This is a genomic window from Desulfofalx alkaliphila DSM 12257 (assembly GCF_000711975.1).
Classification (GTDB): Bacteria; Bacillota; Desulfotomaculia; order Desulfotomaculales; family Desulfohalotomaculaceae; genus Desulfofalx; species Desulfofalx alkaliphila.
In genome coordinates, this window is record NZ_JONT01000001.1 from 57,672 (window position 1) to 115,342 (window position 57,671).

Genomic DNA, 57,671 nt, shown 5'->3' on the forward strand with positions numbered 1-57,671 from the left:
GGAGCTAACCAGCAGTGAAGTAGGTAAAGGCAGTACCTTCACCTTTTACTTGCCCCCCTGCTATGGAGATGGTAAAACACTGCAAGATGCTTCAGATGCTGAAGAAAAAACCGCAGCTGCGGTGGATGACAAGGCAGCCCGCTGTGTTGATAATAGTGACATCTTGCAGGGCTGTAAGGTGCTGGTGGTGGACGATGACATGCGCAACGTTTTCTCTATCACTGCAGCATTGGAAGAGCAAAAGATGGAAGTGGTTTTTGCTGAAAATGGACTGGAATGCTTAAAGGTGCTAAACCACCGGCCCGACATAGATATTGTATTGATGGATATTATGATGTCTGGCATGGATGGCTACCAAGCCATAAAAAACATACGGAAAATGGATCGATATAAGGATTTACCCATAATAGCAATAACAGCAAAGGCTATGAAGGGCGACCGTGAAAAATGTTTGGCTGTCGGTGCTTCAGATTACATCAGCAAACCACTGGATATTCATCAACTGCTGTCTGTAATGAGGGCTTGGATAAGCGAGCCATAAAGAAGTGCGTAGATAGGTGATAGAAAATGGAGAATAACATAAAGGTATTGTTGGTGGATGATAAACCGGAAAATATTTTTGCGCTGCAGGCGGTGTTGGACTCCCCTATGTACCAGTTAATTACAGCCAACAGCGGAGAAGAGGCATTAAAATGCGTTTTAAAGCACAATTTTGCCGTGATATTACTGGACATACAGATGCCGGGATTTGACGGTTTTGAAACTGCTAAAATAATTCGTACCCGCGAAAAATCCAAATACACTCCAATTATCTTTATTACCGCCATATATAAAGACCCGGAGCAGGTGCGCCAGGGCTATGCCCTAGGTGCCATTGATTATATATTTAAACCGGTGGATATAGATGAATTAAAACACAAGGTAGAAGCCTTTGTTCACCTTTATAAATACCGTGAACAACTGGAAAAAATAGTACAGCACCGCACAAAACAGTTGGAAACCGCAAATCAAAATTTGCGTCAAGAAATTAACGAGCGCAAAAGATTTGCAATGGCCTTGAGCGAAAGCGAATCCCGTTATAGGGCTATTTTTGATAATGCCAAGATAGGTATAGCCCTGCTGGACAGTAAAGGATGTATATTGGAAAGCAATGCCACCCTAAGCCAAATGCTTGGGTATAGCAGGCAGCAATTAAAGAACCGGATCTTTGATGACTTTAGCCAACCCCAGAGAATGCATTATGCCTACCGACATGAAATATTGGACAGCATGGGTGATTACTACAAACAGCAAAAACCTTTTTTTATCAAAGATGGTGGGGTGGTATGGGGTGAAGTGACAAAATCCGTGCTGAAGGATGAGGCGGGTGACTGCCGGTACACAATTGTTATGGTAGAAGATATTACAGAAAAAAAGCAATTTCAAGAGAAAATGTTTCGTTTAGACCGCCTAAATATGATTGGGGAAATGGCTGCAAGCATCAGCCATGAAGTGCGAAACCCAATGACCACTATTAAGGGTTTTTTGCAAATGTTAAGGGATAAGAAAGAATATCAGGCTGAAAGGCATTATTTTGATTTAATGATTGATGAAATCGATCGGGCCAATTCTATAATTACAGAGTTTTTATCAATAGGGAAAAACACTGCCACTGAGTTTAAGGTGCAAAATCTAAACGAAATAGTAAAGACAATAGCACCGTTAATGCAGGCCGATGCCCTGCAGCTGGGCAAAAACATAGAACTGGAACTAAAAGAAACCCCGGATATCCCTCTCAGCGGAAAGGAAATACGCCAAGTAATCCTTAATTTAGTTCGCAACGGCCTTGAAGCAATGGCCCAAGGGGGTAAGGTAACCATTAGAACTTATGCCGATGGGGACAGTGTGGTGTTGGAAATTGCAGACCAGGGTCCGGGTATCCCCCAGTATGTAATGGAAAACCTGGGCACCCCTTTTTTCACCACCAAGGATAAAGGTACCGGCTTGGGCCTGGCAACATGTTTTAGCATTTGTAACAGTCATCGGGCAAAGGTGGACATAGATACCGGCCCGGCAGGAACTACCTTCAGGATAATTTTTGGCACCCGATAAAACAGCCCGCCAATATAACTGTGGCGGGTTGTTTTATGTTACAATGCCTGTGTAAGAAACCAGTAATTTGGAGGTATTGAATTGAAAAACTTTATTTCCACCTTTTTTCTCTGCCTTATTGTTTGCGGGGTCGCTACATTTTTCCTTGCCCATCTCATTTTCAGCAATATCCTGGCTATTATTGTTTTTATCGCATTTTTGTTAGCGGTGTTAATTACGGCTTTTATTAATCTAGAAACTAAGATCGAAGAATTAGAAAAGAAAATAGAAGAGTTATTGAATGATAAACAGGATTGAGAAAAATTACGAAGTGATGACCGGCAAGTGCTAGATCTTAATTAACTTAGGGAGTTGTTGAAACGTGTGGACCCAAATGCGAAATAAACTTCACATGCAGTGTCAGTTGTAACAGGATCGTAGTTTCTGTAGTAGAGCTGATGAAACCAGTCATTTGCGATTAAAGCAGAATTATACCGTTAGCATCCGCTTTCAGTGGTCGTTTCGAAACATGGTTGTTTTGAGGCGCTAATTCTTGCGCACCATGGCGTAACCTCAACTCTCAAAACTGTTAATGTTAAGTTGGTACTTATTATTTGTTTTTCGTTATCTGTTCATAACTGGGGTAAAATGATAAAATATCAATATATAATTAAAGGGTGTGAGCATCATGGCCTTAGATAAGATCTTTGATGAGATAAAAAAACTCTCACCGGCAGAGCGATACAAACTTCGTGTAATGCTGGAACTGGACGAGATAACAGAAGAAGATATTGAGCTTTCTAAGCAAGCTGCCGGATCTTGGGATGATATTGATGCGGACCAATTAATTAAAGATATTTACGAGAAACGCCTTAAAAACTCCAGACCACAAGGAGTGAAATGGTAATGGCCAAATATTTGATTGATACCGATTGGGCCATTAACTATCTAAGAGGTAAACCTGACTTTATAAAGGCTATTGATGAGTATCGGAAGGAAGGTATTGCCGTTAGTACTATCACTATAGCGGAGCTTTACGAAGCATAGAAAGGGTTTCACCGTTGGTGACATGGACTTACTCATTGCTTGTGTAAAAGAGCGATATGGTCTTAAAATATTAACCAATAATCGCAAGCATTTTCAAATGATACCAGGGGATATTGAGTTAATATCGATACCGCTGTAATAGCATTGTACCATCAAGGTGTAGGGCCTTGGATTAAAGCATTATACATAGTTTACTTACCTGTGGCGCAGTATGAATTAACAATTACATATAACCAGAAAGTCTGGTAACAGGTGATTTTTTGTTTTCTTATTGTCATCTTCAAATGGAAACAACCCAGAAAAATTTAAGGGACTTTTAATTGACAGTGTTCGTAGGTGATAGTGTGTTCTTGAAAAGAATTGAGCTTATGCATGAAGATATTCCTTCTTTTAATAATTATCCTTTTTCTATTCCTGCAATAAAAAATCTTCGTCAGTTAGATTTGCAAAGCAAAGTTACATTTTTTGTGGGTGAAAATGGTTCAGGTAAATCCACACTGTTAGAAGCAATTGCTTATAAATGCCAATTTAATACAGCAGGTGGGGGACGTAATAACTATTATGATGTACATGCCTCTGAATCGGCACTTGGTGAATATATTAGACTTTCGTGGTTGCCTAAAGTTACAAACGGTTTCTTTCTTCGGGCTGAGTCTTTTTACAACTTTGCTACTCACATTGATAAAATAAGGGCCCATGATGCATATGGCGGACGCTCTTTACACAAGCAATCACATGGAGAGTCTTTTTTATCTCTTTTTTTAAACCGATTTAAAGGTAAGGCTATCTATTTATTGGATGAGCCAGAGGCTGCATTATCACCTCAAGGACAACTTTCATTTTTAAAAATCCTACATGAACTAGTTCTACCGGGAGACAGTCAATTTATTATTGCTACACATTCTCCGATTATTTTAGGCTATCCCAATGCTACAATCTTTAGTTTTGATAACGGGGCAATAAAAGAGATAGATTATGAGATGACAGACCATTACCAAATAACAAGGTATTTTTTGCTGAACAGGAAAAAGTTTTTACAGGAGATTTTAAATGATTAATACCGGTTAGACAAATTGTAAAGACATAGTGTGGCAGCAGATTTAGTTGTTTTAATTAAAGGTGGAGAAATAGGACGGTTCCAACTTAATAATTTTAATTAAGTAAGCGCGGTAGAATATTTAACAAATATAACGAGGAGGGTTAACAAGTGTATGTAGGAAACATCAAAAACATACCCAGTGTCAAAGTCGATGCCCCGGGTGTGGTAAATGCCGTCAAACAAACTCTTATTGGCCCAGAGCATGGTTGGGAAGGTTGGGTAATGCGGCTTTTTACACTGGGTACCGGTGGCAACACCCCCAAACACAGTCACCCCTGGCCGCATATTAACTATGTAGTTTGCGGGGAAGGTACGGTGCTGATGGATGGAAAAGAGCAGCCGCTGACAGCGGGCTCGGTGGCCTATATCCCCGGTGGTGCGGAGCATCAGTTTAAAAACACCGGAGAAAATGAGTTGGCATTTATCTGCATAGTGCCCGAAGAGGGGGATATTTAGCTTTCTGGGCTGAGTGATTAAAAGTGTCTAATAAGCTAGAGCCAAGCATTGTATTACCCTAATGCCTGGCTTTTTTTATTTATGAGCCCTAGATTTTATAACCCCTTCATCCATGAGTGTTCTAAGCTAGTTGGGGTAAAGGCAGAGGTGGTTTTAGAAGATGAGCATTCATCTGTATTGGTTTAGTAACACTGGTTTACCTCTTGATTTGAGATAGATGATGCACACTAGATAGTTAATGCTTAACCATAAAGGGGAAGCAAACATGTTGAAATTTGGGTTATTGTTTTTGTTCGGAACTTTTAGCCATACAATACTTACTATAGTTTCATATCAGTAGCCCCAAGAGGGGGATAAGTAGTTTTAAGGGGTGAGTGGTTAATTGATAAGAGTATCTAATAAGATAGCCATATATATCATTTATATAACAGTATTCATTTTGTTGTCAGGCTGCAAAGCCAGAACACAATCAAATGCATTAAGCCAACTCCACGATAAAGGAATAATTAATATCAACGAGGACTCATTAATAGAGGCGGTAAAAAATGGAGATGCTGAATCAGTAAAGCTTTTATTAGAGCTAGGCATAGATACAAATATAGAAATAAAAAATGGGCTAACACCTTTAATGATAGCAGCAGAAAGAGGAGATATAGAAGTTGTTAAGTTACTCGTTAATAACGAGCAGAGATAGAAAAAACAAGTACCTATGGATATAATGCTATAATTCTAGCGGCTATGAATGAACATTGGGACGTAGCAGATTATTTAAAGAATTGTCTCGAACAGTCCTTACAGTAAAGAAGATTATTGAAATTATAACTCATATAGAGAGAATTGTTTATCGAATACTGTCGGAATTTTTGTCGAGGAAAAAACCTCCTTTTGTCTAATAATGCTGGTAAAAAGGAGGGAATTTAAGATGACTGAAAAACAAAAGAAACCAATTTATAAGCGTTGGTGGTTTATTGCTTTAGTCATTATAGTAGTTATTGGTGCTTTAGGTAGTAGTGGAGAAGAAGCAGTTGAAGATAAAAATTCCGCAACAATAAAAGAAAAAGATGAAGCAATCTATGAGATTACAGGCGGGCTAAATGTAGAGTTTGAAGACGGAAAAGCAGTAGTAACAATTACAACCAATGCAATAGATGGCTCTATATTTGAAACATTATTAATGGATGGCAACCTTAATTTTGTTAGCGATTTTATCACTATAGAGAATGGTGTAGGAGTTAAAGAGTTTGATATCCCAGAAGAATGGGAAGTTGGATATATATCAGGCTCGGCAATGATGAGATTTAATTTAGATGAGCACCCTCAACCGGATAAGGTAAAGGAAGTATACGGAGAAAACGGAGAAAATTTAAGAGGAGATCTTGCTGTTGAGAACAATGTAAATGGATATAATATAAATCTCGATGTTGTTACAGCGCCTTATCCAGATGAGGAAACTCTAAAAACTAAGTTAAATGAATTGTTTGCAAATGCAATGAATGAGCTTATAAAAAGTAGTAATGGCGTAGTTGTAAATATTCAACCTCACTTTAAAGATGGCGATTGGTCATCTGTGGCAGTAACAGTTAGTGATGCTTGGTATTTTTCGCAGGAGTATGAAAAGGAGCGATTTGCTGAGCAAGTGGGTGGTACTATAGAAACAATTGTTAAAAGTGCCGGTGTAGTTAGTTCCGATGAACTAGTTACAGTCTATTTCTATGATGTTCACGGGAAGGAATTGGCAAGTCCTAAATTACTAGGGGGATACAAGATTAAGAGATAATAATAAAGACACCCAATAGGGTGTCTTTTTCATGCCCAAAACCCTAAATACAAAACAATCTTATTTGATGAAGTAAGATTAAAAGCTAAAAGAGATTACATGGCCGGTTTAAAATATAAAGATATCTGCCCAAAATACGCCTTAGCATGAACACACTAAAAGCTGGGTGAGGTTGGGTGATTATACCCTCGGCGATGGACAATGGTGGCAATCCGGTGCATTGCATAAAAAGGCTTCTAGCGTTTTCGCTAGAAGCCTTAATAATATTGGCGTCCCAGAAGGGATTCGAACCCCTGGCCTACGGATTAGAAGTCCGTTGCTCTATCCAGCTGAGCTACTGGGACCTATTATTTTGTGTAACCGACAAAAATTATAATAACAAAAAAGATGGCCAGTGTCAACCGTTATAAGTTAGGATACAGCATGTTTAACTATTTGCCACTGACAATTTTGGGTAAGAGTTTTTAGCTTCAATAAGGGAAATAATAAACCTATAAAGGGGTGAGTTAAATAATGCTAAAGGCTGCAACAATGCTTTCCAAATTAGATGAAGTATCCCGCAATGTACTTATTTTTATTGCTGAGCAATCTACACCTGATGGAATGTTAATTTACCCCTCACGGGAGATGGGCAAACACCTGGGTTACTCAGAATTTGAAGTTAACCAGGCGATAGACCACCTAGAAGCCCAGGGTCTAATAGACCTACGGGAAGGGCCGGATAAGGAACAGCCTAATGTCATCATTTACAAAGAAGAATGGCTAAACAAGTTAGATGATAATACCATAACATAAGTTACTACTGGGTTTGTTTTTATGGCCTTCTTTGTGATAATTATCTAAAGATATTTACTTGCTACACGCACACTGAGAGGTTGCAAGGGGTGGCTTTCTAAAAATGATTTTACCCATTCTTTATTGGTCTTTGAGTATTCCCTTAAGGCCCAACCAATGGCTTTTGCAATGAAGAATTCATTGTTTTTGCTGTTTTTATTGATTATTGTGCTCAGTAAATGGGTATTTGTCTTCTCTTTATAATTAAGTTGGAATAAAATTGCAATTCTGGCCAGCCAAATATTATTGCTTTCAGCCCAGCTCAATATATGACTTTGGACGAGTTCCGGGTGTTTTGCACATAATACACCTGTAATTTTAGCTAGGTTGTCTACGGTATCCCACCACGATTTTTTTGTTACCAATAGCTTAATTCTATCGATATCAGGCTTTTCCAGACTGTTTTTTAAAGCAAGAATATAGTCTAGGGCCAAATACTGAAATTCCCTTTCCGGCAAATCCCAAAGCATGAAAACAAAGTTCCAATCAATCTTTTTTTCTTTCTTTGCCTGTTTGATAAAGTCCTTTGCCAATTCAGCTCGCCGGGGTTTTTGTATTCCTAAGAAAGGGAATTTGTTTTTCATGTAAGCGGACATCCCTTTGGATTTTTCTTGATTCCTATTGTCATAAAATTTATTAATAAGTTGTTCATACATATTATCAACCTCCACCGGCACTTACCCTACATTATACCAGAAAGTGGTACACCACTGAAAAAAATGCAGGGTGTATGTGATATAATGCACTAAAAGCGGAGGTGATATAATGCAAAGTAAAATTGCCCAGGCCATTGGCTTAAAGTCTCACCCCATAGCAGTAGTCTTTACCAATAAAAAGCCCGAAGGAGCATTGCAGTTTAAAGAGGGACGCTGGGGTTGTGTGGTTGCAATGTTTGTGGCAGCATCTAAGGGACGTACGGCGGTATTTGACCGGAAAAGCTTTGGATGTATAGGTGGCGGGGTCGGTTTAGGTTTCGGCAACATGTACGAGAATTTCCCCGGCGGTATTGAATATTTTCTTTCTACCGGTAATAAAGAATTTTGCCAGAGTGAGATTGGTAAAAATATCGTTAGAAATATGCCTGCCTTAGAACATGGCGAAGCCTATTACAAAACACCGGAACTTGCCAAAAAGTTTATTGATCAACTGCCTATTACCGATATACCCTATGAATATGTGGTGGTAAAGCCCCTCAGTGAAGTGGCGGAAGACGAAACCCCGGAAGTGGTAGTGTTTTTGGCAAACTGTGACCGGTTATCTGCATTATTTGTGTTAGCCAACTATAACAGGGCCGGTGGAAATGCGGTATTTACCCCCTTTGGGGCCGGGTGTCATACTTTGTGCTTAATTCCTTATAACGAGAATAGAAAGGATGCTCCCCGCGCGGTGCTTGGAACCTTTGATATTTCTGCCCGTCCCAAGCTTGATAAAGACACCCTTTCCTTTGCTATTCCCTATAAATTGTTTGTGGAAATGGAGAGTAACGTGGAAGAGAGTTTTTTAGGCCAAGATTCTTGGGCCAGGGTGTTGCAGCGCAACAAGGGCTAATAAAGAGTGGGTGGACTGTTTGTCCACCCCCGGTTTGTCAGTAGGCTGCGGGTACCTAGTTGGGAGCCAAATCACTGGTTACTTCCGGTGATGTTTTGCTTAATCTCATCTCCTGTTCTGATGTACGCAGCATTTCTTTGGCTGCCTTTTTAGCTCCTTTTTTGTTGACAGACTTCTTTTTACCCATAATTTGTCCTCCTTATCTTTAGTGCATTGATGTATGTATTGTTTTGCTAAATATTATTTCTATACCGGTAATTTTTACTATAGTGACCCAGCTCACTGCCTTTAAACAACAATGATGCTAATATTAGTGCCAGGAGGTGCAGTCCATGGCTAAAGCAGAAAAGGACCTGTTCATTGTACTTAAATTTATTGAAACATATTGCAACTGTAACCACCGGGAGCAGCAAAAAGTAACCCTTGAAGGCCATGAAATGAAACTGTGCCAAGAGTGCTTGGAGCTAAGTAACTACGCTATTAAAAGGCGCCTCTTGTGCCCCAAAGACCCTAAGCCTTCTTGTAAAAATTGTGACACCCATTGCTATGCTCCCCGTTACCGGAAAAAAATTAGAGAAGTGATGAAGTTTTCAGGTATACACTACATTAAAAGAGGACGCCTTGATTACCTTTTCCATTATTTTAGATAAAAAAGTTACTGCCGCTTAATTATGGCAGTAACTTTTTGTTTTTCTATATTTATTAATCCAATGAGAAAAACATGTAGAATAAAAAGGATTCAAAAGGTATTTGTAGAACTTTATAGAATTACTGTTATTTCTGTATCAGTGGAGGTTTTTGATGACTGAGTACTATGCCATAACAACTATGGTGGTAGCTGCAAGTTATTTTATTGTAAAAAAATACTTAAAACAAAAGCTAGCCATTGCCATTTGTGCGGTTAGTTACATATTGCTGTGTTTATTTCCCCTAATGTTGCAGCGTTTAGACTTTACGCAAACCTTAGTGGTTTACGCAGTGGTTATTGGTGCGGTGGCTGTGGTGTTGGCCACCAAAGCATCCTCAGGGCAGCCGGAGGACCATTTACAAACAGTGCCAGTTGCATCCCTTATAGGGCAGCTTGAGGATAAAACCGATGTCGAACTGCAAGAAGCGAAGAACAATTATGTAACAGAAGAAGTATCCGGCCATAAACAGGCAGAAGAGATAAAGATAGAAGAGATTAAGATAGATGAAATTAGCTTAGATGAAGTTAAGTTAGATGAAACTAGGTCAGATGAAATTAAGAAAGAAGAAGTTGAAAAAGAAGAGTTGGAACAATTGCCTATTAAAGAGATTAATGAAGATAGGCATGATGATGAGGACCGGGAAGAAAAAGCAGAAGAAATACTGTTGCCTGCTGACTGTATTCACACGGAAATTGTCCGTTCATTTAGCGAAGAGCAAAGCTACGCACCGCTTCATCAAGATGATGAAGCTGCATCAGATGAAAATGAGGCAATTCAATTAGAAGAAATAACAGAAACCGAACCCGAAGGGGTAGCCGATAATATAGTAGTAGATGAGACTGAAGTGGACACTGAAGAAGAAATGGTTGACGAAACCGAAGTGGAAATTGAAGAAGAAATGGTTGACAAGACTGAACAGGAGACAGCAGAAGAAACAGTAGACGAGGCTGAAGCGGAATCAGAAGAAGAAACAGTAGACGAGGCTGAAGTGGAAACAGAAGAAGAAATGGTTGACGAAACTGAAGCGGGAACAGAAGAAGAAATAGTTGGCGAGACTGAAGCGGAAACGGAAGAAGAAATGGCTGACGAAACCGAAGTGGAAATTGAAGAAGAAGTGGTCGACGAGCCTGAAGCAGAGACAGAAGAAGTGGTTGATGATGAAGAAGAGCGGACGGTAGAATTAAGCACTGAATTAGATGAAGAGCAGTTGTCTGATAAAGAACTGATTACCCAAGGAATGGCACAGTCCAGGCAGGGCAATTATAACCATGCCATAAGGTTGATGTTTAAAGCGCTAAAGCGACAGCCCGAGCCGGCATTGAAATACATTATAGTTTCTGAGCTAAGTACCCTTTATCAACAGGTGGGCATGTATCATCAAGCGGTACAAATTTTGGCTGCTTATATTAACTACCATGAACTAAAGGGCCATTCCGGCATAAGGGCATGGCGGGAAAAGCTAGAGTTTTTAACGACCTTAGAGGAAATATTAAAAGAGAATAAGATGGCGAACCTGCCTTACGGCCAGGTTCCGGACGGACTTAAACAAAAGGCTTTTGCCATAACGTTAAAAAGATTAAATAATAAATAAATGTTTGAATGGAAGGAGACGGGCACACAGTGAAGACAAGCAAAGAAATAATTGGTCTGCCGGTGCTGAGCATTGCTGAGGTGCTAAACCTGGGCGCCGTTAAAGACCTTTTAATCAATCCTGAGAGCGGTGCAGTGGATTTTGTGGTGGTGGAACCCAAGAACAGCTTTCATGAAACTAAACTCATCCCCTACCAAGACGTTGTTGGCATTGGGGAAGATGCCTTAACCATTAGAAATCAAGACAAGGTTATTCCCTTTTCATCCAGTGCTGAGGCACTAAAACTGTTAGAAAAGGATGTTAAAATTATTAACAGCAAAGTAATGACTGAAAAAGGCACCATTGTGGGCACAGTGAGTGAAATAGCCGTGGATGAAGATACGGGTAAAATCATAGGAAGTCAGTGGATACCCAATGGCCAGCAGCAGCCGGCAGGGTACATCACTGCCGACACGGTTATAACCTACGGGCGGGATATGATTATTGTAACCAAAGACTTTCAACAAGGGCTGACAGATGATGTATCTAAAGAAGAATTGGTGGCAGAACAAGAACCGGTGGCAGAACAAGAACCAATGCCTGAACAAGATCCCTTAAAATTCTTTGAAGACCAACAAAACCAGTACTTAATTGGGCGCAGAGTAACCAGTGCAATAGTTGCTGATGATGGCGAAGTTATAGCCAAAGAGGGAGATATTGTAACACCTGGAATAATTGAAATGGCCAATGCAGCCGGTAAATACGTGGAATTAACGTTGAATACCGTTGAAGAAAATTAGTATTGCCCTCATTGCAGCCACCTTGCTGTTGGGGCAGTTTGTTATCGGGGTTGCTCTAGCCACAGCCGTGATGAATCACCAATACAAAGGGAAAATTTTGCCAGGTACCACCATCAGTGGTGTTGCGGTGGGGGGCCTTAATAAAAACGAGGCCATGAACGAAATAATGCTTAGGTACCCCCAGCCAACTGCAGACAGTATTTTGGTAATAACTGACGGTGAAGAAGGTATTTATGAGATAACATTTGGCGAAATTGCCTTCGGTTATAAATACCAGGAGGCTGTGGATAAGGCCTTTCAATTAGGTAAAGAAATCTCTCCCTTATGGCAAGTAAAGGAATTTTACCGGGTTGTAGCAGGTAAGGTCGATATTCCCTTGGGAGTTAGTTTTGACAAAGAAGCCTTTAGCCAGGTTTTAGCTGAACTAAATAATCAGTATAGCCGCCAACCTCAAAATGCCCAGATAGCCTACGCTGAAGATCAGGTGGTGTTACTGCCGGAGACCTTGGGCAGGGAAATAGATGTCGAGGCCACTGTAAATAGGCTGGCCCGGGTGGAGCCGGGTGACCTCAAGGCAGAGTTGGTGTTTAATTCCCTTATACCTCAACTAACCAGTGAAGATTTAAAAGACATAAATTCTCGGTTAAGTATTTATGTTACTTCCTTTGATAACACAAACCCTAACAGAGTACATAATTTGAAGTTAGCCAGTGATAAGATAAATAATACCTTAATAAAACCCGGTGATGAGATGTCACTGAACAAGGTATTGGGACCGAGAACACCGGAAACGGGGTATAAAAAAGCCCCGGTGATAGTCGGCTCAAAACTTACGGAGGCCTATGGCGGCGGAGTGTGTCAAGTGGTTACTACCCTCTATAATGCCGTGGACCTTGCCGGGCTAGAGGTGTTAGAGCGGCACACACACACCATACCGGTAAATTATGTGCCTGTGGGCAGGGACGCAACCATTGCGGGGGATATTCTTGATTTTAGATTTAAAAACAGCGGTAAAAAACCGGTGTTAATTTCCAGTGAATTGGAAGATAATAAAATTGTGGTAACAATACTGGGCCACAGGGATGATGCCAATAGCATTGAATACAGTACTGAAACGATACGTGAAGTGATTAAATATGACACCGTGTATAAGGTTGATGAGAGTTTAAAACCCGGCGAAATAAAGGTGGTCAAACCCGGCCGTGAGGGTTACGAAATCACCACCTATGAGGTGACGGTGATAAATAATGTGGTGGTGGAACGTAAAGAAATATCCCACCATAGAGAAGAACCCGAAGATGCTTTGATTTACCTGTCACCACAGGATAAACAAATAAGGAAATAATAAAAGGCGCCTTAGGGCGCCTTTTAACACTGTCAGCAGGAGGTGGCCATTAACTGGACTAACTTCCTTAAACCTTTAGTTTCGATGCGGGAGACGTAAGACCGAGAGATGCCCATATCTTTGGCAATTTCTCTTTGACATTGTGGTTCTTGCCCGTTCAGGCCGTAACGCTGGATAAGAACGGTTCGCTCTTTTACTGGCAGCATGGCCAGGGCTTCCTTTAAGCGGGCCAACTCTTGAATGTTTTCCACTTCTTCATATACTGCTTCGGGGTCGGTGCCCAGGCAATTGGACCAGGTTAATTCATTACCTTCCTGATCCCATCCCACGGGCTGTTCTAAAGAGACCAGTACGTTATCCTTTTGTTTGCTTCGTAAGCACATTAATATTTCATTATGTATACACCGGGATGCATATGTAGAAAATTTTGAGCGTTCAACATCAAAGGTGTTAATTGCTTTAATAAGCCCTATGGTGCCGATAGATATTAAATCGTCGTAGCTTTCGTTGGTTGTTTCCTTATACTTTTTGCCGATATGGGCCACCAGGCGTAGGTTGTGTTCCACCAATATATTAAAGGCTTCCTTATCACCGGCTTGGTACCTTTTAAAGTACATTATGGTTTCCTCAGCACTGAGTGGTTTTTTAAAACTGTTGTTAACCACATAAGAAATTAACAAAGTTAAGCCGTTTATCAGGGATAAACCGAGCAAAATAGAACCCAACCCACCAAACATTAGCGAACCCCCTTTGAAAAGATAGCAGGTGTTTTATACTATGTTGGCTCAATGAAAATGGTGCAGAAATTTCACAGAAAAATGTTGGAAAATAGTATATAAATGGCCGTGCACAATGCCATTAATACCAAGGGGCAGTGGCAGGAAAAAATAACCCCCATATAGAAAAACTTATACCAAGGGATTGTTACAAAAAACACATACTGATAGGGGGATTGAATATGGAACGTATTTGGGCACCTTGGCGTACCGTGTATATTGGGAAGGATCACGGGTCACAGTGTATTTTTTGTGACAAGCTGGAGTCCGCAAATGATGAAGAAAACCATGTGTTGCTGCGGGGAGATAAAACCTTTGTGTGTTTAAACATCTATCCCTATAATAACGGGCATTTATTAATTGCTCCTAAAAGGCATGTGGGAGATATAACTGACTTGGATGAAGAAGAATCTTTAGAGCTGTTTCAAATGACCCAAAAGATGGTGGCGCTCTTGCGCAAAGCTTTTAACCCAGAGGGATTTAACGTGGGCGTAAATTTAGGTAAAATAGCCGGGGCAGGTGTTCCGGGGCATTTTCACATCCATGTGGTACCCCGCTGGGGCGGAGACACTAACTTTATGCCTGTAATAGGTGATGTGCGGGTAATTTCAGAAGGATTGAATATGACCTTTGAAAAGTTAAAAGAAGCCCTTGAGGATTAATGGGAGAATAGATAATTGCCGTACACCCGGGTAAACCCTAGGCTAAAAACAGCAAACCGGCAATTTCCTTTAAAAAACAATTGACAACCCATGTGGTTTTTGTTAAGATAATTCTTGCGAGTTCGATTGAATAATGTGGTGGATATAGCTCAGTTGGTTAGAGCGCCAGATTGTGGCTCTGGAGGCCGTGGGTTCGAGTCCCATTATCCACCCCATAAATTTTATACGCTGGGGCGTAGCCAAGCGGTAAGGCAGCGGTCTTTGGAATCGTCATGCGTTGGTTCGAATCCAGCCGCCCCAGCCATTTCACTTTTGTGAGCCATTAGCTCAGGCGGTAGAGCACCTGACTTTTAATCAGGGTGTCGATGGTTCGAGTCCATCATGGCTCACCATTAATTTTTTTTGCGGACGTGGCGGAACTGGCAGACGCGCTGGACTTAGGATCCAGTGGTTCACCCCGTGAGGGTTCGACTCCCTCCGTCCGCACCACCTTGTACAGAATAACATTCATTCTATTGACAAACCAGAGGTATTTATTGCATACTAGTATTGCGTAATAAGGATTTTATTACCAGGGTAAAAAATACCCTGGTATTTTGTTTTTAATTGTTAAAGCAAAATTTAACAGCATAATAAAACTAAAGGAATACCGGAAGGAAATTAATACAACATGTAGAATTATTTTATGTTATTGCAAAGGTTTTTTGGTTAAAATAGATAGTATTATGATTATTATGGTAAAATTATCAAGCAAAGTAAAAGTTATCTTTTAATGAATACATATATTAAGGGGGAGCACGTAAATAATGAAAGCAACTGCAGAGAAGTTGGAGAAAAATGAAGTATTGCTAGAAATAGAAGTTGATGACGAAAGGTTCTCCAAAGCATTAAACCGGGCATACAAAAAAATTGCTAAACAAGTAAACATTCCAGGTTTTCGTAAAGGAAAGGCACCTAAAGTAATGATAGACCGCTATGTGGGACAGGAAGCAGTTTATCATGAAGTTGTAGAGGATGTATTCCCAAGTGTTTACCAAGAAGCCATAGAAAAGACAGAAATATCACCGATTGGCCAGCCTGAGGTTGAAAAAATACAGGCAGAGGAAGGTAAGCCCTTGGTATTTAAGTTAAAAGTTCCTGTTAAGCCTGAGGTGAATTTAGGTCAATACAAGGGATTTGATATAGAGAAGCCCGCTGTGGAGGTTACAGACGAGGATGTTCAGCAAGAATTAGAACGCATGCAAAACCGTCATGCCAAGCTTGTTTCCGTTGAAGAGGGGGAACTGGCAGATGGAGACACAGCAATGATAGACTTTACCGGCTATGTAGACGGTGAGGCATTTGAAGGCGGTCATGCAGAGAACTACCCGCTGGTGGTAGGCTCGAGTTCATTTATTCCGGGCTTTGAAGAGCAATTGGTGGGTATGAAGATTAACGAAGAAAAAGATGTCACCGTTACCTTCCCAGAAGAATATCATGCTGATAATCTGGCAGGTAAAGAAGCGGTGTTTAAAGTTAAGCTGGTAGGTATTAAACGCAAGGAATTAAACCCCCTAGACGATGAGTTTGCTAAAGATGTAAGTGAATTTGATACCCTGGAAGAATTAAAGACAGACATTTTGAATAAGTTAAGGGAAGAAAGGGAACGTCAAGCCAATGCCAAAGTAAACCGTGAGGCTTTGGAAAAGGCGGTAGAAGAGGCTGAGGTAGAAATACCGGACGTTATGATTGAAAATCGGTTGGACGAAATGGTAAGCAATATGGAAAACCGCTTACGTACCCAAGGCATCCAGCTGGAACAATATTTACAATATACCAACTCAAATATTGATGACCTGCGCGACAAAATGAGAGAAGATGCTCATACAACGGTGTTGCAAGAACTGGTCTTGGATGCAATTGCAAAGGCGGAAGGAATTACTGCCACCGATGACGAAGTAGAAACTGAAATTGCCATGATGGCACCCCAATTCAATAAAGAACCGGCTGAGTTAAAGCTGACACTGGAGGCCTTGGGTGACCTAAAGATGGTTAAAGAAGATATTACAAGACGCAAAACCATGAAGTTTTTAATGGAGCAAGCAAACGTAATTGAAAAGGCGGCAGAGTAAACGGTATTCAGGGCTCAATAACTTTGAGCCCTAAAGATGTATTACACACTGGCTTTTAGGAGGCGACTCAAGTGTCTCATTTGGTACCAATTGTTGTGGAACAAACCAACCGCGGTGAGCGTTCTTATGATATTTACTCCCGATTATTAAAAGACCGCATAATATTTATTGGTGGCGCCATTGATGATCATGTGGCAAATTTAATTATTGCCCAATTATTGTTTTTGGAAGCTGAAGACCCTGCAAAGGACATTAACATTTATATTAATTCTCCGGGTGGGGTAGTAACAGCCGGTATGGCTATATACGATACAATACAATATATTAAGCCGTCGGTATCTACCATCTGCTTGGGCCAAGCTGCCAGCATGGGCTCTTTCTTGTTGGCTGCCGGTACAAAGGGTAAGCGCTATGCGTTGCCCTATTCGAGAATTATGATTCACCAGCCATTGGGCGGTGTTCAGGGCCAGGCCACTGATATTGACATTCACGCTAAAGAAATCCTGCGAATGAAACAGGTGTTGAATGATTTGTTGGCTAAACATACCGGCCAACCGCTGGAAAAAATTAGCGTAGATACTGAAAGAGACTTTTTCATGTCGGCAGAGCAGGCTAAGGAGTACGGTATCATTGATGAAGTGATACATGCTCGGAAGAAATAAAAAAGAGGTGGAATAATGGTTAACGAGAAAGGCCAATTAAAGTGTTCTTTCTGTGGGAAATTACAGGACCAGGTTAAGAAACTTGTGGCTGGGCCAGGAGTGTATATTTGCGATGAGTGCATAGAACTCTGCAATGAAATTATTGAGGAAGAATTAAATGAAGATTTTGGCCTAGACCTAGCCGATATTCCCAAGCCAAAAGAGATTAAGGAAATACTGGATCAATATGTTATTGGCCAGGAAGAAGCTAAAAAATCAATGGCTGTGGCTGTATACAACCACTACAAGCGCATTAACTTGGGTGGAAAAGTAGATGATGTAGAATTGCAAAAGAGCAATATAGTGATGCTGGGGCCCACCGGAAGCGGTAAAACGCTGCTGGCTCAAACACTGGCGCGCCTGTTGAACGTGCCCTTTGCAATTGCCGATGCCACCTCTCTTACCGAAGCTGGTTATGTTGGTGAAGATGTCGAGAACATCTTGTTAAAACTAATCCAAGCTGCTGACTACGATGTTGAAAAGGCAGAAAAAGGTATTGTATACATTGATGAAATAGATAAAATTGCTCGCAAGTCTGAGAATCCTTCCATTACCAGAGATGTTTCCGGTGAAGGGGTACAACAAGCACTGCTGAAAATTCTTGAAGGAACTGTTGCCAGCGTTCCTCCCCAAGGGGGCCGCAAGCATCCACATCAAGAATTTATACAGCTTGATACCACCAATATACTGTTTATTTGCGGCGGTGCCTTTGACGGCATTGACAGCATCATCCAAAACCGTATTGGTAAAAAGACAATGGGCTTTGGGGCAGAAATTAAAACCAAGGAAGAAAAGAAAATTGGCGAAATACTGCGCAATGTATTGCCGGAAGATTTGCTGAAGTACGGCCTCATTCCTGAATTTGTGGGCCGGCTGCCGGTTATTGTAACCCTTGATGCCCTAGACGAAGAGGCATTAATCCGAATACTTACGGAACCCAAAAACGCCCTCACCAAACAGTATGAAAAGCTCTTTGAGCTGGATGGCGTCAGCTTAGAATTCCAGGAAGATGCCTTAATGGCAGTGGCTGAACTGGCATTGAAACGCAACACCGGTGCCAGGGGTCTGCGGGCCATCATAGAGGAAGTAATGTTAGACGTTATGTACGATATACCGTCTAGGGATGATATATCCAAATGTGTTATTACCAAGGATTGCATCCAAAAGAAAGAAGCCCCAATAATAATGACAACAGACCGCAAAAAGAAAAAAGAAGAAAGTGCTTAAGAGGCTGCGCCTAGGCGCAGCTTTTTTTATGTAATTTATGGTAATATTGCGGATAATTTTCTTTCAATAAGTAATAATACTAGATAACAAGAAATTTACATTTAAAGTTTAATTCAATATTACCGGGGCTGACAGCCCCGGTTTTAAGGGGGTTTCTGTATGCATGAATTAACAGGCTTTGGGGGTCTAGTATCCTTCATACAATTATTCTTTGCGGTTGTTATCGGCCTGTACTTTTGGAACTTACTCAAAACCCAACAGGGAAATAAAAATGCGGTGGAACGTGAATCCCGAAAAGAAATGGAAAAATTACAGCGCCTTAGGGCGGTAAAGTTGACGGAGCCGCTTGCTGAAAAAACCAGGCCCACCAGTTTTGAGGAGATAATCGGTCAAGACGAAGGTTTAAAATCATTAAGGGCGGCATTGTGCGGGCCAAACCCCCAGCACGTGCTGGTGTATGGGCCGCCGGGGGTCGGTAAGACAGCTGCCGCCAGGGTAGTGCTGGAAGAGGCTAAAAAAATCAGCGCCTCTCCCTTTAAAGAAAATGCTAAATTTGTCGAAATAGATGCCTGCACCGCCAGATTTGACGATCGGGGAATAGCAGATCCCCTCATAGGATCGGTACACGACCCCATTTACCAAGGGGCGGGACCAATGGGAATGGCGGGCATTCCGCAGCCAAAACCGGGGGCGGTGACCAAAGCCCACGGGGGCTTGCTATTTATTGATGAAATAGGTGAACTGCATCCGGTGCAGATGAATAAACTATTAAAGGTACTGGAAGACCGCAAGGTGTTTTTGGAAAGCTCATATTATAGCTCTGAGGATACAAATATACCGCAGCACATTCATGACATATTTCAAAACGGCTTGCCCGCCGACTTTCGCATGGTGGGGGCCACAACCCGTACCCCTGAAGAGATTCCGCCGGCCATCCGGTCCAGGTGCCTGGAAATTTTCTTTCGGCCCTTGCTAAGTGAAGAAATAGGCATTATTGCCGGCAATGCCGCCGAAAAGATTAACATGCCCATGGAAGAAGGCGCCCTTGATGTTATTAAACGCTACGCCACCAATGGCCGTGAGGCGGTAAACATTGTACAAATAGCCGCCGGTATTGCCATCACTGAAGGCAGAAAAGAAATTTTGGTAAGTGATATTGAATGGGTAATTCACAGTGGGCGCTACTCTCCCAGAATGGAAAAACAAGTACCCCCGGAACCGCAGGTGGGTGTTGTTAACGGCCTGGCGGTATTTGGGCCTAACCTGGGCACTATCTTAGAAGTGGAGGCCGGCGCCATTCCAGTTCCCAAGGGCCAAGGTAAAATCATTGTTACCGGCATGGTGGAAGAGGAAGAAATGGGCGGCGGCGGCAGGATGGTGCGCCGCAAAAGCATGGCCCGGGGCTCGGTGGAAAACGTACTTACCGTTCTTCGCCGTGCCAAGGATGTGGATTATCGGGATTATGACATCCATATTAACTTTCCCGGGGGTGCACCGGTTGACGGTCCGTCGGCGGGGGTAACAATAGCCACTGCGGTGTATTCGGCCATTACCGGTGTGCCTGTGGATAACAAGGTTGCAATGACAGGTGAAGTATCTATTAGGGGTATGATAAAACCGGTGGGCGGCGTGGTGGCCAAAGTAAATGCTGCCCGCCTGGCAGGAGCCACCAAGGTATTTATTCCCGCAGAAAATAATCAGAAGTTATTTTCTGAAATGGAGGGAATTGAAGTTATTCCAGTGGAAAGACTAGAAGAAGTGATAAATGGGGCTCTGCTATACCAAAGGCAGACAGATGCCCAAACTAAGTTAGCCAATCCGGTGGAATTGCTCAGTGCTTCATTTCTTCCGGGGCCGGTTGTTCCAAAATCCTAACAGGGTAGACAGGTGATGATCTATGCTCATTGTTCAACATTAGCTACTAAAAATTCAAGAAACCCAGTTTTTACTGGGTTTCTCAGTGTTTTAACAATTATTGTTTTGGCAGTTGCTGGTTGTTATGATAAAATATTTGCATCATAACTTTATGCTTCAAAGCACCAGTGATAACATTAGAAACTAGGAGGTGCAATAAAATGGAACCCACTGAAAGAGTCTTGCCAATGCTACCCCTCAGGGGGATTCTGGTTTTTCCCTATATGGTCATCCACCTGGACGTAGGACGGGAGAAATCGGTGCATGCCATTGAAGAAGCAATGATTAACGACCGCATCATTTTCCTTGCAACACAAAAAGATGCCCAAACAGATGACCCCGTAGAAGAGGATATTTATACCATTGGTACTGTGGCAGAGGTAAAACAGTTACTTAAACTGCCCGGCGGTACCATTAGAGTGCTGGTGGAAGGTATTTCCAGAGGGCGAATTGTCGAATATTTGGATGATGAACCCTACTTTAAGGTAAAACTTCAGCAGTTTTCTGAAGAATTTCCCAAAACTAACGAAGTGGAAGCGCTTATGCGCAGTTTGGTGTATCAGTTTGAGCAATATGTTAAGTTATCTAAACGCATACCCCCGGAAACGGTGGTGTCGGTGGTTAATTTAGAGGAACCCGGTCGCTTAGCCGATGTGGTTGCTTCCCACCTAACGCTGCGTATTGATGATAAACAGCGGGTACTGGAGGCAATTAATATCGAGGAGCGTTTGGAAAAACTCTGCGGTATTGTGGCCAAAGAGCTGGAAATAGTAGAACTGGAACGAAAGATTAATATCCGCGTTAGAAAGCAGATGGAAAAAACCCAAAAGGAATATTACCTGCGGGAACAAATTAAGGCTATCCAAAAAGAGCTGGGCGAAAAAGATGACCGTGCTGCTGAAGTGGAGGAATTGCGAGAGCGCATAGCCAAGGCTAAATTGCCTAAAGATGTGGAAGAAAAGGCCACTAAAGAGGTTGATAGGCTGGAGAAGATGCCACCCATGGCTGCGGAGGCATCTGTGGTGCGTACATATGTGGAATGGATACTGTCCTTGCCCTGGTCAAAATCCACCCGGGATCGGCTGGATATTAAAGGGGCAGAGAGAATTTTAGATGAGGATCATTACGGCTTAAGGGAACCGAAAGAACGCATCATTGAATATTTGGCTATTCGTAAATTGGCTAAAAAGATGAAGGGGCCAATACTTTGTCTGGTGGGCCCCCCCGGTGTGGGTAAAACTTCATTGGGTCGTTCGGTGGCCCGGGCCTTGGAACGCAAGTTTGTGCGCATTTCACTGGGTGGCGTAAGGGATGAGGCAGAGATTCGCGGCCACCGCCGCACTTATGTGGGTGCGCTGCCAGGACGTATCATCCAAGGTATGAAACAAGCCGGTTCCAGAAACCCGGTCTTTTTGCTTGACGAAATTGACAAAATGAGCATGGATTTTCGGGGCGACCCTTCCTCCGCCCTGCTGGAGGTGCTTGACCCTGAACAAAACAATGCTTTTTCTGACCACTACCTGGAGGTTCCCTTTGATCTTTCCAACGTAATGTTTATTACCACTGCCAATAATATGTATAACATTCCGCGGCCGCTTCTTGATCGCATGGAACTGATTCGTATTTCCGGCTACACCGAAGAGGAAAAAATACAAATTGCCCTGCGGCACCTGCTGCCCAAGCAAATTAAAGAGCATGGGCTGCCCGACGGAAGCACAAGCATTTCAGATAACACCATTCGTAAGGTAATACAGGAGTACACCCGCGAATCCGGGGTGCGTAATTTAGAGCGCAACATCGCTTCCCTCTGCCGTAAAGCCGCTAAACAAATAGTAGAAGATAAAAACCGTAAGGTTAGAATTACCGCTCAAAACTTACAAAAGTATTTAGGTATCCCCAAGTACCGGTACAACCAGGTGGAAAAGGACGACGAGGTTGGCATAGCCACCGGACTTGCCTGGACCGAGGTGGGTGGTGATACGCTGGCCATAGAGGTTACCACTTATAAGGGCAAAGGTAAACTTACCCTTACCGGTAAATTGGGTGATGTGATGAAGGAATCTGCCCAGGCGGCATATAGTTATGTGCGCAGTCGGGCAGGGGAATTGGGTATAGAGCCCGCATTCTTTGATAACAACGACATTCATGTGCACATCCCTGAAGGGGCTATACCCAAGGATGGGCCTTCGGCCGGCATTACCTTGGCCACTGCCTTGGCATCAGCCCTTACCGGTCGCAAGGTGCGGCGTGATGTGGCCATGACAGGAGAAATAACCCTCAGGGGTAGGGTGCTCCCTGTTGGAGGCATTAAAGAAAAGGTGTTGGCCGCACGGCGGGCGGGCAGCAAAACAGTGGTTCTGCCCAAGGACAACAAAAAGGACATGGAAGATATCCCCAACAATGTGAAGGGTAAAATGGAGTTTAAATTTGTCGGCCATATGGACAGTGTGCTTTCCATTGCATTGCTTCCGACAGAACCGAAGGTAGAACAGGTGTCTTCTGATGTTCCGCCTGTTTTGCCTTACAATGAAGCCCACCAAAACATTGATGAAGCAAGACAAGGGGGTTCACTGATACCTTCATGAAGATAGTATCGGCGGGGTTTGTCACCAGTGCGGTAAACCCCAAGGGTTACCCGGAGGATCAATTGCCTGAGGTGGCCTTTGTTGGCCGTTCCAATGTGGGCAAATCGTCACTGTTAAACAAACTGGTTAGTCGCAGGGGGCTGGCTCGCACCAGTAAGTCGCCGGGCCGCACCCAGCTAATCAATTTCTTTTTAATTAACGAAAGCTTTTACTTTGTGGATTTGCCCGGTTATGGTTTTGCAAAGGTTTCCATGGCCATGAAAGAAAAATGGGGAAAGATGATTGAGGCTTACTTGCGTAAGCGCCAGAGTTTGCGCGGGGTGGTAATGCTGGTTGATATACGCCATGAACCCACCCAACAGGATATGCAAATGTACAGTTGGTTATGCCACTACAATCTTCCTGTGGCAGTAGCCTTAACTAAAGCAGATAAACTATCTAAAAACCTGGCCAACAAACAGGTAGCCCTTATTAAAAAGAAATTGCAGTTGCAAGCTTCCCATTCTCTGGTGGTGACTTCATCCCAAACCGGGGCCGGGCGGGAAGAACTACTGCAGATAATTGAAGATTGGGTAAAGTAATAAACACGACAGCGAGAGGCTTTTTCGCTGTCGTGTTTTTGTTGTACCGCTGAGCCTGCAAGGGCACAAAGGGGTTTAAAGTATCTTTCTAGCATTATTTTGTAACTGTTGGAAAATACTAATAACAAAAGATGCAGGATGTGACTATATCTCAGTGAATATTTTTCGTTTAGACCCAGGCAAGATATCATCCCGCCAGGCCATGTTTATTATAATTGTGGTCATACTTTCAACGGCAGATGTGTTTTTGCCAACTGTGGTGGCCATGGAAGCAGGACGGGATGCTTGGATTGCAGTAATTATTGCCACCGCCCTGGCGCTGGCTGTGGCCTTGATTGCCTTGGCCTTGGGTTTGCGTTTTCCCAATCAGACCTTGGTGCAAATATTTCATACTGTGTTCGGTAAGTATGCCGGATGGATATTGGCCTTTGTTTTTGTTTTAATGCACCCTGTTTTCTTAACTGCCATAACTGTGGGGCAAATTGGGGTAATATTAAAGGTTGCTTTTATGGGTAAAACCCCCCTGCTGGTGTTTAACGGGATAATTGTGCTGGCGGCAGCCTATGCGGTCTATCATGGCCTTGAAACAATAGCTCGGGTGGTAGAAATTTTGTTTCCCATCGGTATTTTTACATTGGCCATGGTGGGATTGCTGGTACTGACCAAGGTTGACTTTGGCAATTACTTACCCATTTTAGAAAACGGTTTCGGTCCGCCCTTACTGGGTGCTTTTCGCCTCTTGTCCTTTTTGTTGGAAGGAATAGTTTTATTGATGCTGATACCATACGTTAATCAACCGAAAAAATTAATTGTGGCCTTGGTTTGGGTGATGGTGCTGCTGGGTGTATCTTTACTGATTGGGGTGCTGGCCATCGGCATGTTTGGGGCAAGATACACTGCTGTCACCACCTTTGCCGCCTTGAGTATGGTACGGCAGATTAAAATAGGTGGTTTTTTAGACCACCTTGATGCTGTCATTATGACCATTTGGATAAGTGGCATCTATCTTAAATTAGCAGTGCTGTACTACATCGCCTGTATTGGGGTTGCCCAATTGACCCGATGTAATAATTACCGGGTGCTGATAGTACCCCTGGGCATACTGGTAACAGTATCCTCTGTTACCTGGTTTGAAAACATACCGCAAGTATTTGCGTATATAAGGGAGGTTTGGCCCGGTCAATCCCTCTTATTTGGTTTTGTACTGCCACTGGTAGTGTTGGTGGTGGCAGCAGCCAGGGGGTTAAAGGAAAGTTAATTTCCATGGCAGCTTATTTGCCCTTGGCTTGAAATAAACTCTTTATATATTCCCAATTTAAACCGGGTTTGGGTTTTTCCTTATCCTCGGGTACGTAATGCACTTCTTTTAATGCCTGGTTAGCAAAACGGTTGGTTACCGCCTTGTTATATGGAACTTTGCTGATTAGCTCACCGGCGCTGTCCACAATGTTGTACAGGTTCTGGTAGCTATCCTTGTCAACCACCGGATCTGTACTCCAAACCCCTAGGTCCCTATACTTATCTATTACATTTATTAACATCTCCCGTGGCAAGTCAGGAAAATCCTTTTCTATTACAGCGGCAATTTCTTCGGAGGTGTGATAGGTCATCCACTGTTGGGCTTTGTATAAGCCGTTCACCAAGCCTTGGGCCACCTGGGGGTGGGCATCTAAATAACCGGGGTAGGCCAGGTAAGTTATGGCGGGCATCTTACCGGCTGTTTTACCCAGCGAGGCCACCACTGTGCCCATTTGCTCATCTACCAGTTGGGATGCCTCCGGTTCTTCGGCTACCAAAAAACTGCCGGTGCCGGATTTAAAAACACCCGGCCGCAAAAAAGGCGGCAGGTTTTCAATTACGTTGCAGTGCCAGTTGGGGGCAATTTCATGTTGGCGCAAAATGCTTTCTAATACCAGGCTGGTATCTTCGGTGGCCGGGCCGGAAATGATGGTGCGCTGTTTTACGTCCTGCCATTGGAATTGATGCTCAACCTTGCGGGCCAGAAAAAAAGCCCCGTCCTTTTGGGTTATTTCCGCAAAGATTATGGGGTGCTGTCCTTGCCGGTGCAAACGTGTTAATAGCGCTTGCCCCGGCCCGGCAATAATTACATGGGCCTTGCCTTCTTCCAACAGCTGCCACGACTGTTCACCGGCTTGTACCGTATTAAACTTAACGTCAATGCCCTGCTCAGCAAAAAAACCCAGATTTGCTGCCAGGTAATGGGGCAAAAACAATATGCCATGCCGTTCTTCAACCACTTGTACCACCGGAATTACCGGCGGTTCGGTGTCCTTGGTTAAAATATATCTGGTGTATACCAAACCGGTGGCAATCACTAATATGGCTGCCAGCAATATTAACTTTTTCTTCAACACATCATCCCCTTTTATTTGGAAATGTCCTCATATAATAGTATTAAAATGCTAAACTTTTCATGATTAAAATTTAGGTTGTCCGCATGAAAGTAGACAACCTGGCATATGTATGTAAAAATTTCGTAATATTAAGGAGGGGTACTTTGTTTAAGGGTTTAACACTATTAACCTGGTCTACACCCACCGCAAAGAATAACAAAAACTTTTTTCCCGGGGCTGTGCTCACCGGCTTGGCAACTGCGGTGGGCACCGGTGTGGCAGCGGTAATTGCCTTAAGTGTCTATGTACTGCTTAGCACGGCACCGGGACACCACCTGTCATTGGTGATTACACTTATTACCTTTGGCTCGGCTCTGTTAGGCGGCATAGTTTGTGGTATGCTGGCAAATAAGCACGGACTGGTGCATGGTGGGGTTGTGGGTGGAGTATATGGATTCTTGTATGTGGCTATGAATGTGTACTGGGGTGTTTTTGCTGTGGAAGCGGCACTGCTGCAAAAAATACTGCCCCTGTTAGCCCTTGGCTCCCTGGGCGGTGTAGTGGGGGTAAACCTGCCCGGCAAAAAGAAACCGCGCAGAACTATAAAGATAAGATTGGGTGAGCCCAGCTAGTCATTTACCATAGGCAAAGGATAGGCGCCAAAATAAAAGAGCGACGCAGCTGCCCTTGACATTAACTAACAAAATCAGTAATATTAATGACATAAATTAATCCTCAAGGTGAAGAAGGGGAGGGATTGCGGCCCCTTGGGGTCCAGAGAAGGAAATTCCTAGGCTGTGAGATTTCCTGCCCAAACCGCAAATCTGTAGCCCCGGAGCCGTTGAGCTGAAGGCAGACTAGATGTCGGTAGGCTTGACCGGGTATGCCCGATACAGCTAATTGAGGGTCGACTGCCCTAAGGGGCGGTCGGAAGTCAAGGTGGTAACGCGGAAGATACTCCTTTTCGTCCTTGCAAGGGCGGTAAAGGAGTTTTTATTTTGGGCTATATATTTGATAAATCTAGGGAGGAAAAGCAAAATGACCAAAACTGAACTGCCAAAGGTATATAACCCCGCAGAGGTTGAAGAAAAATGGTATCAACACTGGGAGGATAATAAGTATTTTAAAGCCGAGGTAGACAAAACCCGCCGGCCCTTTTGTATTGTGATGCCGCCGCCCAATGTCACCGGGCAGCTGCACATGGGACATGCCCTGGATAACACCCTGCAGGATATTTTAACCCGTTGGCGCCGTATGCAGGGTTACAATGCCCTGTGGCTGCCGGGCACCGACCATGCCGGTATTGCTACCCAGGCCAAGGTGGAAGAACAGTTGGCCAACGAGGGTACCAACAAATATCAACTGGGTCGGGAAGCCTTTTTAGACCGGGTGTGGCAGTGGAAGGAAAAGTACGGCAACCGTATCACCACCCAACTGCGCAAATTAGGTGCATCCTGCGATTGGGACAGAGAGCGGTTTACCATGGACGAGGGCTGTTCTAAGGCAGTGCAGGAGGTGTTTATTCGCCTCTATAATGAGGGGCTGATTTACCGGGATAACTACATCACTAACTGGTGCCCCCACTGCAAAACCACCATTTCAGATATTGAAGTGGAGCATAAAGACAGTCCCGGAAATTTATATCATATAAAATACCCCTTTAAGGACAATGCCGACCAGTATATGGTGGTGGCCACCACTCGCCCCGAAACAATGCTGGGTGACGTGGCAGTGGCTGTTAATCCTGAGGACGATCGCTATTCCCATATGGTGGGACGTACTCTGGTGCTGCCGCTGGTGGGGCGGGAAATGCCGGTTATTGCCGATGCCTATGTTGATCCTAGCTTCGGCACCGGTTGTGTAAAGATAACTCCGGCCCACGACCCCAATGACTTTGAAATTGGCCGCCGCCACGGGCTGCCCGAGGTGCAGGTAATTGACAAAGACGGCAAAATGAATGCCCAGGCCGGCGAAAGGTACCGGGGCATGGATCGGTATGAATGCCGCAAACAAATTATAAAGGATTTAGAAGAATGCGGCGCCCTGCTAAAAATAGACGAACACAGTCACGCGGTGGGTCGGTGCTACCGGTGTGATACCGTTATTGAACCAATGCTGTCCCTACAGTGGTTTGTAAAGATGAAACCCCTGGCCGAAGGTGCCATTGAAGCGGCTAAAAAGGGTGATGTGCGTTTTATACCGGAAAGGTTTACAAAAATATACCTAAACTGGATGGAAAACATCCGCGACTGGTGCATTTCCCGCCAACTGTGGTGGGGCCACCGTATACCGGTTTACTACTGCAGTGATTGTGATGAAATGGTTGTTTCGGCGGAACCCCTTACCCAATGTGCCTGCGGCGGTAAAATGGAGCAAGACCCCGATGTGTTAGACACTTGGTTTTCATCGGCACTGTGGCCCTTTTCCACACTGGGTTGGCCGGAAAAAACCGAAGACCTGGAGCATTTCTATCCCACCACCGTACTGGTCACCGGCCGTGACATTATCTTTTTTTGGGTGGCCCGAATGATTTTCTCCGGTCTGCACAACATGAAAGAGGTACCGTTTAAAGAAGTGTTTATTCACGGCTTAGTGCTGGACAGCCAAGGGCGTAAAATGAGCAAGTCCTTGGGTAACGGGGTAGACCCCCTGGAAGTAATTGAAACCCACGGGGCAGACAGCCTGCGTTTCATGCTGGTCACCGGAAACACCCCGGGCAACGATCTGCGCTTCCACTTCGAACGTCTGGAAGGTGCCAGGAACTTTGCCAACAAGCTGTGGAACGCATCCCGCTTTGCATTGATGAATTTAGATGACTACGACGAAAGGGCCCCCCGGGGAGAATTGACGCTGGCAGACCGCTGGATATTAAGCCGATACCACCGGGCCGTCAATGAAGTAACGGCATACTTAGAGCGCTATGAACTGGGTGAAGCGGCCCGGGTGATTTATGAATTTAGCTGGAGCGAACTGTGCGACTGGTACATTGAACTTGTGAAGCCGCGCTTGTTTGGCAAGACAACACCGGAAGACAGGGCCACTGCCCAGCATACGCTGGTGACAGTGATGCAGGGAATGATGGAACTGTTGCATCCCTTTATGCCCTTTATTACCGAAGAGATTTGGCAGCGTCTGCCCCATAAAGGGCAGACCATTATGCTGCAGCCTTGGCCGGAATACAACCCTGAGCTGCGGGATTTAGATGCGGAAGCTGCCATGGCACTTTTGATGGACAGCATCACTGAAATTCGCCGCATCCGAGCTGAAATGAACGTATCACCGGGCAAAGTGGCGGAAGTTATACTGGTGGTACCGGCAGAAAACAACCGCCGGGTGTTGGAGGAAAACATTGGCTATCTGGAAAGGCTGGCCCATGCCCAGGCAAGCATCACCGCCCAAATGGCAGAAAAGCCGGGGCAATCGGCAGTTGGTGTGGCCAAAGGGGTGGAAGTGGTGGTACCCCTAAAGGGTTTAATTGATTTGGACAAAGAAGTGGCCCGTTTAAAGAAAGAACTGGGGAACATTGAAAAGGAACTGCAGCGGGTGCAAGGCAAACTGAACAACGAAAAATTCCTCGTCAAAGCCCCGGCAGCGGTAATAGAAAAGGAAAAGGCCAAAGAAGCAGAGTTTTTAGAGAAAAAATCGGCTTTATCGGCCCAGCTAGAGATGCTGTCATAAAGGGCAGACGAAAGTATAAAGGAAAGGGGCAGATCATATGGCATTGAAGTGGGATACAGTGTTAAAAGAAGAAGAGGGCAAACATACCGGTACCATCACCATGACAGTACATGTTACGGTGGAAAAGGCAGAAGAAGGCGACGGTTACTATGCCTTAACTCCGGATTTGCCTGGCTGTGCCACCGTGGGAGACACCCCCGAGCAAGCGGTGGAAAACATGCGCCTTACTATTAAAGATTGGCTAATTAAGGATAACTGCGGTTAAAACATGAACTACCGAGAGGCCATACACTATCTAAAAAATCTAACTAAATTTGGTATAAATTTTGGGCTGGGCCGCATCGTTGAACTGCTAAGGCGATTAGACAACCCCCACCTGAAGTTAAAAACCATTCATGTGGGGGGTACCAACGGTAAAGGTTCCACCACTGCCATGATTGCCGGCATACTGCAGGCGGCGGGCTATACCACCGGTACATTTACTTCGCCCCACCTGCACCGCTACAACGAGCGCTTCCGCATTAACGGTAAAGATATAGCAGACCGGCAGATAAGCCGGCTGATTAATACCCTAAAGCCCCACCTGGACGCCATGGTGGCCCAGGGCTATGAACACCCCACCGAATTTGAGGTGAGCACCGCCATGGCCTGCCTTTACTTTTACCGGCAAGGGGTGGATTTTGCCATATTTGAGGTGGGGCTGGGGGGCGAAATAGATTCTACAAACGTAATAAAACCGCTGGTGGCGGTAATTACTAACGTGAGCATCGATCACAGGGATTATCTGGGCAGCACCGTCGGAGAAATAGCCAAAGTTAAAGCGGGTATTATCAAGGGCGGGGCGCCGGTGGTTACGGCGGCCACTGAACCAGAGGCATTGGCAGTCATTAAAGGGGCTTGTACTGCAAAGGAAGTACCGCTGATTCAAGTGGGCCGCCAGGTTGCCTGGAAGGATAAATCTATCCTGGGCAGACACCGTACCTACCGGAATATTCACTTGCCCCTGTGGGGAGTACACCAGCAAACCAATGCAGCCACTGCGGTGGCTGCGGTGGAAGTGCTCATTGACAGGGGAGTGGCCATAAACCCTGAAGCAGTGCGAACCGGCCTGTCCAATGTAAGCTGGCCGGGACGTTTTGAAATAATAGCCGGCAGCCCTGACATAGTGCTGGACGGTGCCCACAACCCTGCCGGGGCCAGGGCGCTGGCCGAAGCCTTAAAGAGTAAATTCCCCCATAGACCAATAATAATGGTGTTGGGCATGCTGGCGGATAAGGAACGGCAGCAGATAATTAATATCTTGGCGCCACTGGCCAAGGGGATGGTGGTTACCGCCCCCAACAATCCCCGGGCAGGAGATTGGCAGCAGGTGGCCCAATGGGCCAGAGAACACCTGCCCGATGTACGCATCTGCCCACAGATACCGGAAGCGATAAAAACGGCCCTGGCCATGGCATCACCCCAGGACCTGGTTTGCATCACCGGCTCGCTGTACATGATTGCAGAGGCGAGAGAGGCAATTTTAATTAATAAAAACTCCTACCCCTACCAATAATAAGCACAAGATATTGGAGGGGTTTTCTTTTTATGCGAAATAGGCATATGCTGGAAAAACTATTGGGCTTTAAGACCCGGCTAAAAACACCGCTCAGCACTAATAAACCGTCTGAAGTACCGGCGGATCCCATCCAACACGTGTTCAGCGCCCGGGGATTGGAAGAAATGAAGCTGAGCTACCGGCTGGATACAAATATAGATGCCTTGCGCACCATAATGGCAGGAAACAGCGATTTTGTCATTCGGAAATTTTCCATTGGACCCCATGGCAAAACCCATGCGGCAGTGGCATATTTGGATGGCATGGTTAATACTGAGCAGCTGCACGACAACATTATTACCCCCATGATGACCAACAGTGAAACCTGGGGTAGCGGCCCCGACAAGGGGATACCCTTTGTCCGTATAAAAAATTCATTAATAACTGTGTGCGACCTGCGGGAAGTACAAGATTTTAAACTAATTTTAAGCGGTATTTTGAGTGGGGACGTACTGATAATTGTAGACGGCCATAAAAAAGGTGAATTGGCCAGCATAAAGGGCTTTGAACGCCGGGGAATCAGTGAACCCGCCGGCGAAACGGTGGTTCGGGGCCCCAGGGAGGGTTTTACCGAAAATATTCGAGCCAACACCGTTCTTGTTCGCCGTCGTGTGCAATCCCCCAACTTTATATTAGAGAATCTAACCATTGGCCGGGTCAGCAACACTAGCGTAGCCATCGGTTATATTCGTGGCATTGTTGACCCCGAGGTAGTAAAGGAAGTAAAGAGAAGACTTAACAGAATAGAAATAGACGGTGTGCTGGAGAGTGGCAACCTGGAAGAATTTATCGTAGACAACCCCTTCTCGCCCTTTCCCCAAGTAATGTATACCGAGCGCCCCGACCGGGCCAGCGCGGCCCTGCTGGAAGGTAGGGTAGTGATATTTACCAACAATACCCCCTTTGTACTGATTGTGCCGGCAGAGTTTGTTAGCTTTGTACAATCGCCGGAAGACTATTATGAAAACTTTTACATAGCAACCTTCATCAGATGGATGCGCTACTTTGCCCTGGCCACAGCCCTTTTACTGCCTTCGTTTTATATTGCAATCATCACCTTTCACCAGGAAATGATACCCACCCCGCTGCTCATCAGTGTATCTGCCAGCCGGGAAGGGGTGCCGTTTCCGGCCCTGGTGGAGGCCTTGATGATGGAATTTGCCTTTGAGGTACTGCGGGAGGCAGGTATACGTATGCCCAGGCCGGTAGGTCAAGCGGTGAGTATTGTGGGGGCCTTGGTGGTGGGCCAGGCAGCGGTGGAGGCAGGTATTGTTTCACCTTTAATGGTAATTGTTGTGGCACTGACCGGCATAGCATCCTTTGTTAACCCGGTGTTTAGTTTATCTATTACCATGCGGTTGCTGCGCTTTCCCATTATGATACTGGCAGGAACGCTGGGCCTATTTGGGGTGATGGCGGCGGTGCTGGTGATACTGGTGCACATGTGTGGCCTGCGCAGTTTCGGTGTGCCCTATTTATCACCCTTGGCACCCTATCACCCTCAAGGTCTCAAGGATGTCTTGGTACGGGTACCTGAGTGGATGCTGGATCGTCGCCCGGAGGAAATATCTAAGGATAACCCCTACCGCAATAAACCGAACATGAAGCCCGGCGCGTGGCAAAATCGACGTAAAGAGCAAACACTTAAAAAGGAAAAAAGCGGCGATTCCTCTTATCGCAACAGTGCTTGGCGGCAAGAACAAGAGCGGGATATGGAGCACAGCGACTTAAATATATCCAGCGATGTTAATATTATGGAGCAGACCGACCAAGGGGGGGATGACGGCGGTGACAAAAAAAATGAAGAACCCCAACTCACTAAAAGAAGGCGGCCCCGATATATTACCCGTAAAAAGAAATAGATTATTGTGTATACTGCTTTTGCTGGCATTAATGCTTACCCAGGTTTCTTGTTGGGATAGGGTGGAGGTGGAGGATTTGGGCATTGTGTTGGCCACCTCCCTGGACCTGGGGGATGAAGAAGAATACATCCGGGTGTATATCCAGGTAATTAACCCCCAGGCCTTGGCCGGTTCCGGTAATGGCAACAGCGGTGGCACAGGCCCTGCCACCTATCGCAATTTTACTCATCAGGGCTATACCATCTTTGACGCTGTGAGGGGCTTGGCCCGTCATTCGCCCCGGGAGCTGTATTTTGCCCATAACCAGATAATTATTATTTCCGAACAACTGGCCAGGCGTGGGGTGGGTGATTTGATAGACTTTTTTGACCGCAACCCGCAAATTAGGCGCAACAACTGGTTATTAATTACCCCCGCCGACACCTGTCAGATTGAATTGTTTGACATACCCCAAACCTTGGAGCCGGTACCTGCCATGCGCATTATGAGTATTATTGAAGACCGACATCGGGCGCCGGTATTTGCAGCCAGTCAACTTGGAGATTTCCTGGAATTGATTTCGTCGCCGGGCATTGAAGGCTATACCGCCGGAGTAACCATAATAGATAACCCCATGTTCCCTGAAAGCGGTGAAGAGGCCGGAAAGTCCAGGTTTGATATCTTATTAGGAAACACCGCTGTTTTTAAGGGCGGCCGGATGGTGGGGTGGCTAAATGACCGGGAATCCCGCGGCTTATTATGGGTACGTGAAGGTTTGCAGGGCGGCATTGTGGCAATACCCGACAAAATTGGCGGTGACGAGAAAACTATCAGCATGGAGATAATCGGCAGTAAAACAAAAACAACACCGGTTTTTACCGAAGAAGGGGATGTCACAATGCACATTTCAGTAAAAACCGAAGCCAATCTCAATGAAACGGAGGCTTACATTGACCTTGGCAGCCCTGAAAAGATAAATCAAATAGCACGGGTTTTAGAAGAAGAAATACAAAAGGATATATTATTAGCCGTTGCCAGGGCCCAGCAATACAATGCAGATATCTTTGGTTTCGGCCAAATATTACACCGTCAGCACCTCAATTACTGGAGACAAGCAAAGGAAGACTGGGATAATATCTTTTCCAATTTAGAAGTGACAGTATCAGTGGAGGCAGAAATACCACGCACCGGTTTAATATCAAGGCCAATAAAGCCCTTGTCTTAGTGTGGGCATAGATACCCACCGGCATGGCCGGTTAACAAACAGGGGGGAATTTACCATGTTAACGGTAGCTGCTTTAATTGTATTCTTTGGCGGTGTTATAGCACTGCAGGTGCCGGTATTAATAAAAAAACAAATGTACAGAGATTTAACCGTTTTTAGCCTGCTAATGCTCTTGGGCATGGTCTATAGTTTTTCATTGGCCTTAGACTTGCCCACCTTTAACCCCATCCGTTATTTGGAGAGTATTTTTGCCCCTGCCACTGGATTTGTGGACAATATGCTGTCAGATATGGAAAGATTATGAAATTTATTTCACATTAACACTTTTCATTCTGACAGTTTACGATTATAATAGTATTAACGGTAAGTTTGTACTTTTTTAAAAAGCTTAAGGTGACCGTTTTATATATTTTGGAAAGTGAGGCAACCCAGTTGAAAGCATTAAAAATACCAGAGGCGACAATAACCAGGTTATCTGTATATTCGAGATTTTTAAAACGATTAGATAAAAAGGGAGTGACAACGGTCTCCTCAGGGGAAATAGCTGACGGTGTAGGAGTAAGCCCTGCCCAGGTGCGTAAAGACTTAGCCTATTTTGGCGAATTTGGTACCAGGGGAGTGGGGTACAATGTCAAGGACCTGATCCGCTACACCGTAAAAATCCTGGGCTTAACCGAGCCATGGAATTTAGTGATGGTCGGTGCCGGTAATTTGGGCTCGGCACTGGTTACTTACAGGGAATTTAGGGATCGGGGTTTTTATATCACCGCAGTGTTTGACAATGACTTAACAAAGATCGGCAAAAGAATAGCCGATTACGAAGTGATGCCCTTAGAAAAAATGTCTGAGGTGATTAAAGAAAATAACGTGCGCATAGGCATAGTGGCAGTGCCTGCGGCAGCCGCCCAAGCGGTGGCCGACCTATTTGTGGAGTGTGGCTTAGAAGCAATACTTAACTTTGCTCCCATTAGCTTAAATGTTCCTCCCGATGTGGAAGTGCGCAACGTTGACTTGTCTGTAAAATTGGAAATACTGACCTTTAACCTAACAATGAAAAACAAGTAAAATGAGATGAGGTAACGGGGTGGGCATGCTGCCTGCCCCGTTATTGATGTTGTCAGAGAAAAACTTGTCAGAGTTTGGTAGTAATGATAAACTAATGAAAAAATATTAAAGTAAGGGATGTTTCCATGGTGTACATGGGAAATAACAAATATAAGTTGGAGGAAAAATGGCTAGGGTATTAGGTGGTGCGCGCAGCGCGTGGATATTATTTATTCTTTTGACAGCCGGCGGTGTGGCGGGCAGTGCCCTTGGTGCCGCCCTCTCTCCGGCATTACCGGTTTTACAAAACTTTTTTACCGTTGGATTACAGCCCACCGCCTTAGATTTGAATTTTTTCAGCATAAATTTTGGCTTTCAACTGGCAGTGGGGCCTCTTACAGCCCTGGGCTTGCTTTTGGGCTACCTTGCATACCGTAAATTATAGGGGGTTTTGAACAATTGGCGCTAATCCTAGCTTCACAATCACCAAGGCGCCGGGAGATGCTGCAAAGGCTGGGGCTTGATTTTGAGGTTCAAGTGGCTTCGGTGGAGGAAATTGTACCATCCGGCCTTAAGCCTGCTGAGGTGGTGGAACATCTGGCGGCATTAAAGGCCAGGGCGGTGGCAGGGCTGAGAGATGAGGGCTTGGTTATTGGCAGTGACACCGTGGTGGTAAAGGACGGTGTAATTCTCGGTAAGCCGGCCAATGAAGAGGAGGCCAAAGAGATGCTTCGCCGTCTGCAGGGTACAAGCCACCGTGTATATTCCGGTGTGGCTGTGGTAAATGCCGGCGACGGCAGCAGTATTACCGGCCATCGCTGTACCAAAGTAACATTTAAACCACTCAGCCAGCGTGAAATTGAGCAGTACATAGCAACCGGTGAACCGATGGATAAGGCAGGTGCCTATGGGGTACAGGGAGTGGCCTCAATTTTTATCACAGCAATAGAAGGGTGCTACCACAATGTAGTGGGAATGCCCTTGGAATTGCTGGCAGAACTACTAAAAAAATTTAATTATAACCTGCTAGATAATATTGTCGGTAATAAAGAATATTGATAATATGTAGGACAAGTTGAAGCAGTGATTTAACCGGTTTTATAAGGAGTAGTGTTATTATGCAATATCTAACACTGAAAGAACTGCCGGCTGAGCTGCGCCCCAGGGAGCGCCTGCTGGCCAACGGCGCTGCTTCTCTTTCTGACGCTGAATTGCTGGCCATTCTGCTGCGCACCGGCACTAAACAGCTATCGGCTGTGGATCTGGCCGAGATGTTATTGGTTAAGACCAGGGGTTTACCGGGCTTATTGGATGCTACGGTGGAGGAATTGTCCTGCGTAAAAGGAATTGGCCCGGTAAAGGCGGTGCAAGTAAAGGCGGCCTTAGAGCTAGGGCGCAGACTGACCTTATCACCCAGCGCTCAAAGGGCTACCGTAAACAGCCCCGACGATGCTGCGGCCTTGGTAATGGACGGTATGCGTTATTTGGATCGCGAACACTTTTGTGCTTTATTGTTAAATACTAAAAACCATGTACTGTCTAAAGAAACTATCAGTGTGGGCACCCTAAATTCTTCCATGGTGCATCCCAGGGAACTGTTTAAAATAGCCATTAAAAAAAGTGCTGCCGGGGTAATATTGGTACACAATCACCCCAGTGGAGACCCCACCCCCAGCAGTGATGATATTAGCATTACCAGACGGCTAATAGAAAGTGGCGAAATTTTAGGAATATCAGTCTTAGACCATCTGATAATTGGGGATAATAAATTTGTCAGTTTAAAAGCCAAAGGCTTAATATAAGATAATAAGACGGAAGGGGCCAGAAAATGCGCATCGGGCTATTTTCCAAAGATATGGGTATAGATTTAGGAACAGCTAACTCTTTGGTATATGTAAAGGGTAAGGGCATAGTGATGAGAGAACCGTCGGTGGTGGCCATTCAGAGAGAAAGCAACCAGATATTGGCTGTGGGTGAAGAGGCCAAACAGATGATTGGCCGTACCCCGGGAAATATTGTGGCCATCAGGCCCATGAAGGATGGGGTAATTGCCGATTTTGACACCACCCAAAGCATGATTAAATATTTTATTAACAAGGCATTGAGAAACCGCACCTTTTTAGTTAAACCCAGGGTGGTAATCAGCGTTCCTTCGGGGGTTACAGCGGTGGAGGAGAGGGCGGTGCGTGAGGCCGCAATGCAGGCCGGGGCCAGGGAGGCGTACTTAATAGAAGAGCCCATGGCCGCTGCCATAGGAGCCGGTCTGCCGGTGCATGAACCCACCGGCAACATGATTGTAGATATTGGCGGGGGCACCACGGAAGTGGCTGTCATATCCTTGGGCGGTATAGTTACCAGCCGCTCCATACGTGTGGGTGGAGACGAGATGGATGATGCCATTATCCAACATGTTAAACGCACCTATAATTTAATGATCGGTGAAAGAACGTCAGAGGAAATCAAGATCGAAGTTGGTACTGCCTATCCATTGAAAAGCCTGGAAACAATGGAGGTACGGGGGCGGGATATGGTTACCGGTCTGCCTAAAACAGTCACCATTACTTCGGAAGAGATATACAAGGCGCTGTCGGAACCGGTTGCCAGCATACTGGAAGCCATTAAGGTAACATTGGAAAAAACCCCGCCGGAATTGGCATCAGATATTATGGATCGGGGCATCATGATGGCCGGTGGCGGATCATTGCTGCGGGGGCTGGACAGACTGATCAGTGAGCAAACAGGGATGCCTGTAAACGAGGCTGAAGAACCCTTAATTGCTGTGGCTTATGGTGCAGGAAAGGTGCTGGAAAACATAGAAATACTGCGCCGCGTACTAATACAACCCAAAAAGCTGGCGTAGTAAAGGTGTGTGTGTTGAGTGACCCGCAATAGCTACCGAAAAATATTTTACTTAGTTATATTGGTTGTTGTGGTGCTGCTGGTGATGAGGGTTACCTCATTAAACAGGGGGCAGCTTACTCCCATTGAGGGAGCGGTAAAGGATGCCCTTTCCCCTCTGCAAACAGTAACAATGAGTATAAGCAGGGGCATTAAGGACGCCTTTTCCTTTGTGCTATCCCTGGGGAGCCAGGGGGCAGAAAATGAACGTTTACGGGAAGAGATAAGGGTTTTAGAGGGTAAATTACAGCGGCTGGAAGAGCTGCGGGTAGAAAACATAAGGCTTAAAGAAATGCTTAACTACCAGGAGTTTAATGTTGATAACTACCGCCTCATGACCGCCGGTATTATTGGCCGTGACCCCAGCAATTGGTTTAGCACCTTTACAGTGAATAAAGGGGCTGTTGATGGAATTGCCCGGGATATGGCGGTGCTCGTTCCCGAAGGATTGGTGGGACGGGTGGTGGCCGTTTCAGAAAGAACGGCAGAGGTCTTGTTGATTACTGACCCCCGCAGCGGCGTGGGTGCAGTGGTACAGCAAAACCGTATGCCCGGTGTGGTGGAAGGGGTTGCCAACAGTGCCGGTGTACTGAGGATGATTCACCTGCCAAAGGATGCACCGCTGGAGGAAGGGCAAATGGTGGTCAGTTCCGGTGTGGGGGGCATTTATCCGCCGGGTATAGGCATAGGTGAAATAATATCCGCAGAAAACGACCCGGGGGGCTTGTTTCAAATAGCATTGCTTAATCCGGCGGTGGATTTCCGCCTTTTGGAAGAAGTGTTCATAGTAATGGAAGTCTATAATCCTGAGATATATTTGCCTTTAGACGCCAATGATTTAAACGAGGCCCTTTACGGTGATGAAGATGAAGAAGATTTAGAGGAAGAACCGGAGTAAAAGGTTTTTGTTTGGTTTTTTTATGGTCGCCTTAGTTCCGTTAGGTATCCCAGGGCGACCATGAAAGGCCTAAAGGCTTTCCGGTTCACAGAAAGGTATTGAGAAAATTGCGCGGAGTACTGCTGTTTTTAATTGTTGGGGTGGCACTGATTTTACAGGCCACCGTCTTTGATTTTATCAGAATCTTAGGGGCAAAGCCCGACCTGATTATGTTAATAGTAATATTTTATGGTTTTATTCATGGCCCGCGGGAGGGGGCCTATTTAGGCTTTTTGGCAGGGCTGTTGATGGATTTTGCAACGGGCCATTATATTGGTTTAAATGCCCTGTCTAAAATGGCAGTGGGCTACCTGGCCGGTATGGGTGAAGAGAGGCTATACCAGGAAAATACTTTCATTGCAGTATTTGTCGCCATGGCGGGAACCTTGGTTGGACAAACAATTAATTTTTTGCTATTGTTGATGGTGGGAATAAAAATTTCTGTGGGTAGCGCGCTCTTGACGGTAATATTACCTGTGACCTTCTACAATGGGCTGCTTACCCCGTTTTTGTACGGTTTGTTTTACCGTTCCAATACCCGTGGTCTGTTAAAAACACCGGATTTATAGAAAGGGTAAAGCAATGGAGCGCAAGGTAATTAAACAAAAGACCAAGGTGTTTACCGCTATTGTGGTAGCAGTTTTTTTAATATTAGCAGGAAGGTTGGCCTACCTTCAATTTTTTCATGTGGACAAATACCAAACTTTGGCCCAACAAAATCATATGCGGCTAATTCACATCCCGGCACCCAGGGGGGAAATGCTGGCCCGGGACGGCCAAACAAAAATTGTCAGCAACCAGCCGGTCTATACCGTATCGCTGGTTTATTTGGGTTTAAAAAATATCGGTTTGGTGGTAGAGCGGCTGGCTGAAATACTGGACATGAGTCCGGATGAAATACATGAAAAATTAGAAGCTCAGAAACTGCGCCTATACCAGCCGGTGCGGATTGTTTCTAACGTGCCGTTAGAAACGGTATTAGAAATTGAACAGCATCGTCTGGAACTACCCGGTGTGGTAATTGATGTTGAACCGGTACGTTCGTACCCCCAGGGCAGCATTGCATCTCATTTGACGGGCTATGTTCAGGAGATTAACGAAGAACAACTGAAAGAAAACGAAGAAAAGGGCTACCGGCTGGGGGATATGTACGGCCAGACAGGGCTGGAATATATGTATGAGGAATATCTGCGGGGAACACCGGGTGCCCGACAGGTAGAGGTAGATGCCATGGCCCGTCCGGTACGTGATTTGGGCATATCACAGCCGGTACCCGGCAACAACCTGATACTTACCATTGACCATAAGGTGCAGCAGGCGGCGGAAAGGGCCTTAGAGGCTCAAATTGAAACTTTACAGCAGCAGTACCCCGACGCCCATGCCGGGGCGGTGGTGGTGCTGGATGTACATACCGGTGGGGTGATTGCCATGGCCAGCTATCCCACCTACGACCCCACTGTATTTGCCCAGCGACTTACCGAGGATATGCTGGCGGAGCTTTACGACCCGGTGGCCCAACGCTTTAATAACCGGGCATTAATTGCCTACCCACCCGGTTCTACCTACAAAATGGCGGTAATTGCTGCAGGCCTTGAGACCGGGGTTATTCAACCGGATACCAAGGTGTTTGATCCCGGTTATAAAATTGTGGACGGTGAGTCATATAGGTGCTGGCTGCATGGGGGCCATGGAAACGTGGACGCCATTAAGTCTTTAAAGGTTTCCTGCAACACCTACTATTATCACTTCGGGCTGGAGATGGGCCACCAAGCCATGGCGGAGTATGCTGCCCAACTTGGCTTGGGTACCGTGCTCGGAATTGATTTGCCGGGCGAACAGCGCGGGGTTTTACCTACCCCTGAAAATAAGTACCGCTTGTTTAAACAATATTTGACGGCAGAAAAACAGCAGCTTTTGGACGAGATAGAAGAGAGGTACGATGCATTGATGGCCGCTGCTGCCACTGAGGAGGAGCGGCGTCGTTTGAGAAGTCAACTGCGAAATGAGCGTTTGGGTATTCATTGGGAGCTGGAATGGCATAATTACGATACCGTTATTTCTTCCATCGGTCAGGGTATCAGCAAATATACGCCCCTACAGTTGGCTGCATTTACAGCCACCATAGCCAATGGGGGTACCTTGTACAAGCCGCACCTGGTAAAAGAAATCGTTGACCACAAAAGGCGCAGCGTAAAAAAATTTTCACCGGAGGTAATTAGAAGGGTAGATATATCCCCTGAAAATTTAGCCATAATCCGAGAGGGTATGGCTCAAGTGACGCAAGCGGGGGGAACGGCGCCGCTCTTTAACGATATACCGGTGCCGGTGGCGGCAAAAACCGGTACCGCCGAGGTACAGGGGCGAGATAACCACGGTTTAATGGTAGCCTATGCCCCGGCAGATAATCCTCAAATAGCAGTTGCTGCGGTAATTGAACATGCGGGCAGAGGCGGCGGCGGAGCCGGCCCGGTGGTACACGACGTCTTGGCTGCCTACTTTGGCGGTAAGCCCATGGAAGGACAATTGCTGTATACGCCGGATTAAGCAGTATATTGTCTAAATAATACAGATAAACAAAAATAACGGGCTAAAAAACCCCGTTATTTTTAATTTCCATTAGAAGGAATTGGTTTATAGTGTGTAGAAATGTATATTTAGTCAAGAAAACAGGAGGTCGTGGAAATTTGTACCGGGATAGTGATAGCCAAAATAAGGCTGGCTCCAAAGCCGCTGCAAAGGACTTAGATAATATTTTTGACGAAAACACCATCCTGGTGCAGCGCACGCTGCGTTCGGGTCAAAATATTTCTTATGACGGAAACATTGTAATTCTGGGGGATGTCAACCCTGGGGCTGAGGTTGTTGCAACCGGCGATGTTATCGTTATGGGTTCATTACGTGGTGTTGTTCACGCCGGGGCCACAGGGGATACCAAATCGGTGGTGGTGGCATTAAAACTCTTACCCACCCAATTGCGCATTGCAAACCATATCACCCGAGCTCCTGACGGTGAAACAAGCCCCGGCCTAGATGCCGAAATGGCCAGTTTGAAAGACGGTGTTGTTACCATTGAAGCCTTTCAGTCTGAAAGGCTTCATAAGTAGTAATCATAAATTTAGTGTAAATACCTGGCGGTATACGTAAGGAGGAACAGCAGTATGGGCGAAGTAATTGTGGTAACCTCCGGTAAGGGAGGGGTGGGCAAAACCACCACCACTGCCAATATCGGAACCGGCCTGGCAATCCAAGGCCACAAAGTAGTATTGGTGGATGCTGACATCGGTTTAAGAAATCTTGATGTAGTATTGGGCTTAGAAAACCGCATAGTTTACGATATTGTCGATGTGGCCCATGGTAATTGCCGTTTGCGTCAAGCAATAATCAAAGACAAACGTTTAGAGGGACTGCACCTGTTGCCGGCGGCCCAAACCAAAGATAAAACTGCCATAACAACGGATCAAATGCGTAAACTTTGCGAAGATTTAAAAAAGGAATTTGAATACGTAATTATTGATTGCCCGGCGGGCATTGAGCAGGGTTTTAAAAACGCCATAGTCGGTGCGGACAGATCAATAGTGGTAACCACACCGGAAGTATCGGCAGTGCGTGATGCTGACCGCATCATAGGCCTATTGGAGGCTGCCGAACTGCGGGATCCTAAACTGGTAATTAATCGCCTGCGCTCCCGTATGGTTAAAGCCGGCGATATGATGAGTATAGATGATATGATAGAAATATTGGCCATCGATCTTTTAGGGGTGGTACCCGAGGATGATCAGGTAGTAATTAGCACCAACAAGGGTGAGCCGGTGGTAAGGGACGAAAAATCTCTTTCGGGGCAGGCATATCGCAATATCACCAGGAGAATAAAGGGTGAAGATGTACCACTGATGAACCTGGAAGATAACGGCGGATTTTTCGGCGTACTGCGTCGCATGATTGGCCTAAAGTAAGGGGGGGTAAAGGTGTTAGACTTTTTAAGCCGTGTATTTGGTAGAGATACCGGTGCCAGTAAAAATGTTGCCAAAGAGAGATTGCGCTTGGTACTGGTACACGATCGGGCTAACGTTTCCCCTGAACTACTTAACTCCTTAAAGGTAGACTTAATTGGAGTTATTTCAAAGTACATGGAAATTGATGAAAAATCATTAGAAGTCAGTTTAGACAGCAGCGACAATCAGGTGGCGCTGGTGGCTAATATTCCGGTAAAAAGAATGAAACGTGTCGGTAATAGGCCAGGGGCAAGCAGAAGTAACTAGGGGCTCATAAATTGAGCCCCTCATTGTTTTTTGCCTACTGATATAGTAATATAAATGCCGAAGGCCGGTGAAAAAATAGCTTTAACACACTGCCCAAAGATAGGTTTTTACAGCGGTCCGGTTAAGTTGCCTATGCCACCGGGCATGCTGGTTAGGAGGAAAAAATGATATCTCGTAGGGTGCTACGAAGACTTGACTATATACTGCTCACCACTGTATTGCTGGTTATTGCATTGAGCCTAATCACCATAGCCAGCGCCACCCATGTCACCACCCCGGTGCACATGGGCGAAGAAGGTCGCTTTTTCTTAGGGGTAATTAACCTCAACGCCATGGGTTTTGTTATAAAACAACTGATTGCCCTGGTCTTGGGCCTGGTGCTGATGACCATTGTCATATCTATAAACTATGAGGATTGGGCCAAATATACCAGGATCTTGTATATTATTAACTTACTCATGCTTCTTTCAGTTATGTTTTTAGGTTTTACTGCCCTGGGGGCGCAGCGCTGGATTCCCATCGGGCCCTTTGCTTTTCAGCCCTCGGAATTTGCTAAAATAATAATCATCATTACCTTTGCCCACTTTTTATCCCAGCGGGAAGGCAAATTAAATACCATAACCGATTTAATACCGGCCTTTGCCTTTGTCGCCCTTCCCATGCTTTTGATTTTATTGCAGCCCGATTTAGGCACCTCTTTGATTTTTATTGCCATCATGTTTGGCATGTTATTTATGGCCGGGGCCAATGCCAAACTGTTGGCCGGACTTATCGGCGGTGGCGCTGCCGTAGGAATTGGCTGGCTGTATGCCTTTATGAAGTTCCCGGGAAAAGTGTGGTTACCACTGCAGGATTACCAGGTAAACAGGCTGACCATTTTTGTTGATCCCTTTCGGGACCCCTTGGGTCACGGTTATCATATCATTCAATCCCAAATAGCCATTGGTTCCGGCGGCATTTTTGGCAAAGGAATTTTTAACGGCAGCCAAAACCAGCTAAACTTTCTGCCTGAGCAGCATACCGACTTTATTTTTTCGGTGGTGGGTGAAGAGATGGGCTTCATAGGCACCACGCTGCTGCTGACCTTGTTTTTTATTATAGTTTACCGGGGCATATACATCGGCTCCAGGGCCAAGGACACCTTTGGCATGCTGCTGTGCTTTGGAGTGGTTTCAATGCTGGTCTTTCACGTGCTGGTAAATGTGGGCATGACCATTGGCATTATGCCTGTAACCGGTGTGCCGCTGCCGCTGTTCAGTTACGGAGGCAGTTCACTTTTGGCCAATTTGATAGCCATTGGCATACTGCAAAACGTCTACTGCCGAAGAAAGAAGTTAATATTTTAATTAAAACCGCGCCTTGCTCTTTACGGCGCGGTTTTTTATACCGTCCATGCCTTCAGTTGCATCTAATACTATTTTTTAAATTCAGCCATCTTGGGCAGTCATATTTGCCTTTATACCTCATATATTGTATTGACAAGCCTGTCCGGATTTATCCCTCAGCTCTGAATGAAATAAGTGAGCGGCGGAGCAATGCTTTTCCAAGGAGGTATAGAAGGTGAAACTGCCTAGATTTCCACGCTTAAGAAAGTTTAACATTCCTCGATTTAATTTTCCTTTTAAGAGAAAGTCAAACAATTATTTAGATAATTACCCCAACATTTATTCCGGCAGCAATTATTTGAAAAGATATAAGGATAACAGCTGGGATTCCTACTATTCAAAAAAACAAAGCAAAAGGCCCTTCAAAACCCTTTGCCGGGTGGCGGTGGCTTTGGCCATTTTTTTGGTGGTGCTTACCCTGCGGGAAACTAACCACCCCGTAGGCATTCAGGCCAGAGAAGGGCTAAAATATATGCTCACCACCGATTGGGATTACCGGCCGGCTTTAGATAAGGCGGTGCAGTTGGGTTTGCAGGCAGTGAATATCGATATACCCTTTTTTAATGATGTGCCCGGCACCAGCCCGGTACTTGCGCCCCCAAGCGATGCCGGCCAGTATGCCATACCGGTATCCGGCCGGGTGGTGCGCCAATATGGCTGGATAAAAGACAGTGATGGGTTAGAGGTATTTAACTCCGGCATTTTTATCAGCTGCCGGGAGGGAACTGAAGTTAGGGCTGCCCGGAGCGGGAAGGTGGCTCGCCTGGGGGAAGAAAAAGACCTGGGTAATTATGTGTTAATAGACCATGGCAACGGTGACTTTACCATGTATGCCGGACTGGGAGAAATCCATGTCACCGAAGGCCAAGAAATACAACAGGAAATGCCCATTGGTACAGTGGCAGGGGGCAAAGAGCCCGGGCTGCATTTTGAAATTAGGGAAAATCACAAACTGGTGGACCCGCTCATTAAGTTACAGGTGTTTAGCCCAGGGGGTGATATGGTGGCATGAGAGTTGGGCGGGTATACGGTATTGACTTACATATCAACGGCTGGTTTATCGTACAGCTGAGTTTATTCTTTATTGCCGGCATACTGGACAAGGGCTTAATCTTATTTGCGGTGGTGCTGATACACGAAATAGCCCATACAGTTGCAGCCATGCGTTTAGGTGTGCAGGTGGTGGCAATAGAACTGCTGCCCTTTGGCGGCGTTGCCCGATTGGGCAGTGAGTTAGCCTTAAACACCAAAAAGGAAATGCTGGTAGCAATGGCCGGACCCTTTGCTAATCTGGTCATGATAGGTGTGGCCCTGGGATTTCACAGCTACGGCTTGTGGGACGATGAATTGGGCCGCTTTTTTTTACAGTGCAATGTCATGCTCATGCTCTTTAACCTGTTGCCGGCCCTGCCATTGGACGGTGGCCGGGTACTGAGGGCTTATCTGGCCCAATGGATGGGGCTCAGGGAGGCCACCTACCTGTGTATTGGTATGGGCCAAGCCTGGGCGGTAATCATTACGTCATTGGCAACCCTGGGCTTACTGCTGGGCCTTACAGGCCTGGATTTAATAATTTTGGGCTTATTTATTTTCTACGCAGCCACCCGGGAGAAGGGCACTGCCCCCTACTTGTTTGTCAGACAGCTTACCCAGAAAAAAGAAGAAATGTCCCAATTGGGGGTAATGCCCTCAGAAACGATAGTGGTCCTGGAACAGGTGCCTTTAAGGGAAGTTATTAAACCCTTTGTGCCTCAAAAGTTTTTTTTGATAATTTTAATGAATAAAGAAATGCAGTATCAAGGGATAATCACAGAAACCCAGGTGGTGGATGCCCTATTAAAACACGGCATGGATTATCCTGTGGGTAAAATAATTAGTGACACCCCCCCTTGGGCATAATTGATTTATATAGAAAAATTATATAAAATATTCTAATGGTCAGTTTTGCCAATACTACAATAAAAAGGGGTTTTAAATATACTATGCAGCAACAATTAGAGAAAATCTTATTGCAGGTGCAAAAACCCGCCCGTTATACAGGCGGGGAATGGAACTCTGTCCAAAAGGATTGGGATAATACAGAGGTGCGCATGGCCTTTGCATTTCCTGATACCTACGAAGTGGGCATGTCCTATTTGGGACTACAAATAATTTATAACCTGGTGAACAGCCGGGAAGACGCATTGCTGGAGCGAACCTTTGCGCCGTGGCTGGATATGGAAGAACTAATGCGCAGCCATGGCTTGCCGCTTTTTACCCTTGAATCCCACCGGCCGGTGCGGGACTTTGACATTGTTGGCTTTACACTGCAGTATGAAATGACCTTTACAAACATATTAAACATGCTGGACCTGGCAGGCTTGCCGCTGCTAAGTGCCCAGCGGGATGAAACAATGCCGCTGATTATTGCCGGCGGCCCCTGTGCCTTTAACCCAGAGCCCATGGCAGATTTTATTGATGCCTTCACCATTGGGGAAGGCGAAGAGGTGCTGCACGAACTAATTGATGTCTACAAAAAGGCCCGGGCAGAGAAACTAAACCGCAGCCAGCTCCTGTTAAAGCTGGCCGCAGTGGAAGGTGTCTATGTACCGGCACTTTATACCGTGGACTATTACGAAGACGGTCAATTAAAATCTGTTACCCCTAAACACCCTGGGGTGCCGAAGCAGGTGCGAAAGCGCCTGTTAAAAGATGTGGACAATGCACCTTTTCCCAGCCGTCCCATTGTGCCTTCCATTGGAGTGGTGCATGATCGGGTTATGTTAGAGGTGCAGCGGGGGTGTACCCGCGGTTGCCGTTTTTGCCAGGCCGGTGTTTTATACCGACCTGTGCGGGAAAAAAGCCCGGAGACCTTGAAAAAACAAGCCGCTGACATGCTTAAAAGCACCGGCCACAATGAGATTTCCCTTACTTCACTGTCCACCGCTGACTACTCCCAAGTGCAGCCCTTGATTACAGCCCTGCTGGACACCCACAGTGAAAAAGGGGTTAATGTGTCACTGCCTTCGTTAAGGGTAGATGCCTTTTCCATTGATTTGGCCAAAGAGGTACAGCGGGTGCGCAAGTCCACCCTTACCTTTGCTCCGGAGGCGGGAACCCAGAGACTGCGGGATGTAATTAATAAAGGGGTAACAGAGGAAGACTTAATCAGTGCTGTCACTGCGGCCTTTGGGGCAGGTTGGCATTCCATAAAACTCTACTTTATGCTTGGTTTGCCCACCGAAACCTACCAAGATTTAGATGGCATTGCCAATTTAGCTAAGGCGGTGGTGGAGGCCGGTGTAAGCCAAGGGGTCAATAGAGGGAGGCTAAAAGTAACGGTCAGTGTGTCGTCTTTTGTGCCCAAGTCCCACACTGCCTTTCAGTGGGAACCCCAAAACACCTTGGAAGAATTAAAAAACAAACAGCTGTACTTAAAAGAAAAGTTAAAGGGCAAAAACATAGTGTATAATTATCATCATCCGGAAACCAGTTTTTTAGAAGCTGCCCTAGCTAAAGGTGATCGCAGACTGGGGGCGGTGCTCTTGCGGGCCCACCGGCTGGGCTGTAAGTTTGATGGTTGGAGTGAGTGCTTTAAGTATGACCTGTGGCTCAAGGCCTTTGAAGATCTGGGCTTAAATGCCGCTTGGTATGCCTATCGGCGCTACAACTATGATGATGTGCTGCCTTGGGATCACATAGATGCGGGTGTGAGCAAAAAATACCTGGCAAGGGAACACAAAAGGGCTGTGGCAGGAAAGGTGACTGTTGATTGTCGGGGCGGTAAATGTCCCGGCTGCGGTCTGTGCCCCAGTTTAGACATCAAACCGGTGATACTAAAGGGTGGTGATGGCCATGCCCCGTTATAGAATTATGTTTGCAAAGGCGGGTATTTCGCGCTACATTTCTCACCTTGATCTCACCAGGGTATTCGAGCGTGCCGCCCGCCGGGCAGAAATGCCCATGGCTTACTCACAGGGTTTTAACCCCCATCCCAAAATAAGCTTTGCGGTTCCCTTGGCTTTGGGGGTTATCGGAGAAAAGGAATTTGTAGATATGGAATTGACAGTTGAACTGCCACCGGAACATATTGCCGAGCAGTTAAACAAAAACCTGCCCATGGGAATTAAAGTGGTGGAAGTTCGGCAGGTCGGTGAAAAAGAAAAACCGCTGATGGCAAGGGTGAAGCAGGCCAGCTATCGCATGGAATGTCCCCTTGCCGAGGAAATTGATACCCCAGGGGTAGAGCGTGTTGTGGATGAAATATTAGGCCAAAGGGCCTTAAAGGTAGAACGAAAAGTAAAGGGTAAATTAAAAACCGCCGACATCCGGCCGGGAATAATTAATTTAAAAGGCTATGTACAAAAGGGTGAAATAGTAATAGAAACTGAATTGGCCACAGGCAGTGGCGGAAACGTGCGCCCCGAAGAGTTGCTGAAAGAGTTAAAAAAGGCAGGATTACCAATAGAATATGCCCTTTGCCGTATATACCGGACAGGGTTACATGGCAGCAGCGGTGATGCAAGGGAAGAGCTGTGGTAGTGTAAATGTGAGATTGCCTCAGGAGAGGATAGTATGTATAAAGAAATCTTTGTTAATGTTGTAGAGGAAGAAACCAAGGTGGCGGTGATGGAAGACCACCAATTGGTGGAAATATTCATTGAACGCTCCCAAAACCAGCGCTTGGTGGGTAACATTTATAAGGGCAGGGTGGAAAACGTGCTGCCCGGAATGCAGGCGGCCTTTGTGAACATTGGGTTAGAAAAAAATGCTTTTTTGTATGTGGAAGATGCCATACCTTCCCGGGGAGACGGCCATCAACATGGTGTGGTGAATGTAAATATAGGTGATGTACTAAAGCAGGGCCAAGATATCATTGTACAGATAATAAAGGAGCCCATTGGCACCAAAGGCCCCCGGGTTACCACCCATATTACCCTGCCGGGAAGATTTATGGTATTGATGCCTACGGTGGATTATGTTGGCATTTCCCGCCGTATTGAGCGGGAAGAAGAGCGAGAGCGTTTAAAGGAAATAGCCAACCAATTAAAGCCCGAGGGCATGGGTGTAATAGTGCGCACAGTGGCGGAAGGTATGGAAGAAGAAGAAATTCAGCAGGATATGCAGGTGCTGGTAAAACTGTGGCAAAAGGTAAAAAACAAAGCCAATAACGGGCCGGTACCCAACCTGGTACACCGGGACTTAGAGCTGGTGCACCGGGTGATAAGGGATGCCTTCAGCGAGGATGTTAACCGTATGGTGATTAACTCCCGCTATGAATATGAAAGAGTGCTGGAGTTATTAGATCTAATAGACCCAAAACTAAAGGTAAAAGTAAAATTAGAAGAAAAAGAAAACTTGTTTGAAGAAATGGGCATTGATTTAGAGCTGGAAAAGGCACTAAAACGGCGGGTGTGGTTAAAATGCGGTGCCTACCTAGTCATAGACCAGGCCGAGGCACTGACCGCCATTGATGTGAATACCGGAAAGTATGTGGGCAGCACCAACCTGGAAGACACTGTGCTAAAAACAAATTTAGATGCCGCTGTGGAGATTGCCAGGCAATTGAGGTTGCGCAACATAGGTGGCATCATCATCGTGGACTTTATTGATATGGAAGAGGAACAGCACCGCCGGCAGGTGCTCAGCCTTTTGGAAGAAAAAATTAAAGCCGATAAAACAAAAACAAATATTTTAGGCATAACACAGTTGGGTCTGGTAGAAATGACACGCAAAAAGGTGCGGCCCAGCTTAAGCGAAGTGTTGCAAAAGGCTTGTCCCTACTGTGAAGGCAGAGGCAAGGTGCTATCCGAAGAAACGGTGGGCATTCAGTTGATAAACCAGGTATGCCAACTGGCCAGGCGAACCGGAGCCGAAACCATATTGGTTGAGGCTAACCCCCTGGTGGCAGCAAGGCTTATTGGCAGTGGCGGTGTAGGACTAAAAGAGTTGGAAGCCCGCACCGGCAAAAACCTCTATGTGCGGGGTTCTGCAAGCCATCATATTGAGCAGGTAACGGTGAAGCCTCTCTATGACAGCGAAGAAATAATTTCCAATTCCAAACTGGTTACCCCCGGCGAAATATTAGAGGTAAAGGTAGAAGAAACCCACATTACCAATGTAAATGACGGTATAGCCCGAATAGACGGCTATATTTTAGACATAGAGGGTGCGGGTATGATGGTGGGCAAGACTGTAAAGGTGGAGATAGACAGGGTATACCGCACCTATGCAAAGGCGAGACTGGTTTAATTAATATTGCTTGCTATCTCAAGCTGTTCTTGACAATTGAATCCGTTGTGATAAAATGGTGAAATGTAAGTGCATGGGTCTTGCACATTACTAAACACCGCTCGGGTAAGGTTAAAAAGGTAATTACGCCTACCTAGGCCCGGCGAGTCCTGAAAACAGGGGAGGTGCAGTTATGTACGCAATTGTTGAAACAGGTGGTAAACAGTACCGGGTACAAGAAGGAGACACTTTATATGTAGAAAAGTTACCTTTAGAGGCAGGTCAAACCCTTGATATTGACCGTGTTTTAATGGTAGCAAAGGAAGGTCAAATAAAGGTTGGCTCCCCCATTGTTGACGGTGCAAAAGTTACTCTTGAAGTGGTTCGCCACGGTAAAGGCAAAAAAATTATTGTCTTTAAATACAAGCCCAAGAAAAACTACCGCCGCAAGCAGGGCCACCGTCAGCCCTTTACCCAAGTGGTGGTAAAGAGTATCCAAGCATAACACTTCATGATTTGATAAAACCTCGGTTAATAACAAAGGAGGTGGGGGTTTAATGGCTCAGAAGAAAGGTGTAGGAAGTTCACGGAACGGCCGGGACTCAGAAGCCAAACGGCTGGGTGTCAAGCGGGGCGACGGTCAGTTTGTTACCGCCGGCAGCATCCTAGTGCGTCAGCGTGGCACCAGAATCCACCCAGGAATTAACGTGGGCAGAGGCGGAGATGATACACTGTTTGCAATGAAAGACGGTGTTGTTAAATTTGAACGTAAAGGTAGAGATAAAAAGCAAGTTAGTATTATAGAGAGCACTGAAGTTGTAAGCTAACGCTTGTGAAGGCGAATGTCTTAAAAATCCGGCCAAATGGCCGGATTTTTTTAAACATAAAAATGCTGGTAGAAATTAACACCGGAAGGGTGGGGCAAATGAAATCAAAGGAACTTTTAAAAATAATACAGGTGCAAAGGCACGACTTTTTAAATCATTTGCAGGTGATTTCCGGTCTGGTACAGCTCAATAAAAGCGACAAGGTACTGGAGTATATTAAAAAGGTCAGCGGCGAAATGGGAGAACTGGCTGCAATAACCAGGCTAAAAATTCCGGAACTGAAGGCAGTGCTGCTGATAGCCATAAATAACTGCCGTAAAATTCAGGCGGAGTTTGTGTATCAAATTAATCCGGATCTGGCCCAATGCACAACTGCCGGCTCAGTTTTAGCCCAAGGGGTAGATGAATGTATTAATTTAGCATTGGAAAAATTGTCAAGCCCTGGGGTTGAGGACCGCCGAATCTTGTTTACCCTTGATGAAGATGATGCCCAGTACCGCTTTAAATTTGGCTTACCCGGTTTAAGCAGTGGGGAGGTGGAGGGTTTGGCAGGAGAATTAAAATACTGCCGCGCCCAATCCTTTGAAATTGATCTTGCCATGACGGCAGGACAAGGGGAAATTCAACTTACAGTGGCCAAATAGGTTAGAAAAACAGGGGTAAGACAATACTATACCAAGCAGTATCATTACTCAGTGAAAATTTAGGTGATGTTAATGTTTTATGATAAGGCGAAAATTTATGTAAAGGGCGGCGATGGCGGCAACGGCTGTGTGGCCATGCGTCGGGAAAAATACGTTCCGGAGGGCGGCCCCTGGGGCGGCGACGGCGGCCGGGGCGGGGAAATAATTCTAGAGGCTGACGAAGGACTAAACACCTTGGTGGACTTTAGGTACAAACGCCACTACAAGGCAAAGCGTGGCCAGCACGGCATGGGTAAAGGCATGCACGGTCACGCCGGCCAAGACCTGGTGCTGCGCATCCCTGTGGGAACAATTATACGCGATGCTGAAACCGGCCACTTTATCGCCGACGTAACCGAACACGGCCAGCGGGTGGTGGTTGCCAAGGGTGGCCGGGGCGGCAGGGGAAACATGCGCTTTGCCAGCGCCAAAAACAAGGCCCCCACCATTGCAGAAAAGGGTGAACCCGGTCAGGAACGGTGGATAAGCTTGGAATTAAAACTCATTGCCGATGTTGGCCTGGTGGGTTTTCCTAATGTCGGCAAATCAACCATTATAGCCGGCGTTTCAGCTGCAAAGCCCAAAATAGCCGACTACCCCTTTACCACCCTGGTGCCTAACCTGGGTGTGGTGCGGTTGGGGGACGGAGACAGTTTTGTAATGGCCGATATACCGGGTTTAATAGAGGGTGCCCATGCAGGGGTGGGCCTTGGTCACGAATTTTTACGCCATGTGGAGCGCACCCGTGTGCTGGTGCATGTTATTGATGCTGCCGGCACCGAGGACAGGGACCCGGTGGAAGATTTTTATGTCATTAACCGGGAATTGGAAAAATATGATGCTCAATTGGCCCAGCGGCCAATGGTGGTCGCCGCCAACAAAATTGACATTCCTGAGGCGGAGCAACATATTGCACGCCTGCAGCAGGAACTGGGCCATAAATATGAGATATTCCCGGTGTCGGCTGCCACCGGCCAAGGGCTAGATAAGCTGGTTTTAAGGCTTGGCCAAATATTAAAGAAAATACCCAAAGAGATGGAGCCTATTATACCGGCGGAAGAAATGCGGGTAACATATAAACCCGGGCCGCGGTTTACTGTGGAAAAAGAGCAGGGGGTCTTTGTTGTCAGCGGCGAAGAAATTGAACGCCACCTGGCCATGACCGATTTAAACAACGACCAAGCGGTGGAGCGTTTGGGCAGAATTATGGATAAAATGGGCATCTACAGGGCACTGCAGGAGGCCGGAGCTGCCGACGGGGATACCGTGCGTATTAAAGACTTTGAGTTTGAATATGTAGACTAGATATTTCTTTGATAATGCTAAAAAGGCGCCGGTGCATACCGCTCCGGCGCCTTTTTCACCCCATGACCTTTAGGCTTTCCTCCTTGCCATGTATAAGCTATAATAAGTTAGTTGACTAAAATTACTTGGGGTGATTTGCTTTGAGAATCAAAACCATGGTTTTATTTTTGTTAATTTTGTTTTGTATGCCCATGCCGGCAACGGCACAGCCGGACCTTGAATATCAAGGGGATGCGGTGGTAAACAGTACTAAGCTGCGCGCCAAGGTGCTCAAAGTGGAAGAGGCGGTTCACTCTGGGGATCTGGGAAATTTTTTCGGTGGGGAAGAGATTCAGCAACTGGTGACAATTGAGATCTTAAGCGGTGAATTTAAGGGCCAGGTGATGGAGGTTACCCACATTGTAATGAATGACCCCAAATACGATATTGTGGTAAATGCCGGGGATAAGGTGATTGTCTATGCTGAATTGGAAGGGGATGGCATTAAGCTTGCTTACATAAGCGATTACGCAAGGGACGGTGTATTGAAGTATCTGCTCTTGGCTTTTATCGGCCTGTTAATTATATTTGGCGGCATAAGGGGTGTGACCTCGGTATTGGCCTTGGGAATTACCGGTGTGGCCATTATCTTTGTGTTATTACCGGCAATTTTAAAGGGTTATAATCCCATTTTAATGACTGTGTTAGTTTGTGCGGCAGTTACTGCCATTACAATAACCTTTATCGGCGGTTTTTCGGTGAAGACCCTGTCGGCCATCATTGGCACCACCGGGGGTGTCATTGTTGCCGGTCTGTTGGCCATGCTGGTGGGTAACGCTGCCCAACTGACCGGCTTCAGTGATGAGGAGATGTATATGTTGCGGTTTATACCGCAGGCAGTAGAATTGGATTATCGGGGACTGCTTTTTTCAGGTATGATTCTCGGTGCCCTGGGGGCTGTGATGGATGTGGGCATGTCCATCGCGTCTGCACTGGATGAAATTAAAAAGGCCAACCCCGCCATAAAATTTAAGGAGCTGCTGGGTTCAGGCATTAATGTGGGGCGGGATATTATGGGTACCATGTCAAATACGCTAATATTAGCTTACACCGGAGGGGCGCTGCCCCTACTCCTACTGTTCATGGCCCACGATATACCTGGTATTAAAATAATAAACTCAGACCTTATTGCCACCGAAGTGGTACGGGCACTGACAGGAAGCATTGGCTTGATATTCTCCATCCCCATTACCGCCCTGGCGGCAGGACTCCTGTTTTGCAGGGACCCAAGGGATGCTGACAAGAAAATAAATTAACAACAGGGATTATTAATTCTCGGGGCAGGTATGGTCACCTACCCCTTTTTGTCTAAATAAGGGTTTGAAATTATGTTGTATAAATATACATAAAAATATATAATTACATTCAACATAGGGGTGGTTGTATGGCTTTGCGTGATTTTAGCAAGGTAAAAAGAATAGTGATAAAGATAGGTTCAAGTTCCCTTACCCACCAAACCGGCAAAATAAATTTGCTGCAGATGGAATTGCTGGTCCGTCAAATGGCAGACTTACATAATGCCGGTCTGGAAGTAATATTGGTTAGTTCCGGTGCTGTGGGGGCCGGTATTGGCAAATTGGGGCTCAAAGGACGCCCCCGCACATTGCCGGAAAAACAAGCGGCGGCGGCGGTGGGCCAGGGTATATTGGTGCATATGTATGAAAAGTTTTTTTTAGAGTACGGCATCACGGTGGCCCAGGTGCTTTTAACCCGGGGGGATTTTGCCGACCGGCGCAGGTATTTAAATGCCCGCAATGCCCTGGAACACCTCTTGCATATAGGGGTTATTCCGGTGATAAATGAAAATGACACCGTTTCGGTGGATGAATTAAAGCTGGGTGACAATGACAGCCTTTCGGCGCTGGTGGCTTCAATGCTGGATGCAGAACTGCTGGTGGTGTTGTCAGACATTGAAGGTCTTTACGACAGTGACCCCAGGAGCAATCCCCAAGCAAGGCTGCTCAATGAGGTAAAGGGCGTTACGGGCGAACTGGAATTGATGGCCGGCGGTGCCGGCAGTGCCCTGGGCACCGGAGGAATGGCCACCAAACTGCAGGCGGCTAAAATTGCCGGCGAGGCCGGTGTGCCCATGGTAATTGCCAAGTCAACAGAGCCAAACCTAATTCGCCGCCTGCTTCAGGGCGAGCAGTTGGGTACGGTATTTTGGCCCCGGGAGGCTAAGCTGGAATACAAAAAAAGATGGATAGCCTTTGCAAATCCTGTATGCGGAAAAATAATAATTGACCGGGGTGCCAAGGCTGCGCTGTTAAATCAAGGTAAATCATTGTTGCCGTCGGGAATAGTCAATGCAGAGGGCAGCTTTGAGATGGGCAATACTGTCAGCATTGTGGACAGCGGAGGAATGGAAATTGCCCGGGGCATGGTGAATTATTCATTCCGGGAAGTGCAAAAAATAAAGGGGTTGCAAACCGGAGAAATTGAAAAGGTGTTAGGCCATAAAGATTATGATGAAGTGGTGCATCGCAACAATATGGTGTTGCTGGGGGGAGTGGAAATAAATGATGAATAATACCTTACTGGCTAAGGCCGAGGCTGCCAGGGAGGCGGCCCGCACACTGGGTCATTTGTCCACCGAGGTAAAAAATAAGGCCCTGTTAAATATGGCCAGGGAGCTGGAGGAGCATGCTGCGGAAATACTGCAGGCCAACAGCCGGGATATGGCGGCAGCCCAAAGCAAGGGCATGGCTGCGGCCCTCCTTGACCGCTTACGCCTCACCGAGGCCGGCATAGCTGATATGGCCGCCGGTTTGAGGGAGGTGGCCGCACTGCCTGACCCGGTGGGGGAGGTGCTGTCCATGTGGCGCCGGCCCAACGGCTTGGAAGTTGGCCAGGTGCGTGTGCCCATGGGGGTGGTGGGCATAATTTATGAAGCCAGGCCCAATGTTACCGTGGACGCCGCCGGGCTGTGTATAAAGGCCGGCAATGCGGTGCTTTTAAGGGGTGGTTCTGAGGCTGTTAATTCAAATGTGGCCATAGGGTCAGTAATTGCCGCAGCCGCTGAAAAAAGCGGTTTGCCCCCTGGCTCGATAGCCATGGTGGAGGATACCGGCCGACAGACTGTTAAGGATATGATGAAGTTAAACGGTTACATTGATGTCTTAATCCCCCGCGGCGGGGCGGGTTTAATTAAATCGGTGATGGAAAATGCCACTGTGCCGGTAATAGAGACCGGTGTGGGAAACTGCCATGTGTATATAGACAAGGACGCCGACTTGGAGAAAGCCCGGGCCGTTGCGGTTAATGCCAAGTGCCATCGTCCGGGGGTGTGCAATGCCGCTGAAACATTGCTGGTCCACAAAGAGCTTGCGGCTGAATTCCTGCCCCATGTATTGGGCGAACTTCGGGCCCGGGGGGTGGAGGTGCGGGGTTGCCCTGCCACCAAGAGTATTGTCAACTGGGTAAAGGAGGCCGGTGAAGAAGACTACCTCACAGAGTATTTAGACTTAATTGTTGCCGTAAAGGTGGTAGAAGATTTTGCAGAGGCAGCCGAACACATCTACCGTTTTGGCACCAAGCACTCTGAATGCATAGTAACCGAAAACTACAGTACCGCCCGTCGCTTTGTGCAAGAAATTG

At 45.9% G+C, this 57,671-nt stretch carries 58 protein-coding genes and 5 tRNA genes (2 of these 63 cut by a window edge); 58 read left to right on the plus strand and 5 right to left on the minus strand.

From position 1 onward, the window contains the following. The 9 genes from BR02_RS14225 to BR02_RS0100300 form a co-directional block, all read left to right on the plus strand. Positions 1–541: the final stretch of an ATP-binding protein gene (locus BR02_RS14225; RefSeq protein ID WP_084170864.1), read on the plus strand. 1,868 nt of this gene lie to the left of the window's left edge; 541 of the gene's 2,409 nt are visible here — the last part of the coding sequence; its start codon lies beyond the left edge, outside the window; its stop codon occupies positions 539–541. 26 nt (positions 542–567) lie between these two features. Next, positions 568–2,091 carry a response regulator gene (locus BR02_RS0100265; protein WP_051688035.1) on the plus strand — a complete coding sequence of 508 codons (1,524 nt, stop codon included), beginning with the start codon at positions 568–570 and terminating at the stop codon, positions 2,089–2,091. An 81-nt stretch (positions 2,092–2,172) separates the two neighbouring features. Further along, on the plus strand, positions 2,173–2,388 hold the full coding sequence (locus BR02_RS0100270; RefSeq protein WP_031513095.1) for a hypothetical protein: 216 nt from the start codon (positions 2,173–2,175) through the stop codon (positions 2,386–2,388). 370 nt (positions 2,389–2,758) lie between these two features. After that, positions 2,759–2,977 carry a hypothetical protein gene (locus tag BR02_RS0100275; RefSeq protein ID WP_031513097.1) on the plus strand — a complete coding sequence of 73 codons (219 nt, stop codon included), beginning with the start codon at positions 2,759–2,761 and terminating at the stop codon, positions 2,975–2,977. Beyond that, positions 2,977–3,117 (plus strand): PIN domain-containing protein, encoded by a 141-nt coding sequence (locus BR02_RS15355; protein ID WP_157834903.1) that lies wholly within the window; start codon positions 2,977–2,979, stop codon positions 3,115–3,117. Before BR02_RS0100275 ends, BR02_RS15355 begins: the two co-directional genes overlap by 1 nt. A 344-nt stretch (positions 3,118–3,461) precedes the next feature. After that, complete coding sequence (locus BR02_RS0100285; RefSeq protein WP_031513099.1) at positions 3,462–4,175, plus strand: AAA family ATPase; 714 nt, start codon at positions 3,462–3,464, stop codon at positions 4,173–4,175. Between the two features lie 149 nt (positions 4,176–4,324). Further along, a complete protein-coding gene (locus BR02_RS0100290) occupies positions 4,325–4,672 on the plus strand; it encodes a cupin domain-containing protein (RefSeq protein ID WP_031513101.1) in 348 nt (115 codons plus the stop codon). Between the two features lie 382 nt (positions 4,673–5,054). Beyond that, positions 5,055–5,366, plus strand: a complete 312-nt coding sequence (locus tag BR02_RS0100295; protein WP_031513103.1) for an ankyrin repeat domain-containing protein — start codon at positions 5,055–5,057, stop codon at positions 5,364–5,366. 228 nt (positions 5,367–5,594) lie between these two features. Further along, positions 5,595–6,449, plus strand: coding sequence for a hypothetical protein (locus tag BR02_RS0100300; protein ID WP_031513105.1), 855 nt, complete (start codon positions 5,595–5,597; stop codon positions 6,447–6,449). Positions 6,450–6,716: 267 nt separating this feature from the next. Here the strand turns inward: BR02_RS0100300 and BR02_RS0100305 are convergent. After that, positions 6,717–6,793, minus strand: a tRNA-Arg gene (locus BR02_RS0100305). 169 nt (positions 6,794–6,962) lie between these two features. Between BR02_RS0100305 and BR02_RS0100310 the strand changes: the two genes are divergently transcribed. After that, the gene (locus BR02_RS0100310) at positions 6,963–7,244 is read left to right on the plus strand and encodes an aminotransferase-like domain-containing protein (protein WP_031513107.1); all 282 of its coding nucleotides are present in this window, start codon (positions 6,963–6,965) and stop codon (positions 7,242–7,244) included. Positions 7,245–7,288: 44 nt separating this feature from the next. On the opposite strand, the gene BR02_RS0100315 is transcribed toward BR02_RS0100310, so the two are convergent. Beyond that, positions 7,289–7,939, minus strand: a complete 651-nt coding sequence (locus tag BR02_RS0100315) for a DNA alkylation repair protein (protein ID WP_031513109.1) — start codon at positions 7,937–7,939, stop codon at positions 7,289–7,291. 109 nt (positions 7,940–8,048) lie between these two features. Between BR02_RS0100315 and BR02_RS0100320 the strand changes: the two genes are divergently transcribed. Further along, positions 8,049–8,831, plus strand: coding sequence for a DUF169 domain-containing protein (locus BR02_RS0100320; RefSeq protein ID WP_031513111.1), 783 nt, complete (start codon positions 8,049–8,051; stop codon positions 8,829–8,831). 55 nt (positions 8,832–8,886) lie between these two features. On the opposite strand, the gene BR02_RS15955 is transcribed toward BR02_RS0100320, so the two are convergent. Continuing rightward, positions 8,887–9,018, minus strand: coding sequence for a hypothetical protein (locus BR02_RS15955; protein WP_274377094.1), 132 nt, complete (start codon positions 9,016–9,018; stop codon positions 8,887–8,889). 145 nt (positions 9,019–9,163) lie between these two features. On the opposite strand from BR02_RS15955, the gene BR02_RS0100330 reads away from it, so the two are divergent. The 4 genes from BR02_RS0100330 to BR02_RS0100345 all read left to right on the plus strand — a co-directional run bounded on the left by BR02_RS0100330 (position 9,164) and on the right by BR02_RS0100345 (position 13,235). Next, positions 9,164–9,481, plus strand: a complete 318-nt coding sequence (locus BR02_RS0100330) for a nitrous oxide-stimulated promoter family protein (protein WP_031513113.1) — start codon at positions 9,164–9,166, stop codon at positions 9,479–9,481. Positions 9,482–9,632: 151 nt separating this feature from the next. Next, the gene (locus BR02_RS14615; protein ID WP_051688037.1) at positions 9,633–11,111 is read left to right on the plus strand and encodes a hypothetical protein; all 1,479 of its coding nucleotides are present in this window, start codon (positions 9,633–9,635) and stop codon (positions 11,109–11,111) included. Between the two features lie 29 nt (positions 11,112–11,140). Further along, on the plus strand, positions 11,141–11,890 hold the full coding sequence (locus tag BR02_RS0100340; protein ID WP_031513117.1) for a PRC-barrel domain-containing protein: 750 nt from the start codon (positions 11,141–11,143) through the stop codon (positions 11,888–11,890). Beyond that, positions 11,877–13,235 carry a VanW family protein gene (locus tag BR02_RS0100345; RefSeq protein ID WP_031513120.1) on the plus strand — a complete coding sequence of 453 codons (1,359 nt, stop codon included), beginning with the start codon at positions 11,877–11,879 and terminating at the stop codon, positions 13,233–13,235. The genes BR02_RS0100340 and BR02_RS0100345 overlap by 14 nt, the downstream gene beginning before the upstream one ends. 32 nt (positions 13,236–13,267) lie before the next feature. Here the strand turns inward: BR02_RS0100345 and sigK are convergent, their stop codons facing one another. Further along, positions 13,268–13,972, minus strand: a complete 705-nt coding sequence (gene sigK, locus BR02_RS0100350; RefSeq protein ID WP_031513122.1) for an RNA polymerase sporulation sigma factor SigK — start codon at positions 13,970–13,972, stop codon at positions 13,268–13,270. Positions 13,973–14,193: 221 nt separating this feature from the next. Here sigK and BR02_RS0100355 point away from each other — a divergent pair, with 221 nt between their 5' ends. The 12 genes from BR02_RS0100355 (at position 14,194) to BR02_RS0100415 (ending at position 25,050) form a co-directional block, all read left to right on the plus strand. Continuing rightward, positions 14,194–14,673 carry an HIT family protein gene (locus BR02_RS0100355; protein WP_031513123.1) on the plus strand — a complete coding sequence of 160 codons (480 nt, stop codon included), beginning with the start codon at positions 14,194–14,196 and terminating at the stop codon, positions 14,671–14,673. A gap of 138 nt (positions 14,674–14,811) precedes the next feature. Next, a tRNA-His gene (locus BR02_RS0100360) sits at positions 14,812–14,888 on the plus strand. Positions 14,889–14,902: 14 nt separating this feature from the next. After that, a tRNA-Gln gene (locus BR02_RS0100365) sits at positions 14,903–14,977 on the plus strand. 12 nt (positions 14,978–14,989) lie between these two features. After that, a tRNA-Lys gene (locus BR02_RS0100370) sits at positions 14,990–15,065 on the plus strand. A 12-nt stretch (positions 15,066–15,077) separates the two neighbouring features. Continuing rightward, a tRNA-Leu gene (locus BR02_RS0100375) sits at positions 15,078–15,162 on the plus strand. A 317-nt stretch (positions 15,163–15,479) separates the two neighbouring features. Then, the gene (gene tig, locus BR02_RS0100385) at positions 15,480–16,784 is read left to right on the plus strand and encodes a trigger factor (protein ID WP_031513124.1); all 1,305 of its coding nucleotides are present in this window, start codon (positions 15,480–15,482) and stop codon (positions 16,782–16,784) included. Between the two features lie 71 nt (positions 16,785–16,855). After that, positions 16,856–17,446 (plus strand): ATP-dependent Clp endopeptidase proteolytic subunit ClpP, encoded by a 591-nt coding sequence (clpP, locus tag BR02_RS0100390; RefSeq protein WP_031513125.1) that lies wholly within the window; start codon positions 16,856–16,858, stop codon positions 17,444–17,446. A gap of 15 nt (positions 17,447–17,461) precedes the next feature. After that, positions 17,462–18,712 (plus strand): ATP-dependent Clp protease ATP-binding subunit ClpX, encoded by a 1,251-nt coding sequence (clpX, locus tag BR02_RS0100395; protein ID WP_031513126.1) that lies wholly within the window; start codon positions 17,462–17,464, stop codon positions 18,710–18,712. A gap of 159 nt (positions 18,713–18,871) precedes the next feature. Next, positions 18,872–20,587: an ATP-dependent protease LonB gene (lonB, locus tag BR02_RS0100400; protein WP_031513127.1), complete on the plus strand. Its 1,716-nt coding sequence runs from the start codon at positions 18,872–18,874 to the stop codon at positions 20,585–20,587. A gap of 200 nt (positions 20,588–20,787) precedes the next feature. Further along, positions 20,788–23,211 (plus strand): endopeptidase La, encoded by a 2,424-nt coding sequence (gene lon, locus BR02_RS0100405; protein WP_031513128.1) that lies wholly within the window; start codon positions 20,788–20,790, stop codon positions 23,209–23,211. Next, on the plus strand, positions 23,208–23,792 hold the full coding sequence (gene yihA / locus BR02_RS0100410) for a ribosome biogenesis GTP-binding protein YihA/YsxC (protein ID WP_031513129.1): 585 nt from the start codon (positions 23,208–23,210) through the stop codon (positions 23,790–23,792). The genes lon and yihA overlap by 4 nt, the downstream gene beginning before the upstream one ends. 154 nt (positions 23,793–23,946) lie before the next feature. Next, positions 23,947–25,050 carry a GerAB/ArcD/ProY family transporter gene (locus BR02_RS0100415; RefSeq protein WP_031513130.1) on the plus strand — a complete coding sequence of 368 codons (1,104 nt, stop codon included), beginning with the start codon at positions 23,947–23,949 and terminating at the stop codon, positions 25,048–25,050. Between the two features lie 13 nt (positions 25,051–25,063). Here the strand turns inward: BR02_RS0100415 and BR02_RS0100420 are convergent, their stop codons facing one another. Further along, entirely contained in the window at positions 25,064–26,164 is a 1,101-nt protein-coding gene (locus BR02_RS0100420; RefSeq protein WP_031513131.1) for an ABC transporter substrate-binding protein, read from the minus strand. Positions 26,165–26,310: 146 nt separating this feature from the next. Here BR02_RS0100420 and BR02_RS0100425 point away from each other — a divergent pair, with 146 nt between their 5' ends. From BR02_RS0100425 to BR02_RS0100575, 31 genes are all read left to right on the plus strand, one after another. Next, positions 26,311–26,778, plus strand: coding sequence for a TIGR04086 family membrane protein (locus BR02_RS0100425; protein WP_031513132.1), 468 nt, complete (start codon positions 26,311–26,313; stop codon positions 26,776–26,778). Between the two features lie 406 nt (positions 26,779–27,184). Next, the gene (locus BR02_RS0100430; RefSeq protein WP_031513134.1) at positions 27,185–29,824 is read left to right on the plus strand and encodes a valine--tRNA ligase; all 2,640 of its coding nucleotides are present in this window, start codon (positions 27,185–27,187) and stop codon (positions 29,822–29,824) included. 37 nt (positions 29,825–29,861) lie between these two features. Next, positions 29,862–30,089, plus strand: a complete 228-nt coding sequence (locus BR02_RS0100435) for a type II toxin-antitoxin system HicB family antitoxin (protein WP_031513136.1) — start codon at positions 29,862–29,864, stop codon at positions 30,087–30,089. Positions 30,090–30,092: 3 nt separating this feature from the next. Then, positions 30,093–31,379: a bifunctional folylpolyglutamate synthase/dihydrofolate synthase gene (locus tag BR02_RS0100440; protein WP_031513138.1), complete on the plus strand. Its 1,287-nt coding sequence runs from the start codon at positions 30,093–30,095 to the stop codon at positions 31,377–31,379. Between the two features lie 32 nt (positions 31,380–31,411). Beyond that, positions 31,412–33,283, plus strand: a complete 1,872-nt coding sequence (locus BR02_RS0100445; RefSeq protein WP_114638745.1) for a spore germination protein — start codon at positions 31,412–31,414, stop codon at positions 33,281–33,283. Then, positions 33,210–34,487 (plus strand): Ger(x)C family spore germination protein, encoded by a 1,278-nt coding sequence (locus BR02_RS0100450; RefSeq protein WP_031513142.1) that lies wholly within the window; start codon positions 33,210–33,212, stop codon positions 34,485–34,487. The genes BR02_RS0100445 and BR02_RS0100450 overlap by 74 nt, the downstream gene beginning before the upstream one ends. A gap of 1 nt (position 34,488) precedes the next feature. Beyond that, positions 34,489–34,791 carry a hypothetical protein gene (locus tag BR02_RS0100455; RefSeq protein WP_238442363.1) on the plus strand — a complete coding sequence of 101 codons (303 nt, stop codon included), beginning with the start codon at positions 34,489–34,491 and terminating at the stop codon, positions 34,789–34,791. A 128-nt stretch (positions 34,792–34,919) separates the two neighbouring features. Further along, positions 34,920–35,552, plus strand: a complete 633-nt coding sequence (locus BR02_RS0100460) for a redox-sensing transcriptional repressor Rex (RefSeq protein ID WP_031513146.1) — start codon at positions 34,920–34,922, stop codon at positions 35,550–35,552. A 166-nt stretch (positions 35,553–35,718) separates the two neighbouring features. Continuing rightward, positions 35,719–35,976, plus strand: a complete 258-nt coding sequence (locus tag BR02_RS0100465) for a DUF4321 domain-containing protein (protein WP_031513149.1) — start codon at positions 35,719–35,721, stop codon at positions 35,974–35,976. A 14-nt stretch (positions 35,977–35,990) separates the two neighbouring features. After that, positions 35,991–36,590, plus strand: a complete 600-nt coding sequence (locus BR02_RS0100470; RefSeq protein WP_031513151.1) for a Maf family protein — start codon at positions 35,991–35,993, stop codon at positions 36,588–36,590. A gap of 59 nt (positions 36,591–36,649) precedes the next feature. Further along, positions 36,650–37,333 carry a RadC family protein gene (gene radC / locus BR02_RS0100475; protein WP_031513153.1) on the plus strand — a complete coding sequence of 228 codons (684 nt, stop codon included), beginning with the start codon at positions 36,650–36,652 and terminating at the stop codon, positions 37,331–37,333. Between the two features lie 26 nt (positions 37,334–37,359). Further along, entirely contained in the window at positions 37,360–38,391 is a 1,032-nt protein-coding gene (locus tag BR02_RS0100480) for a rod shape-determining protein (protein WP_031513155.1), read from the plus strand. Positions 38,392–38,409: 18 nt separating this feature from the next. Continuing rightward, a complete protein-coding gene (gene mreC / locus BR02_RS0100485) occupies positions 38,410–39,327 on the plus strand; it encodes a rod shape-determining protein MreC (RefSeq protein WP_084170869.1) in 918 nt (305 codons plus the stop codon). Positions 39,328–39,425: 98 nt separating this feature from the next. After that, entirely contained in the window at positions 39,426–39,935 is a 510-nt protein-coding gene (mreD, locus tag BR02_RS0100490) for a rod shape-determining protein MreD (protein ID WP_238442364.1), read from the plus strand. Positions 39,936–39,948: 13 nt separating this feature from the next. Next, positions 39,949–41,910: a penicillin-binding protein 2 gene (gene mrdA / locus BR02_RS0100495; protein ID WP_031513162.1), complete on the plus strand. Its 1,962-nt coding sequence runs from the start codon at positions 39,949–39,951 to the stop codon at positions 41,908–41,910. Between the two features lie 140 nt (positions 41,911–42,050). Further along, positions 42,051–42,470, plus strand: a complete 420-nt coding sequence (gene minC / locus BR02_RS0100500; protein WP_031513164.1) for a septum site-determining protein MinC — start codon at positions 42,051–42,053, stop codon at positions 42,468–42,470. A 54-nt stretch (positions 42,471–42,524) separates the two neighbouring features. Then, entirely contained in the window at positions 42,525–43,319 is a 795-nt protein-coding gene (minD, locus tag BR02_RS0100505; RefSeq protein WP_031513166.1) for a septum site-determining protein MinD, read from the plus strand. 12 nt (positions 43,320–43,331) lie between these two features. After that, entirely contained in the window at positions 43,332–43,625 is a 294-nt protein-coding gene (gene minE / locus BR02_RS0100510; RefSeq protein ID WP_031513168.1) for a cell division topological specificity factor MinE, read from the plus strand. A gap of 164 nt (positions 43,626–43,789) precedes the next feature. Next, complete coding sequence (gene rodA / locus BR02_RS0100515; RefSeq protein WP_031513170.1) at positions 43,790–44,971, plus strand: rod shape-determining protein RodA; 1,182 nt, start codon at positions 43,790–43,792, stop codon at positions 44,969–44,971. Between the two features lie 214 nt (positions 44,972–45,185). After that, entirely contained in the window at positions 45,186–46,022 is an 837-nt protein-coding gene (locus BR02_RS0100520; RefSeq protein WP_051688038.1) for a murein hydrolase activator EnvC family protein, read from the plus strand. Continuing rightward, entirely contained in the window at positions 46,019–46,909 is an 891-nt protein-coding gene (locus tag BR02_RS0100525; RefSeq protein WP_031513173.1) for a M50 family metallopeptidase, read from the plus strand. The genes BR02_RS0100520 and BR02_RS0100525 overlap by 4 nt, the downstream gene beginning before the upstream one ends. A gap of 83 nt (positions 46,910–46,992) precedes the next feature. Beyond that, a complete protein-coding gene (locus tag BR02_RS0100530; RefSeq protein ID WP_031513176.1) occupies positions 46,993–48,858 on the plus strand; it encodes a TIGR03960 family B12-binding radical SAM protein in 1,866 nt (621 codons plus the stop codon). Positions 48,859–48,862: 4 nt separating this feature from the next. After that, positions 48,863–49,531 (plus strand): TIGR03936 family radical SAM-associated protein, encoded by a 669-nt coding sequence (locus tag BR02_RS0100535; RefSeq protein ID WP_169738545.1) that lies wholly within the window; start codon positions 48,863–48,865, stop codon positions 49,529–49,531. A 33-nt stretch (positions 49,532–49,564) separates the two neighbouring features. Beyond that, the gene (locus BR02_RS0100540) at positions 49,565–51,241 is read left to right on the plus strand and encodes an Rne/Rng family ribonuclease (protein ID WP_031513180.1); all 1,677 of its coding nucleotides are present in this window, start codon (positions 49,565–49,567) and stop codon (positions 51,239–51,241) included. 172 nt (positions 51,242–51,413) lie between these two features. Next, positions 51,414–51,725 (plus strand): 50S ribosomal protein L21, encoded by a 312-nt coding sequence (rplU, locus tag BR02_RS0100545; protein WP_031513182.1) that lies wholly within the window; start codon positions 51,414–51,416, stop codon positions 51,723–51,725. A gap of 52 nt (positions 51,726–51,777) precedes the next feature. Continuing rightward, complete coding sequence (gene rpmA, locus BR02_RS0100550; protein ID WP_031513184.1) at positions 51,778–52,047, plus strand: 50S ribosomal protein L27; 270 nt, start codon at positions 51,778–51,780, stop codon at positions 52,045–52,047. A gap of 62 nt (positions 52,048–52,109) precedes the next feature. Further along, a complete protein-coding gene (locus BR02_RS0100555) occupies positions 52,110–52,691 on the plus strand; it encodes a Spo0B domain-containing protein (RefSeq protein WP_169738546.1) in 582 nt (193 codons plus the stop codon). Between the two features lie 72 nt (positions 52,692–52,763). Further along, entirely contained in the window at positions 52,764–54,035 is a 1,272-nt protein-coding gene (gene obgE / locus BR02_RS0100560) for a GTPase ObgE (protein WP_031513188.1), read from the plus strand. A 140-nt stretch (positions 54,036–54,175) separates the two neighbouring features. After that, a complete protein-coding gene (locus BR02_RS0100565) occupies positions 54,176–55,330 on the plus strand; it encodes a YibE/F family protein (RefSeq protein WP_114638749.1) in 1,155 nt (384 codons plus the stop codon). Positions 55,331–55,458: 128 nt separating this feature from the next. Next, entirely contained in the window at positions 55,459–56,604 is a 1,146-nt protein-coding gene (proB, locus tag BR02_RS0100570; RefSeq protein WP_031513191.1) for a glutamate 5-kinase, read from the plus strand. Then, on the plus strand, positions 56,594–57,671 hold the 5' portion of the coding sequence (locus tag BR02_RS0100575) for a glutamate-5-semialdehyde dehydrogenase (protein WP_031513193.1). It continues 176 nt past the right edge of the window; the window shows 1,078 of its 1,254 coding nt (coding positions 1–1,078); the start codon lies at positions 56,594–56,596; the stop codon falls past the right edge of the window. The genes proB and BR02_RS0100575 overlap by 11 nt, the downstream gene beginning before the upstream one ends.

Excerpts from the sequence above, each read along its gene's own strand:
- BR02_RS0100555 (WP_169738546.1), top strand. The coding sequence starts at position 52,110 with ATGCTGGTAGAAATTAACACCGGAAGGGTGGGGCAAATGAAATCAAAG.
- minD (WP_031513166.1), top strand. The coding sequence starts at position 42,525 with ATGGGCGAAGTAATTGTGGTAACCTCCGGTAAGGGAGGGGTGGGCAAA.
- BR02_RS0100535 (WP_169738545.1), top strand. The coding sequence starts at position 48,863 with ATGTTTGCAAAGGCGGGTATTTCGCGCTACATTTCTCACCTTGATCTC.
- BR02_RS0100530 (WP_031513176.1), top strand. The coding sequence starts at position 46,993 with ATGCAGCAACAATTAGAGAAAATCTTATTGCAGGTGCAAAAACCCGCC.
- lon (WP_031513128.1), top strand. The coding sequence starts at position 20,788 with ATGGAACCCACTGAAAGAGTCTTGCCAATGCTACCCCTCAGGGGGATT.
- BR02_RS15355 (WP_157834903.1), top strand. The coding sequence starts at position 2,977 with ATGGCCAAATATTTGATTGATACCGATTGGGCCATTAACTATCTAAGA.
- BR02_RS0100310 (WP_031513107.1), top strand. The coding sequence starts at position 6,963 with ATGCTAAAGGCTGCAACAATGCTTTCCAAATTAGATGAAGTATCCCGC.
- BR02_RS0100330 (WP_031513113.1), top strand. The coding sequence starts at position 9,164 with ATGGCTAAAGCAGAAAAGGACCTGTTCATTGTACTTAAATTTATTGAA.
- BR02_RS0100300 (WP_031513105.1), top strand. The coding sequence starts at position 5,595 with ATGACTGAAAAACAAAAGAAACCAATTTATAAGCGTTGGTGGTTTATT.
- BR02_RS15955 (WP_274377094.1), bottom strand. The coding sequence starts at position 9,018 with ATGGGTAAAAAGAAGTCTGTCAACAAAAAAGGAGCTAAAAAGGCAGCC.
- clpX (WP_031513126.1), top strand. The coding sequence starts at position 17,462 with ATGGTTAACGAGAAAGGCCAATTAAAGTGTTCTTTCTGTGGGAAATTA.
- mrdA (WP_031513162.1), top strand. The coding sequence starts at position 39,949 with ATGGAGCGCAAGGTAATTAAACAAAAGACCAAGGTGTTTACCGCTATT.
- BR02_RS0100430 (WP_031513134.1), top strand. The coding sequence starts at position 27,185 with ATGACCAAAACTGAACTGCCAAAGGTATATAACCCCGCAGAGGTTGAA.
- BR02_RS0100465 (WP_031513149.1), top strand. The coding sequence starts at position 35,719 with ATGGCTAGGGTATTAGGTGGTGCGCGCAGCGCGTGGATATTATTTATT.
- BR02_RS0100275 (WP_031513097.1), top strand. The coding sequence starts at position 2,759 with ATGGCCTTAGATAAGATCTTTGATGAGATAAAAAAACTCTCACCGGCA.
- radC (WP_031513153.1), top strand. The coding sequence starts at position 36,650 with ATGCAATATCTAACACTGAAAGAACTGCCGGCTGAGCTGCGCCCCAGG.
- BR02_RS0100265 (WP_051688035.1), top strand. The coding sequence starts at position 568 with ATGGAGAATAACATAAAGGTATTGTTGGTGGATGATAAACCGGAAAAT.
- BR02_RS0100540 (WP_031513180.1), top strand. The coding sequence starts at position 49,565 with ATGTATAAAGAAATCTTTGTTAATGTTGTAGAGGAAGAAACCAAGGTG.
- BR02_RS0100445 (WP_114638745.1), top strand. The coding sequence starts at position 31,412 with ATGCGAAATAGGCATATGCTGGAAAAACTATTGGGCTTTAAGACCCGG.
- rodA (WP_031513170.1), top strand. The coding sequence starts at position 43,790 with ATGATATCTCGTAGGGTGCTACGAAGACTTGACTATATACTGCTCACC.
- BR02_RS0100315 (WP_031513109.1), bottom strand. The coding sequence starts at position 7,939 with ATGTATGAACAACTTATTAATAAATTTTATGACAATAGGAATCAAGAA.
- BR02_RS0100525 (WP_031513173.1), top strand. The coding sequence starts at position 46,019 with ATGAGAGTTGGGCGGGTATACGGTATTGACTTACATATCAACGGCTGG.
- BR02_RS0100355 (WP_031513123.1), top strand. The coding sequence starts at position 14,194 with ATGGAACGTATTTGGGCACCTTGGCGTACCGTGTATATTGGGAAGGAT.
- BR02_RS0100480 (WP_031513155.1), top strand. The coding sequence starts at position 37,360 with ATGCGCATCGGGCTATTTTCCAAAGATATGGGTATAGATTTAGGAACA.
- tig (WP_031513124.1), top strand. The coding sequence starts at position 15,480 with ATGAAAGCAACTGCAGAGAAGTTGGAGAAAAATGAAGTATTGCTAGAA.
- BR02_RS0100320 (WP_031513111.1), top strand. The coding sequence starts at position 8,049 with ATGCAAAGTAAAATTGCCCAGGCCATTGGCTTAAAGTCTCACCCCATA.
- rplU (WP_031513182.1), top strand. The coding sequence starts at position 51,414 with ATGTACGCAATTGTTGAAACAGGTGGTAAACAGTACCGGGTACAAGAA.
- lonB (WP_031513127.1), top strand. The coding sequence starts at position 18,872 with ATGCATGAATTAACAGGCTTTGGGGGTCTAGTATCCTTCATACAATTA.
- rpmA (WP_031513184.1), top strand. The coding sequence starts at position 51,778 with ATGGCTCAGAAGAAAGGTGTAGGAAGTTCACGGAACGGCCGGGACTCA.
- sigK (WP_031513122.1), bottom strand. The coding sequence starts at position 13,972 with ATGTTTGGTGGGTTGGGTTCTATTTTGCTCGGTTTATCCCTGATAAAC.
- BR02_RS0100440 (WP_031513138.1), top strand. The coding sequence starts at position 30,093 with ATGAACTACCGAGAGGCCATACACTATCTAAAAAATCTAACTAAATTT.
- BR02_RS14615 (WP_051688037.1), top strand. The coding sequence starts at position 9,633 with ATGACTGAGTACTATGCCATAACAACTATGGTGGTAGCTGCAAGTTAT.
- obgE (WP_031513188.1), top strand. The coding sequence starts at position 52,764 with ATGTTTTATGATAAGGCGAAAATTTATGTAAAGGGCGGCGATGGCGGC.
- yihA (WP_031513129.1), top strand. The coding sequence starts at position 23,208 with ATGAAGATAGTATCGGCGGGGTTTGTCACCAGTGCGGTAAACCCCAAG.
- proB (WP_031513191.1), top strand. The coding sequence starts at position 55,459 with ATGGCTTTGCGTGATTTTAGCAAGGTAAAAAGAATAGTGATAAAGATA.
- BR02_RS0100435 (WP_031513136.1), top strand. The coding sequence starts at position 29,862 with ATGGCATTGAAGTGGGATACAGTGTTAAAAGAAGAAGAGGGCAAACAT.